Annotated in this window: 66 protein-coding genes (2 of these 66 cut by a window edge); 20 read left to right on the forward strand and 46 right to left on the reverse strand. The window is 39.8% G+C overall.

Features of this window, described 5'->3' with window-relative positions:
- From JG734_RS05585 to JG734_RS05640, 12 genes are all read right to left on the reverse strand, one after another.
- Nucleotides 1–536, reverse strand: the 5' portion of a protein-coding gene (locus JG734_RS05585; protein ID WP_201332320.1) for a potassium channel protein. Its footprint begins 1,048 nt before the window's first position; only the first 536 of its 1,584 coding nucleotides appear in the window; its start codon is at nt 534–536; its stop codon lies off the left edge, out of view.
- Nucleotides 536–1,966: an Asp-tRNA(Asn)/Glu-tRNA(Gln) amidotransferase subunit GatB gene (gene gatB, locus JG734_RS05590; protein WP_201332321.1), complete on the reverse strand. Its 1,431-nt coding sequence runs from the start codon at nt 1,964–1,966 to the stop codon at nt 536–538. The genes JG734_RS05585 and gatB overlap by 1 nt, the downstream gene beginning before the upstream one ends.
- 65 nt (nt 1,967–2,031) lie before the next feature.
- The gene (locus tag JG734_RS05595) at nt 2,032–2,673 is read right to left on the reverse strand and encodes a thiamine phosphate synthase (protein ID WP_201333921.1); all 642 of its coding nucleotides are present in this window, start codon (nt 2,671–2,673) and stop codon (nt 2,032–2,034) included.
- Nucleotides 2,594–2,857 (reverse strand): hypothetical protein, encoded by a 264-nt coding sequence (locus JG734_RS05600; protein ID WP_201332322.1) that lies wholly within the window; start codon nt 2,855–2,857, stop codon nt 2,594–2,596. Before JG734_RS05600 ends, JG734_RS05595 begins: the two co-directional genes overlap by 80 nt.
- A gap of 3 nt (nt 2,858–2,860) precedes the next feature.
- Entirely contained in the window at nt 2,861–3,541 is a 681-nt protein-coding gene (locus tag JG734_RS05605) for a F0F1 ATP synthase subunit A (protein WP_201332323.1), read from the reverse strand.
- Between the two features lie 44 nt (nt 3,542–3,585).
- Nucleotides 3,586–4,326, reverse strand: a complete 741-nt coding sequence (locus tag JG734_RS05610) for a TIGR02757 family protein (protein WP_236586802.1) — start codon at nt 4,324–4,326, stop codon at nt 3,586–3,588.
- A complete protein-coding gene (gene lptB / locus JG734_RS05615; RefSeq protein ID WP_201332324.1) occupies nt 4,304–5,026 on the reverse strand; it encodes an LPS export ABC transporter ATP-binding protein in 723 nt (240 codons plus the stop codon). The genes JG734_RS05610 and lptB overlap by 23 nt, the downstream gene beginning before the upstream one ends.
- Nucleotides 5,011–5,403: a tRNA (adenosine(37)-N6)-threonylcarbamoyltransferase complex ATPase subunit type 1 TsaE gene (gene tsaE / locus JG734_RS05620; RefSeq protein WP_201332325.1), complete on the reverse strand. Its 393-nt coding sequence runs from the start codon at nt 5,401–5,403 to the stop codon at nt 5,011–5,013. Before tsaE ends, lptB begins: the two co-directional genes overlap by 16 nt.
- Nucleotides 5,400–6,362, reverse strand: coding sequence for an anthranilate phosphoribosyltransferase (gene trpD / locus JG734_RS05625; protein ID WP_201332326.1), 963 nt, complete (start codon nt 6,360–6,362; stop codon nt 5,400–5,402). Before trpD ends, tsaE begins: the two co-directional genes overlap by 4 nt.
- Nucleotides 6,362–6,607 carry an RNA-binding S4 domain-containing protein gene (locus JG734_RS05630; protein ID WP_201332327.1) on the reverse strand — a complete coding sequence of 82 codons (246 nt, stop codon included), beginning with the start codon at nt 6,605–6,607 and terminating at the stop codon, nt 6,362–6,364. The genes trpD and JG734_RS05630 overlap by 1 nt, the downstream gene beginning before the upstream one ends.
- Complete coding sequence (locus tag JG734_RS05635) at nt 6,586–7,071, reverse strand: methylated-DNA--[protein]-cysteine S-methyltransferase (RefSeq protein ID WP_201332328.1); 486 nt, start codon at nt 7,069–7,071, stop codon at nt 6,586–6,588. Before JG734_RS05635 ends, JG734_RS05630 begins: the two co-directional genes overlap by 22 nt.
- Nucleotides 7,037–8,836, reverse strand: coding sequence for a menaquinone biosynthesis decarboxylase (locus JG734_RS05640; RefSeq protein ID WP_201332329.1), 1,800 nt, complete (start codon nt 8,834–8,836; stop codon nt 7,037–7,039). The genes JG734_RS05635 and JG734_RS05640 overlap by 35 nt, the downstream gene beginning before the upstream one ends.
- A gap of 139 nt (nt 8,837–8,975) precedes the next feature.
- On the opposite strand from JG734_RS05640, the gene sufB reads away from it, so the two are divergent.
- From sufB to JG734_RS05660, 4 genes are read left to right on the forward strand one after another with little or no spacing between them, the layout of a single operon-like run.
- Nucleotides 8,976–10,409 (forward strand): Fe-S cluster assembly protein SufB, encoded by a 1,434-nt coding sequence (sufB, locus tag JG734_RS05645; protein WP_201332330.1) that lies wholly within the window; start codon nt 8,976–8,978, stop codon nt 10,407–10,409.
- Between the two features lie 5 nt (nt 10,410–10,414).
- Nucleotides 10,415–11,158, forward strand: coding sequence for a Fe-S cluster assembly ATPase SufC (sufC, locus tag JG734_RS05650; protein ID WP_370583633.1), 744 nt, complete (start codon nt 10,415–10,417; stop codon nt 11,156–11,158).
- Nucleotides 11,158–12,297, forward strand: coding sequence for a SufD family Fe-S cluster assembly protein (locus JG734_RS05655; protein ID WP_201332332.1), 1,140 nt, complete (start codon nt 11,158–11,160; stop codon nt 12,295–12,297). Before sufC ends, JG734_RS05655 begins: the two co-directional genes overlap by 1 nt.
- Entirely contained in the window at nt 12,294–12,716 is a 423-nt protein-coding gene (locus JG734_RS05660; protein ID WP_236586804.1) for an iron-sulfur cluster assembly protein, read from the forward strand. The genes JG734_RS05655 and JG734_RS05660 overlap by 4 nt, the downstream gene beginning before the upstream one ends.
- 22 nt (nt 12,717–12,738) lie before the next feature.
- Here JG734_RS05660 and JG734_RS05665 read toward each other — a convergent pair whose 3' ends face one another.
- The 12 genes from JG734_RS05665 to JG734_RS05720 are packed head-to-tail and all read right to left on the reverse strand — an operon-like array spanning nt 12,739 to nt 24,931.
- Nucleotides 12,739–12,972, reverse strand: a complete 234-nt coding sequence (locus JG734_RS05665) for a hypothetical protein (RefSeq protein WP_201332333.1) — start codon at nt 12,970–12,972, stop codon at nt 12,739–12,741.
- 2 nt (nt 12,973–12,974) lie between these two features.
- Nucleotides 12,975–13,904: a hydroxymethylbilane synthase gene (gene hemC / locus JG734_RS05670; RefSeq protein ID WP_370583634.1), complete on the reverse strand. Its 930-nt coding sequence runs from the start codon at nt 13,902–13,904 to the stop codon at nt 12,975–12,977.
- A complete protein-coding gene (locus JG734_RS05675) occupies nt 13,901–14,755 on the reverse strand; it encodes a thioredoxin domain-containing protein (protein ID WP_201332335.1) in 855 nt (284 codons plus the stop codon). Before JG734_RS05675 ends, hemC begins: the two co-directional genes overlap by 4 nt.
- Nucleotides 14,724–15,113: an FxsA family protein gene (locus JG734_RS05680; RefSeq protein WP_201332336.1), complete on the reverse strand. Its 390-nt coding sequence runs from the start codon at nt 15,111–15,113 to the stop codon at nt 14,724–14,726. Before JG734_RS05680 ends, JG734_RS05675 begins: the two co-directional genes overlap by 32 nt.
- 41 nt (nt 15,114–15,154) lie before the next feature.
- The gene (locus tag JG734_RS05685; protein ID WP_201332337.1) at nt 15,155–16,861 is read right to left on the reverse strand and encodes a proline--tRNA ligase; all 1,707 of its coding nucleotides are present in this window, start codon (nt 16,859–16,861) and stop codon (nt 15,155–15,157) included.
- Nucleotide 16,862: 1 nt separating this feature from the next.
- Nucleotides 16,863–18,161: a glutamyl-tRNA reductase gene (gene hemA / locus JG734_RS05690; protein WP_201332338.1), complete on the reverse strand. Its 1,299-nt coding sequence runs from the start codon at nt 18,159–18,161 to the stop codon at nt 16,863–16,865.
- Entirely contained in the window at nt 18,161–19,051 is an 891-nt protein-coding gene (locus JG734_RS05695) for a polyprenyl synthetase family protein (protein WP_201332339.1), read from the reverse strand. The genes hemA and JG734_RS05695 overlap by 1 nt, the downstream gene beginning before the upstream one ends.
- 9 nt (nt 19,052–19,060) lie before the next feature.
- Nucleotides 19,061–19,339: a DUF2018 family protein gene (locus tag JG734_RS05700; RefSeq protein WP_201332340.1), complete on the reverse strand. Its 279-nt coding sequence runs from the start codon at nt 19,337–19,339 to the stop codon at nt 19,061–19,063.
- The gene (locus JG734_RS05705) at nt 19,329–22,454 is read right to left on the reverse strand and encodes an efflux RND transporter permease subunit (protein ID WP_201332341.1); all 3,126 of its coding nucleotides are present in this window, start codon (nt 22,452–22,454) and stop codon (nt 19,329–19,331) included. Before JG734_RS05705 ends, JG734_RS05700 begins: the two co-directional genes overlap by 11 nt.
- Entirely contained in the window at nt 22,454–22,732 is a 279-nt protein-coding gene (locus JG734_RS05710; RefSeq protein WP_201332342.1) for a hypothetical protein, read from the reverse strand. Before JG734_RS05710 ends, JG734_RS05705 begins: the two co-directional genes overlap by 1 nt.
- Nucleotides 22,716–23,642, reverse strand: a complete 927-nt coding sequence (gene rsmH, locus JG734_RS05715) for a 16S rRNA (cytosine(1402)-N(4))-methyltransferase RsmH (protein ID WP_201332343.1) — start codon at nt 23,640–23,642, stop codon at nt 22,716–22,718. Before rsmH ends, JG734_RS05710 begins: the two co-directional genes overlap by 17 nt.
- The gene (locus JG734_RS05720; protein ID WP_201332344.1) at nt 23,642–24,931 is read right to left on the reverse strand and encodes an adenosylmethionine--8-amino-7-oxononanoate transaminase; all 1,290 of its coding nucleotides are present in this window, start codon (nt 24,929–24,931) and stop codon (nt 23,642–23,644) included. The genes rsmH and JG734_RS05720 overlap by 1 nt, the downstream gene beginning before the upstream one ends.
- A 71-nt stretch (nt 24,932–25,002) precedes the next feature.
- Between JG734_RS05720 and JG734_RS05725 the strand changes: the two genes are divergently transcribed.
- From JG734_RS05725 to ftsZ, 3 genes are read left to right on the forward strand one after another with little or no spacing between them, the layout of a single operon-like run.
- Entirely contained in the window at nt 25,003–26,457 is a 1,455-nt protein-coding gene (locus JG734_RS05725) for a peptidylprolyl isomerase (protein WP_201332345.1), read from the forward strand.
- The gene (gene ftsA / locus JG734_RS05730) at nt 26,458–27,825 is read left to right on the forward strand and encodes a cell division protein FtsA (protein WP_201332346.1); all 1,368 of its coding nucleotides are present in this window, start codon (nt 26,458–26,460) and stop codon (nt 27,823–27,825) included. It abuts the gene before it with no gap.
- Between the two features lie 24 nt (nt 27,826–27,849).
- Nucleotides 27,850–28,965: a cell division protein FtsZ gene (gene ftsZ / locus JG734_RS05735; RefSeq protein WP_201332347.1), complete on the forward strand. Its 1,116-nt coding sequence runs from the start codon at nt 27,850–27,852 to the stop codon at nt 28,963–28,965.
- On the opposite strand, the gene JG734_RS05740 is transcribed toward ftsZ, so the two are convergent.
- Genes JG734_RS05740 through JG734_RS05755 form a run of 4 tightly spaced genes read right to left on the reverse strand, consistent with a single transcriptional unit; the run spans nt 28,966 to nt 32,260 of the window.
- Nucleotides 28,966–29,721 carry an ABC transporter ATP-binding protein gene (locus JG734_RS05740; protein ID WP_370583635.1) on the reverse strand — a complete coding sequence of 252 codons (756 nt, stop codon included), beginning with the start codon at nt 29,719–29,721 and terminating at the stop codon, nt 28,966–28,968.
- 11 nt (nt 29,722–29,732) lie between these two features.
- The gene (locus JG734_RS05745; RefSeq protein ID WP_201332349.1) at nt 29,733–30,209 is read right to left on the reverse strand and encodes a DUF4149 domain-containing protein; all 477 of its coding nucleotides are present in this window, start codon (nt 30,207–30,209) and stop codon (nt 29,733–29,735) included.
- Nucleotides 30,202–31,050, reverse strand: a complete 849-nt coding sequence (prmC, locus tag JG734_RS05750; protein ID WP_201332350.1) for a peptide chain release factor N(5)-glutamine methyltransferase — start codon at nt 31,048–31,050, stop codon at nt 30,202–30,204. Before prmC ends, JG734_RS05745 begins: the two co-directional genes overlap by 8 nt.
- Nucleotides 31,004–32,260 (reverse strand): M48 family metallopeptidase, encoded by a 1,257-nt coding sequence (locus tag JG734_RS05755; protein ID WP_201332351.1) that lies wholly within the window; start codon nt 32,258–32,260, stop codon nt 31,004–31,006. Before JG734_RS05755 ends, prmC begins: the two co-directional genes overlap by 47 nt.
- Before the next feature lie 94 nt (nt 32,261–32,354).
- On the opposite strand from JG734_RS05755, the gene abc-f reads away from it, so the two are divergent.
- Together abc-f and JG734_RS05765 are read left to right on the forward strand one after the other, a co-directional pair.
- Nucleotides 32,355–34,304: a ribosomal protection-like ABC-F family protein gene (gene abc-f / locus JG734_RS05760; protein WP_201332352.1), complete on the forward strand. Its 1,950-nt coding sequence runs from the start codon at nt 32,355–32,357 to the stop codon at nt 34,302–34,304.
- A complete protein-coding gene (locus JG734_RS05765; RefSeq protein ID WP_201332353.1) occupies nt 34,285–35,055 on the forward strand; it encodes a magnesium transporter CorA family protein in 771 nt (256 codons plus the stop codon). Before abc-f ends, JG734_RS05765 begins: the two co-directional genes overlap by 20 nt.
- Here the strand turns inward: JG734_RS05765 and thrC are convergent.
- The 6 genes from thrC to JG734_RS05795 all read right to left on the reverse strand — a co-directional run bounded on the left by thrC (nt 35,052) and on the right by JG734_RS05795 (nt 40,662).
- The gene (gene thrC, locus JG734_RS05770; RefSeq protein ID WP_201332354.1) at nt 35,052–36,518 is read right to left on the reverse strand and encodes a threonine synthase; all 1,467 of its coding nucleotides are present in this window, start codon (nt 36,516–36,518) and stop codon (nt 35,052–35,054) included. The genes JG734_RS05765 and thrC overlap by 4 nt on opposite strands.
- A gap of 32 nt (nt 36,519–36,550) precedes the next feature.
- Nucleotides 36,551–36,853, reverse strand: a complete 303-nt coding sequence (cutA, locus tag JG734_RS05775; protein WP_201332355.1) for a divalent-cation tolerance protein CutA — start codon at nt 36,851–36,853, stop codon at nt 36,551–36,553.
- 1 nt (nt 36,854) lies between these two features.
- Nucleotides 36,855–37,709, reverse strand: a complete 855-nt coding sequence (gene argB, locus JG734_RS05780) for an acetylglutamate kinase (RefSeq protein WP_201332356.1) — start codon at nt 37,707–37,709, stop codon at nt 36,855–36,857.
- Entirely contained in the window at nt 37,672–38,553 is an 882-nt protein-coding gene (locus tag JG734_RS05785) for a tetraacyldisaccharide 4'-kinase (protein ID WP_236586805.1), read from the reverse strand. Before JG734_RS05785 ends, argB begins: the two co-directional genes overlap by 38 nt.
- A gap of 47 nt (nt 38,554–38,600) precedes the next feature.
- Entirely contained in the window at nt 38,601–39,728 is a 1,128-nt protein-coding gene (locus tag JG734_RS05790; RefSeq protein ID WP_201332357.1) for a DegT/DnrJ/EryC1/StrS aminotransferase family protein, read from the reverse strand.
- Nucleotides 39,729–39,843: 115 nt separating this feature from the next.
- Nucleotides 39,844–40,662, reverse strand: a complete 819-nt coding sequence (locus JG734_RS05795) for a ferritin-like domain-containing protein (protein ID WP_201332358.1) — start codon at nt 40,660–40,662, stop codon at nt 39,844–39,846.
- 21 nt (nt 40,663–40,683) lie between these two features.
- On the opposite strand from JG734_RS05795, the gene JG734_RS05800 reads away from it, so the two are divergent.
- Nucleotides 40,684–41,277 carry an MBL fold metallo-hydrolase gene (locus JG734_RS05800; RefSeq protein WP_201332359.1) on the forward strand — a complete coding sequence of 198 codons (594 nt, stop codon included), beginning with the start codon at nt 40,684–40,686 and terminating at the stop codon, nt 41,275–41,277.
- Here JG734_RS05800 and JG734_RS05805 read toward each other — a convergent pair.
- The 3 genes from JG734_RS05805 to cmoB are packed head-to-tail and all read right to left on the reverse strand — an operon-like array spanning nt 41,270 to nt 42,904.
- A complete protein-coding gene (locus tag JG734_RS05805; protein WP_236586806.1) occupies nt 41,270–41,686 on the reverse strand; it encodes a hotdog domain-containing protein in 417 nt (138 codons plus the stop codon). The two genes, JG734_RS05800 and JG734_RS05805, sit on opposite strands and share 8 nt — an antisense overlap.
- Nucleotides 41,649–41,999: an arsenate reductase family protein gene (locus tag JG734_RS05810; RefSeq protein WP_236586807.1), complete on the reverse strand. Its 351-nt coding sequence runs from the start codon at nt 41,997–41,999 to the stop codon at nt 41,649–41,651. Before JG734_RS05810 ends, JG734_RS05805 begins: the two co-directional genes overlap by 38 nt.
- Entirely contained in the window at nt 41,996–42,904 is a 909-nt protein-coding gene (gene cmoB / locus JG734_RS05815) for a tRNA 5-methoxyuridine(34)/uridine 5-oxyacetic acid(34) synthase CmoB (protein ID WP_201332360.1), read from the reverse strand. Before cmoB ends, JG734_RS05810 begins: the two co-directional genes overlap by 4 nt.
- Before the next feature lie 79 nt (nt 42,905–42,983).
- On the opposite strand from cmoB, the gene JG734_RS05820 reads away from it, so the two are divergent.
- Together JG734_RS05820 and JG734_RS05825 are read left to right on the forward strand one after the other, a co-directional pair.
- On the forward strand, nt 42,984–43,526 hold the full coding sequence (locus JG734_RS05820; RefSeq protein ID WP_201332361.1) for a hypothetical protein: 543 nt from the start codon (nt 42,984–42,986) through the stop codon (nt 43,524–43,526).
- A 2-nt stretch (nt 43,527–43,528) separates the two neighbouring features.
- Entirely contained in the window at nt 43,529–44,407 is an 879-nt protein-coding gene (locus tag JG734_RS05825; protein WP_201332362.1) for a cation diffusion facilitator family transporter, read from the forward strand.
- Here JG734_RS05825 and rny read toward each other — a convergent pair.
- Together rny and JG734_RS05835 are read right to left on the reverse strand one after the other, a co-directional pair.
- The gene (rny, locus tag JG734_RS05830) at nt 44,404–45,972 is read right to left on the reverse strand and encodes a ribonuclease Y (RefSeq protein ID WP_201332363.1); all 1,569 of its coding nucleotides are present in this window, start codon (nt 45,970–45,972) and stop codon (nt 44,404–44,406) included. The genes JG734_RS05825 and rny overlap by 4 nt on opposite strands.
- Complete coding sequence (locus tag JG734_RS05835) at nt 45,884–46,498, reverse strand: 5-formyltetrahydrofolate cyclo-ligase (RefSeq protein WP_201332364.1); 615 nt, start codon at nt 46,496–46,498, stop codon at nt 45,884–45,886. The genes rny and JG734_RS05835 overlap by 89 nt, the downstream gene beginning before the upstream one ends.
- 65 nt (nt 46,499–46,563) lie before the next feature.
- On the opposite strand from JG734_RS05835, the gene JG734_RS05840 reads away from it, so the two are divergent.
- From JG734_RS05840 to JG734_RS05860, 5 genes are read left to right on the forward strand one after another with little or no spacing between them, the layout of a single operon-like run.
- The gene (locus JG734_RS05840) at nt 46,564–47,136 is read left to right on the forward strand and encodes a TlpA disulfide reductase family protein (RefSeq protein ID WP_201332365.1); all 573 of its coding nucleotides are present in this window, start codon (nt 46,564–46,566) and stop codon (nt 47,134–47,136) included.
- The gene (ftsY, locus tag JG734_RS05845; protein WP_201332366.1) at nt 47,136–47,996 is read left to right on the forward strand and encodes a signal recognition particle-docking protein FtsY; all 861 of its coding nucleotides are present in this window, start codon (nt 47,136–47,138) and stop codon (nt 47,994–47,996) included. Before JG734_RS05840 ends, ftsY begins: the two co-directional genes overlap by 1 nt.
- Complete coding sequence (locus tag JG734_RS05850) at nt 47,980–48,225, forward strand: hypothetical protein (protein ID WP_201332367.1); 246 nt, start codon at nt 47,980–47,982, stop codon at nt 48,223–48,225. The genes ftsY and JG734_RS05850 overlap by 17 nt, the downstream gene beginning before the upstream one ends.
- A 1-nt stretch (nt 48,226) precedes the next feature.
- On the forward strand, nt 48,227–49,567 hold the full coding sequence (gene radA, locus JG734_RS05855) for a DNA repair protein RadA (protein WP_201332368.1): 1,341 nt from the start codon (nt 48,227–48,229) through the stop codon (nt 49,565–49,567).
- A 9-nt stretch (nt 49,568–49,576) separates the two neighbouring features.
- A complete protein-coding gene (locus tag JG734_RS05860) occupies nt 49,577–49,843 on the forward strand; it encodes a hypothetical protein (RefSeq protein WP_201332369.1) in 267 nt (88 codons plus the stop codon).
- Here JG734_RS05860 and JG734_RS05865 read toward each other — a convergent pair whose 3' ends face one another.
- Complete coding sequence (locus tag JG734_RS05865) at nt 49,844–50,635, reverse strand: ABC transporter permease (RefSeq protein ID WP_201332370.1); 792 nt, start codon at nt 50,633–50,635, stop codon at nt 49,844–49,846. It abuts the gene before it with no gap.
- Between the two features lie 49 nt (nt 50,636–50,684).
- Here JG734_RS05865 and acpS point away from each other — a divergent pair, with 49 nt between their 5' ends.
- The 3 genes from acpS (at nt 50,685) to JG734_RS09485 (ending at nt 51,464) form a co-directional block, all read left to right on the forward strand.
- Nucleotides 50,685–51,032, forward strand: a complete 348-nt coding sequence (acpS, locus tag JG734_RS05870; RefSeq protein ID WP_201332371.1) for a holo-ACP synthase — start codon at nt 50,685–50,687, stop codon at nt 51,030–51,032.
- A 37-nt stretch (nt 51,033–51,069) separates the two neighbouring features.
- Nucleotides 51,070–51,258 carry a hypothetical protein gene (locus tag JG734_RS05875; RefSeq protein WP_201332372.1) on the forward strand — a complete coding sequence of 63 codons (189 nt, stop codon included), beginning with the start codon at nt 51,070–51,072 and terminating at the stop codon, nt 51,256–51,258.
- Between the two features lie 80 nt (nt 51,259–51,338).
- A complete protein-coding gene (locus tag JG734_RS09485; RefSeq protein ID WP_255531372.1) occupies nt 51,339–51,464 on the forward strand; it encodes a hypothetical protein in 126 nt (41 codons plus the stop codon).
- Here the strand turns inward: JG734_RS09485 and thiS are convergent, their stop codons facing one another.
- The 6 genes in view from thiS to JG734_RS05905 are tightly spaced (at most 31 nt apart) and all read right to left on the reverse strand, a layout consistent with a single transcriptional unit that may run on beyond the window.
- A complete protein-coding gene (thiS, locus tag JG734_RS05880; RefSeq protein ID WP_201332373.1) occupies nt 51,465–51,665 on the reverse strand; it encodes a sulfur carrier protein ThiS in 201 nt (66 codons plus the stop codon).
- Complete coding sequence (locus tag JG734_RS05885) at nt 51,643–52,206, reverse strand: ankyrin repeat domain-containing protein (protein ID WP_201332374.1); 564 nt, start codon at nt 52,204–52,206, stop codon at nt 51,643–51,645. Before JG734_RS05885 ends, thiS begins: the two co-directional genes overlap by 23 nt.
- A 31-nt stretch (nt 52,207–52,237) precedes the next feature.
- The gene (locus JG734_RS05890; protein WP_236586808.1) at nt 52,238–53,230 is read right to left on the reverse strand and encodes an SAM-dependent methyltransferase; all 993 of its coding nucleotides are present in this window, start codon (nt 53,228–53,230) and stop codon (nt 52,238–52,240) included.
- On the reverse strand, nt 53,227–54,402 hold the full coding sequence (locus JG734_RS05895; protein ID WP_201332375.1) for a TolC family protein: 1,176 nt from the start codon (nt 54,400–54,402) through the stop codon (nt 53,227–53,229). The genes JG734_RS05890 and JG734_RS05895 overlap by 4 nt, the downstream gene beginning before the upstream one ends.
- Nucleotides 54,399–55,586, reverse strand: a complete 1,188-nt coding sequence (locus JG734_RS05900) for an aspartate aminotransferase family protein (protein WP_201332376.1) — start codon at nt 55,584–55,586, stop codon at nt 54,399–54,401. The genes JG734_RS05895 and JG734_RS05900 overlap by 4 nt, the downstream gene beginning before the upstream one ends.
- Nucleotides 55,576–56,629, reverse strand: the 3' portion of a protein-coding gene (locus tag JG734_RS05905; RefSeq protein WP_201332377.1) for a molybdopterin-dependent oxidoreductase. 671 nt of this gene lie beyond the right edge of the window; only the last 1,054 of its 1,725 coding nucleotides appear in the window; the start codon falls outside the window, past its right edge — the gene reads right to left on this strand; it ends in the stop codon at nt 55,576–55,578. The genes JG734_RS05900 and JG734_RS05905 overlap by 11 nt, the downstream gene beginning before the upstream one ends.

Consider the following 56,629-nt stretch of genomic DNA (forward strand, 5'->3'; position numbering starts at 1 on the left):
TTAGACGCAAGCACCTCAAAAAAATGTGTGATATTACTTGAGTAACGCAAGAGTTTAAAAACGCGAAAAAGAACAAATATACGAAGGATTCTAATCTCTCTATAGCTAGGCAATATTGCCAAAAGATCGATTATTGCAAGTGGCGAGAAGATATACTCGAATTTTCTTTTTATGATCTCTTTGATGACCCTTTTGGTATCAAAAGGTCTTTCTAAAAAGACCGATTCTTCATATTCATTGATTATTATCTTATGCACATCATCATATACCCATAATCGCAAAAAATACTCAATGATAAAGACACCTGTAACAAAAAAGACATCATAGTAGTATAGAAGTGTATTAACGGGATGTTTTACCTCATCTATTATGATTATGACACTTGAAATTACCAAAAAAATCATAAAAAAATCGAAATATTTTTTATAAGGATACTCATCATTTTCCAAGAGGTTTTTAAAAAACCTCTTGATTTTTTGGTAGCGAATGGAGTTGTCTATTAAAAATGCAAGCTTAACAAGAAGGTCAGAAAACATTATGAAAGTTTTTTCCTCAATAGTTCATTGACAAGTTTAGGGTCTGCTTTTCCTTTACTCGCTTTCATAACCTGACCTACAAAAAATCCAAAGAGCTTCTCTTTGCCAGATTTGTACTCTGCAACTTTATCTTCATTGTTGCTCAAAATCTCATCTATTATTATCTCTATTGCTCCAATATCAGTGATCTGCTTAAGACCTAGTTTATCAATTGCCTCATCCACATCTACACTGTTTTCCATGAGAAAATCGAGCACATCTTTTGCAGCTTTTCCACTAATCGTTTTATCTTCGATACGTTGAACAAGTTTTGCAAGTTTTTGGCTATCTACAGGAGATTCTGTGATCTCTAGCCCTTTTTCATTGAGTCGTGCTGCAAGTTCAACCGTAAGCCACGTGACGGCATTTTTTGGCTCTATCCCAGTTGCAAGCATCTGCTCGAAATACTCAGCGCGTTCTTTTGATTCAGCCAAAAGCGCAGCATCGTATGGCTTGATTCCATATTCACTGATGAAGCGCTCTTTTTTCTCATCTGGAAGTTCTGGGATACTTTCTGTCTCTTTGTAAAACTCATCTGGAATAACAAGTGGCGGAAGATCTGGGTCTGGGAAGTAGCGATAGTCTGCACTCTCCTCTTTGCCGCGCATGCTGCGGGTTACACCTTTGTTGGTATCAAATAGGCGCGTCTCTTGCACCACCTCTTGATCATACACTCCATCTTCCCACGCCTCAATATGGCGCTCTATTTCATACTCTATCGCTCTTTGGATAAAACGAAAAGAGTTGAGATTTTTGATCTCAACTCTTGTATAGAGCTTCTCATCACCTTTTGGTCTGATTGATACATTGGCATCACAGCGAAATGAACCCTCTTGCATATTAGCATCACTAATATCGAGATAGCGCACAATTGCATGGAGTTTTTTAAGATATTGCACCGCCTCTTCACTACTGCGTATATCTGGCTCGCTCACAATTTCAAGGAGTGGCGTTCCGGCACGGTTGAGGTCTACTTTACTAATATTTCCTTCATGGATATTCTTCCCAGCATCCTCTTCAAGGTGCGCTCTTGTAATTCCGATCTTGCGTTTGCTTCCATCCTCTTTGTCAACATAGAGATACCCATTTTCGACTATTGGGATATCAAATTGACTGATCTGATACCCCTTAGGAAGATCTGGATAGAAGTAATTTTTTCGGTTGAATACTGAAGTTTTGTTGATAGTGGCATTGACTGCACGACCAAACATCATCGCCTTTTTGACAGCATCTTCATTTATCACAGGCAAAGCACCAGGTAACCCCAAACATGTTGGACATGTATTTTTGTTTTGTGTATCTGCAAAACTTGTTGGGCATGAGCAAAACATCTTTGTTTTCGTATTGAGCTGTACGTGTACTTCGAGTCCTATAACGACTTCAAACTCCATCAGAGTCCTTTAATTTTTTCTCTTATTTTATTGCAATATTGATAAAAAGGGGATTAATTAAAAGCTTACAGAGGTGAAACAAAGTAGCGAATGGAGGCAAAGCCGGCTGCTCTTGCAGCTTTGATTTTGTGAATGTGCCTTTTTGTCACTATTCCACCCAACGCAATTACTGGGATTTTGCTTTTGCATACAATTTTTCGCAAGCTCTTCACGCCCTTTGGTACACCTTTATTTGGCGTGGGAAATATAGGACTATAGGTGATCATATCTGCACCGGCTCTTTGGGCTCTTTTCATCTCCTCTTCATTGTGCGTACTAACAATTACAAAAAGCTTTGCCCTCTTTGCCTCTTTTATGTAATCTATTTTACTTGCAGGAAGATGCACGCCAAAATAGTGAAGACGCTTTGCAAGAGTTATATTGGAATTGAGAATTGTCTTTTGTATTTTGAGTTTTTTAGCTTGAGAGAGAAAAGCTTTTGCTTCTCTTTTGAGATTTTTGCTTTTCTTGTTGCGTAGACAGACTAAATCAGGGCGTTTTAATCGATGAGAAAGAGATAGAATTTTCTTGATTTGCCAGGGGGAAGTACCAAAGTAGCGAGGATCGCTAATGAGATAAGTAAGTAAACTAGCTCTTGAGGTTATGGTGTATCTCCTCCAGGAGTGCTGTTTGTCTACGCAGCTCTTTATATTCTTGTATCTGTAGATTTGCCATCTCTAGCAGCACTATGACAAAGAGCCAAAATGCAATATCTAAAACTGCTATACCTAGAGCATAGAGAATATGAACATGCAAAAGACTCGTAAAGAGTATAAAGGCACTGATTGCCATCAGTGCCCATAAAAGTCCAAGAAGAAAATTTATAACATTTTCTAAAAGATAGAGGCGCATCTCCTATAAAGACTCCTCATGGAGAAGAACTGCGCCAGCAAGATAGACATATGTCAAAATCATAAAAATGAAAGTCTGCAATAATGCGCTAAATGTCATAAGGGCAAAACCTGGAAGAGGAACAATCCATGGCGCTAACATCAACAGTACCCATACAAAGAGATCATCACCTTTAATGTTACCAAAAAGTCGGAATGAGAGTGAAATGATGCGAGAGATATGAGATACTATCTCGATAGGAAACATCAATGGTGCAAGCAACTTCACAGGACCAGCAAAATGTGCGATGTAGTGTACTAGACCATTTTTCCTGATACCTTCAAAGTTGTAGTAGATAAATACAATGATTGCAAGTGCAAGTGTGAAGTTGATATTCCCAGATGGTGGCTCAAAACCCGGGATTATCTCCATGATGTTTGAAAAAAAGATAAAAAGACCAAGTGTTGCTACAAGTGGAAGATACTTTTTCGCATAACTCTCACCTATAACATCTTTTCCCATGCCTATAACGCCTTGCAAATAGGCTTCCATAACATTTTGGCATCCTGCAGGGACAACTCTGAGATTGCGCACTGCAAGCTTACCTACAATGAGAGCCAAGAGTGCTGCAAGTAGCATATGCACAACGAATAAAAAGGTATGATTTTCGGATATGAGCCCGAAAAATGTGAAGATCCCTTCCATCAATTCTCCTCTTTTAATTTTTGCTAATTCTATCTAAACTTTGATTATATTAATTTTAATTGACCAAGTCTATAGAGTGCTATATCATATTTGACCGGATCATCTGCATCATATCTACGCAGGTTGTGTGTCACTTCAAGGGCTGCTTGCATATCATAACTTTTTCTCTTTAAAAGACCTAGTTTTTGTGTAGTACGAAAAGTGTGCGTATCGAGTGGCAAAATAAGATCGCTCTTTTTTACTCCCCTCCAAAGTCCCAGATCGATCCCATCATCTCGCACCATCCAGCGCAAAAACATGAGCCAACGCTTATAAGTGCCAAGTTTATGTGGATCTTTCCCTAGAGGTTTTCCTAGTAAAAAGTTATATCCATAAGAGCGATAGCTACTCAGAGCATAGAGCTCCTCTTGTATAGTACGCACTCCTTGTAAAATGTCGCCACTCTCTTTATAGCCACGCATGAAAGCCTCTTGCAAAGAATCTATGCGTGAGAGAGTGAAAAAGAGTTGATAGACATCCTCACTCTTTTGAAAGCGGTAGTAGAGATTTTTCACTCTTTTTGGCTTTTGCAGTAATCCAAAATCGATAGATTCCAAAAATTTAAGTATTTGCTTTGCATTGCCATAGCCAAAGAGTGCACACACAAGGGCAATCTTTTCATCTTTATATCTGCGAGCTACGATGATAGGGTCTGGCATATTGGCTCCAAGCATGGAAGTCGCATTGAAGGTATGATAGGCCTCTTCAAGGAGCCTATGAAGATCAGAACTGAAAGTGCTCTCCAAGGTAGTGCTTCCTCACAAGCTCATTGTTTGCTACCTCTTCACTCGTTCCACTTGCTAGTATCTCTCCATCTTTGAGTACGTATGCTCTATCACACACGCTGAGCGTTTCGCGAACATTGTGATCAGTTATGAGAATGCCAATATTTGCAGACTTGAGCTCTTTGATAATGTTTTGAATATCTGTTACTGCTATTGGATCAACACCAGCAAAAGGCTCATCAAGGAGCAAAAACTTAGGATGGATAATGAGCGAGCGTGCTATCTCACATCGTCTTCTCTCCCCACCACTCAAGGCTCTACCGAGTCTATGACGTATCGGCTCGATATTAAAAAGCTCGAGGAGATTATCTACCTCTTGCATCCGCTTTTCTGGATTTTTGATATTTGCTTCAGCTGCTATGAGGAGATTCTCTTCTACACTCAAATCCTTAAATACACTCGATTCTTGTGGTAGATAGCCGATACCAAGCTTTGCCTTTTTGTGCAGAGGCTCAAAAGTAATATCTTGATCATCAAGAAGCACTTTCCCTTTGGTTGGTTCAATCAGTCCACATATCATATAAAATGTTGTAGTCTTCCCTGCACCATTGGGTCCTAGAAGCCCTACTACTTCACCACTTTGCAGTTCGAGATTGACGCCTTTGACAATGGGTTTGTCCTTAATAGATTTGTACAGATCTTGTGCTATAAGTTTGTGCATGTATACTCTCTTTTTCCATTGAGTGGTTTGATTTTTACACTCAAATAATCAAATCCTATAGCATTGAGAAAGTTTTTGAGTTCGTCACTTGGCCACTCTATGAAATGGTATCCCTCTTTTACTAGCTCTTCAAAGAGCCCCAGCTCCATAAATTTCTCAAATCCGGCATTATAGAGATCATAGTGATAAATACTACCTGGATATACCTGCTGGATCGAAAAAGTAGGTGATGTGACCTCATCACTCTTTGCAAAGGCTCTTACAAGTGTCGTTTTGCCACTCCCAAGATCTCCTTCAAGCAAAATTATATGCTTCCCACTTTTTTTGATACAATCAACTACACTCTCTAAATTCGCTAGATCAGCAACTACCTTCATGCGAGCTCTTGACTTACTTTGATAATTTGATCAAGTTTATCGCCCGCTTTACCGCTATCTATTGCACTCGCAGCCATGGCAATACCCTCTTTGATTGAAGCAGCTTTCCCATCAGCATAGAGTGCTGCCCCAGCATTGAGGAGCACCATATCACGCTTTGCTCCATGGAGTTTGCCCTCAATAATGTCGCATGTTATCTTTGCATTGTGGGTGGCATCTGCACCTTTAATCTCTTCAAAAGATGCTCTTGTAAGTCCAAAATCCTCCGGAACTATCTCAAAGTAGCGAATATCTTTGTTGATAATTTCTGCTATATAGGTTTTACCGCTGATACTTATCTCATCCATACCCTCTTCGCTTGCCACCACCAAAGCTCGCTTCGCACCAAGCTCCACAAGTGCTTGTGCCATTTTTGGAACATACTCTTTATCAAATACCCCCAAAAGATACTTCTTTGCCCCTGCAGGGTTGGTCAAAGGTCCTAAAATATTAAAAATGGTTCTGTGGGGAATGGATCTTCGAATTGGCATGATATGTTTCATTACTGGATGGTGATTTTTTGCAAATATAAAGCAAAAACCTGTGCGCTTAAGCATTTCCACCTGCTTATTGACATCAAGATCAAGATTGATTCCAAGCGCTTCAAGCATATCTGCACTGCCACTTTTACTGGTGATGCTTCTATTGCCATGTTTGGCAACATAACTGCCAAGTGACGGCAACAGCAAAGCCACAGTGCTTGAAACATTGAAACTGCCACTCTTATCGCCACCTGTCCCAACTACATCGATAAGCTTTTCTTGCAAAGTTTTAGGAATCGGAAGTTTGATCGAGTGCTCTCGCATAATTTTTGCAGCCTCTGCAATATCTTCGGCACTCTCACCTTTTTTATAGAGTTCAATTAAAAATGCTCTTGCTTCTTGCTCACTGAGTTCATTGTTAAACAGTTTTTCAAACATTAAAGCTCCTCTACATATTCATGCATTCTTGCTTTTGGAACATTTTTTGTGGTAGGAATCGCTAAAACTTTGTAGCTTTTATCTCCTTTAAGATACTTAATGGTAATGATATCTCCTATTTTGACATCTTTGCTCGCTTTTGCCACCAGGCCATTGAGCAAAACAACCTCATTTTTGATCATATCCTGTGCAACGCTTCTTCTTTTTACTATATTGACTGCATTCATAAACTTATCGATTCGCACCCTTCAAACTCCAATAATGCTTTTTTGATTTCAATGCCACCATTATAGCCACCCATACCTTGTTTTGAAATAACTCTATGACAAGGCACGATAATGGCAAAAGGATTATGCTTCATAATCTGACCTACAGCCTGGGAAGCTTTTGCATTTCCACTTCGTCTTGCCACTTCTTGATATGTCAAACAAGAACCAAATGGAATATCTTGTACGACTTCTCTCACTCTTTGTGAAAAATCGCGTTTTGCTTCTGCCAGTGGCACAGGAAAGGGAACTATTTTTTTCGAAAAATAGTTCCTAAGCCACTCTTTCGATTCCAGAATAAATTCATTCATCTTTTCTTCACTTTGCTCCTGCACAAAATGAATCTGCATAAGATTTTGATCATTCGCTACAATTTCAATGATACCTATTGGTGAAACATAATAACCTTTATACAATTCCATATTTTTTAATGAATGCTTCATCTATATCCAAAATCCCTCTTTCTCTTAAACTCTTAATAACCTCTTTGTCACACACAACATCAGGAGGCCATTCTCTGTCAAACGTATCGATCTTAGGATCTTTATTTGTCCCATCAACCATGATAAACGGTTCCAAAACCACATCTCTTTGTGCGTCGATATTATTCACAACTCGCCACACAAGCATATAAGGGTTATCAAGATCATCACAATCATTTACAACAATCAATACTTTACAATGCTTTTGCAAAGCACCAAATTTTTCAAAAAGAGTTTGAAGACTTTTTTCTTTTTTATACGCCGCAACGACAAGAGGATTTTTGGTATTTGTCATATACTGTTTTACATCCAAGAAGTTGCCATCAATGCTTTGCAATTTCTCAAGAAGTTCTTCATCGCTTAAAAGCTCTTCCACTCCCTCTTTTACCTCTTCACCAGTTGCATCAATCCCAAGTTTTCCACCCTCAAACTGTCTTGGGCTGGAGTGATCAAGATGATCCACTACCCCTTCACTGATTAAAATATTTTTTGGTGAAAGACGATTGCAGATATGGTGGGTAACTGCTTCATAGTCTGTCAAATCTGGAGCATCTTTATCCATAAAAATTGCGTGTTTTACAAAACTCATCTGCCCCACTCCCCAAAAAGCGTGCATAAACTGCTTCGCATGGGCTGGATAACGTACATCCATTTTTGCTAAGATGAGATTGTGAAATACCCCATTTTCTGGCATATGATAATCTATTAAGTCGCTAGCAGTGGTTTTGAGAAGCGGTAGAAAAATCCGCTCTGTTCCCCATCCCATATATTTATCTTCCAAAGGCGGTTTTCCAACGACGGTTGCAGTAAAGACTGGATTTTTCTTGGCTGTAATTTTTGTTACTTCCATAACCGGAAATGGTTCAGGCAATGTATAGTAACCTGTATGGTCTCCAAAGGGGCCTTCAATCTCAAAATTATTTGGATCTACATATCCTTCAATTACGAAATCTACATCTTTTGGAATCCATATATCATTTGTTAAAGATTTTATAAGCTCAGGATTTTGATTGCGAATGAAACCATAAAGTAATAGTTCAAAAACCTTTGGAGGCATCGGTGCTTGTCCACACCATATATAGAGAGGATCTCCACCAATTGCTATAGTCACTGGCATCTTCTTACCAGCCTTTTTATACTCATGGAAAAAATGTGCACCATCTTTATGAATTTGCCAATGCATTCCAAGGCGCATGTCATCATAGACTTGCAGTCGATACATCCCTACATTTTGCACATTTGAGTGCAAATCTTTGGTATAAACTTGGCCAGTAGTTATAAATTTTCCACCATCTTCAGGCCATGTTTTTAAAATCGGTAGTTCATGGAGTGAATCGATTTCAATTTCTTGGCAATCCCCCTTTTGATCAAGCCTTTTTGGAAAAACATTTTTCATTCTAAAAAGAGTTGAGAGAAGATCCAGTTTTTCTTTCCATGTTGAGGGAGGTTTAAGGTGTAAAAGCTCTTCTATCTCTTTGGCAATTTTATCAGGGTGCTTTCCAAGAATTTTTGTAGTAAGCTCAAAATTAGCAAAAATATTCATCAATACCGGAAAATCATATTTTTTGTCCAGTTTTCGATCTACAGGATTTGTAAAAAGAATCGGTCTTGAATCTTCTTTTTTCACTTCTATATAGGCGATATGAGGAATTTCGAGATTGACATCGAGTTCATCTTCAATAATTTTGAGATTGCTATGCTGCTTGAGAAAATCGATTACATCCATAAAAGCGGCCTTTTTTGCAAAAAATTTTAACATAATTTAAATAGGATATATTTTGTCTTATTTTAAATAGGCTAAATAAGACTTTTTTTATCTTATTTGTGATACATTAGCAATAAGTAAAAGCCAAAAGGACGCAACCATGGGAATGGAAAAAGTAGATAAAATTATCAACTCCGATTATGATATCGGATTTGAGGTGGATGTAGAAGAGGAGAAAGCTCCTCCGGGGCTCAATGAAGATACAATACGCTTCATCTCGGCAAAGAAGAATGAGCCTGAGTGGATGCTCGAACTTCGCCTCAAGGCATTCCATGCATGGCAAAAAATGGAAGAGCCTCGCTGGGCAAAAGTAACATATCCACCGATTGACTATCAGGCTATTAGCTACTGGGCTGCACCCAAAAAAGCCCTTGAGAGTCTGGATGAAGTAGATCCAGAGATTCTTAAAGCATATGAAAAACTTGGTATTCCACTCGAAGAGCAAAAAGCCCTTGCAGGTGTTGCAGTTGATGCAGTTTTTGATTCAGTCTCGGTCAAAACTACATTCGTAGAGGAGCTCAATAAGCTTGGTATTATCTTTTGCTCAATATCAGAAGCGATTCGCGACTATCCAGATTTGGTCAAAAAATATATGTTTAGCGTTGTTCCTATGACAGACAACTTCTTTGCAGCACTCAACTCTGCTGTATTTAGTGATGGAACTTTTGTCTATATCCCTAAAGGCGTCAAGTGTCCTATGGAGCTTAGCACATATTTTCGTATCAACGCACAAAATACAGGGCAGTTTGAGAGAACACTCATCATTGCTGATGAGGGAAGTTATGTAAGTTACAATGAGGGGTGCTCTGCACCAAGTCGTGATGAAAACCAGCTCCACGCTGCAGTAGTTGAACTAATAGCCCATAAAGATGCCCATATCAATTACTCCACTATCCAAAACTGGTATCCAGGGGACGCTGAAGGAAAAGGTGGCATCTACAATTTCGTTACTAAAAGAGGTCTATGTGAAGGCGAAAACTCCAAAATTACATGGACACAGGTAGAAACCGGCTCAGTCATAACGTGGAAATATCCCAGTTGTATCCTCAAAGGAGACAACTCAGTAGGAGAGTTTTATTCGGTTGCTATTACACGCCTTGCGCAGCAAGCAGATACCGGAACAAAAATGATCCACCTTGGTAAAAATACAAAGAGTGTCATTATCTCAAAAGGTATCAGCGCACAAAAGGGACAAAATAGCTATAGAGGGCTTGTAAAAGTTGCTGAAAAGGCAAAAGGAGCCAAAAACTATAGTGAGTGTGACTCACTCCTCATCGGAGATAACTGTGGAGCACACACATTCCCATACCTTGAGAGCAAGTGCGAATCAGCTCAAATAGAGCATGAAGCAACAACAAGTAAAATTAGCGAAGAGCAACTTTTTTATCTTCGCCAAAGAGGGATTAGTGAAGAAGATGCTGTCAGTATGATAGTTCATGGATTTTGTAAAGATGTACTCAGCAAACTTCCTATGGAGTTTGCAGTAGAAGCAAAAGCATTATTAGATTTAACATTGGAAGGAAGTGTAGGATGAGTAAAATGATGGAAATAAAAAATCTCCATGCAAAAATTGGTGAAAAAGAGATTCTCAAAGGTATTAATCTCGATCTTTTTAAAGGAAAAGTTCATGCAATTATGGGACCGAACGGTGCAGGTAAATCAACGCTCTCAAAGACTATAGTAGGTCACCCAGATGTTGAAGTTACAAAGGGTGAAATTATCTATAAAGGTAAAAATATAGTAGATATGGAGCCTGAAGAGAGAGCATTGGAAGGGATCTTCATGAGTTTTCAGCATCCTGTAGAGATTCCAGGTGTAAACAATGCATACTTTTTGCGTACAGCTCTCAATGCAAAGAGAAAGCACCTTGGGCTCAAACCTCTCAATGCGGCTGAGTTTTTAAAACTTTTAAAAGCAAAAATCAAAGAGCTCGGTATGCGAGAAGAGATGATCCACAGAAGTCTCAATGAGGGTTTTAGTGGCGGTGAGAAGAAGCTCAACGAGATATTGCAGATGGAGATTTTAGAGCCGGAGTTTGTTATCCTTGATGAGATCGACTCTGGTCTTGATATAGATGCACTTAAAAAAGTGAGTGAAGCGATCAATAAGATGCGCTCACCTGATCGTACATTTATGATCATTACGCATTATCGTAAAATTCTAGACTATATAGAGCCAGATTTTGTTCATGTTCTTAAAAATGGAAAAGTCCTTAAAACTGGTGGTATCGAAATCGTCGACGCTCTTGAAAAAGAGGGATACAAAATATTTGGGGAAGAGTGATGAAAGTATTAGATATCAATCTCGAACAGTTTAGCGAGAAAAAAGCACTCATTCAAAAACTTAAATCCATGGGGCTTCCTACACCAAAGACTGAGCACTACCGCTACTTCGGTATTCGCCCTCTATTAGAAAAAGATTACACACGCTACACACCAAAACCTTTACGTGCTGAAGAAGGTGATGTAGTGGAAATCGTCGATGGAGTTTTGACAAAAGCTCCTAAAGATATCTATGTACATATACAAAAAAATATCAAAGTAGATGACAGTCACTACGATCAGGTCTACTACATCTCACACCTTTTGAGTGAACATGTAATTAACATTGAGATCGAGAGTGACACAGATCTCAAAATCGTACAAAAATTTACTAAAGATGGCTGTTTTGTACCATATCGCGTCAAACTCACAATCGCACCAAATACACAAGTCAATATCGAAGAGGAGATCGTAGCAATTGCACAAGATGCCCTCTACTTCTACGGTTATGATATTGAGATAGCACAGGATGCAAGAGTCAAGTTAGTGCAAAAGCGTAATACTAACATTGAGAACTTTAGCACTATTGGCTCACACAGTATTATCTGCCAAAGAAATGCTGCGTTCGATCTTTTTACATTTGATTTTGGTAATGCGAAGACGCTCCATAACTACCATGTAGTTCTTGAAGAGCATGCATCAACTGATCAAAACCATGTGATATTTGCTCGCCAACAGGCAAAACTTGGCAATACTTTCCACATAGAAAATCGTGGGAAAGAGAGCAAGACGACACAGCTATCACGCAACATTCTCAAAGACCATGCAAGAGGAATTTTTGATGGTCTTTTGATAGTTAAAAATCCGGCAAAGTATAGCTCTATCTATCAAGATTCAAAAACTATTTTGCTCAATGATGGCGCTTATATGGTGAGCAAACCGCAAATGGAGATCTATACAGAATATATTCTCGAAGCAACTCATGGATCTACCACAGGGCATCTCGATGAAGAGGCTCTGTTTTACCTGCGACAACGTGGTATAGAAAAATCTCTTGCCAAAGAGATGCTCGTGCTTAGTTTCCTCAATGAAGTATTTGAGAAATTGGGCAGCGAGGAGATAAAAGAGGAGTTTGTCAAACTCTATGAGGAGGCTCAATGAGCGATAAAAAAGAGCTCTACAACATTCCGCTTGAAGAACGAGATATCGAAGTAGACAATGATGGAATCAAAGATATCGAAGATCATAACAAAAAATATGGTACTCCTGAAGAGATTAAACAAGAGATCATCAAATATCTCAAAACGATCTACGACCCTGAGATACCTGTGAATATCTATGATCTTGGGCTCATTTATGATCTCAAGCTCATACGCCGTGAGGATGGGTATAAAGCCATTATCACAATGACCCTTACAAGCGTAGTCTGTCCTGTTGGAGAAAGCATTGTCGATATGGTCAAAAATATTGCCAACAAAATCGATGGTCTAGCAGAGGTTGAAGTGGATCTTGTTTTTGATCCACCATGGGATAAGAGCAAAATGAGCGATGAAGCAAAACTTGTTCTTGGCATGATGTAGCTTCATGCTACTCTTGCCAGAGTTATCTATTGCACTCCACTTCTATAGTATAGCCCTTATCTGTTTTTGTCTGGTGCTTGATTTTATATCCTCTAAAACCGCAGTGATATGAAGCCTTTTCGGTACACATATCAAAATTTTTCCCACAAGTAATCGTTTTGTATGTAGGCTTTGTAGGGAAAATATTTGGATTGAGGCGCCCCAAACAACCACTCAAGAGAAAAACCGCACCAATGAAGAGTATCCACTTTACCATATTCAATCCTTAAATGCTATGCGCTCAGCTTCTGCTAGAAGCTCTCTTGCTCCATTTTCAATCATACTTTGGGCAAGTTCTTGGCCTAACTCCTGGTAGTTCTCCACACTGCCAAAGACTTTGTCTTTGAGGAGCTCTTTGCCGTTTGGAAGACCCACTACTGCACGAGCAACGATATCACCATTTTCCAAAACCTTCGCATTGACTCCTATTGGAACCTGACACCCACCCTCAAGTACCTCAATAAAATCTCTCTCCACAATGGTCTCTATCTGGCTCCTCTCATCATTGAGCTTCTTTACAATATCCAAAACTTCTGGCACACACTCTATTCCCAAAGCCGCCTGACCCATTGCCGGTATCATGAGATTATCATCAATCTTTTGAACATATTGGACACTCTTCAAAAGTCCTAAACGCTTAAGACCTGCATAGGCTAGAATAATAGCATCAAACTCACCATTTTTAAGTTTATTAATTCTTGTATCTACATTACCGCGTAAATCCTTGATCTGCAAATCTGGGCGGTAATGCAGTAGCTGCATCCGTCTTCTAAGACTTGTCGTACCAACGACTGCATTTGGAGGAAGATCTTCAATGCTTTCATATTTTTCACTCAAAAAAGCATCATTGACAACTTCTCTTTTTGTAATCGCTCCAAGCACAAGACCTTCAGGTAGCTCTGTTGGCACATCTTTGAGACTGTGTACTGCAATGTGTGCATCGCCTCGTAGCATGGCTTCTTCGAGCTCTTTTGTAAAAAGTCCCTTACCTCCAATGAGTGCTAGAGGCGTATCGAGGATCTTGTCCCCTTTTGTTTTAAAAATTTGTAGCTCAACCTCATGCCCCATCTGCTCTAAAAGACTTTTGATATGGTTCGACTGCCAAAGGGCAAGCTTACTTCCTCGTGTAGCAATAATTAGTCGCATTATTTACTCTTTTTTGGGATAAACTTTTTGTATTTTTCACGTCTTGGATCATACTTATTATCTATAAACACTGTAGGAGTGCCCTTAATCATAAGTTCCCTTGCGATATCGGCATCATGCTGTAGCTCTGTAATCACCTCTGGAGAGTTAATCTGCTGTGGAGTTAGTTTAATTCCAAGCTTTTTATCCAACTCTTGGAGTGTCTTTTTCTCATCTTTTTGCGCGTAATCAAACTCAGTTTTATAGATCTTTTCAATCGCCTCTTTGTTTCCGTGTTCTTTGAGATAAATAATAGCTTTTGCTAGCGCTACGCTTGCAGGATGAAGTGTTTGGATCGGAAGATGGTAGTAATACAATACAAAAGTGTCAGGATATTTTTTGGTCAGCTCTATTAATTCAGGTACAACTTCACGACAAAACGGACAGAGAGGATCACTAAAAACTACAATTTTATGTTTTGCATTTTTGTGCCCATAGAGAAGATGTTTATCATCGTAGAACCTATCTTTAAAATCGAGCACTACCCTTTGTTTGAGACTCGTATTTGTTTTGATATCTACAAGATCTGGAGCCACATATCTCTCATTGACAAAGATTATATCCCTATCAGTAATATTTTGCTCTTTGTTGCCCCTTTTGATACCTATATCAAACTGCACAACATACGCAGTCCAGCCTTGTGGCTTTTCCATCTCCTTTTTATCCAAAACCTTCGCATTATAAACTTTGATTTGTGGATTTGATGAGAGGCCTCTTTTGACAAATTTTTCAACATCTTTATCAGTAGTTTTTGCAGCACTCAAAGCAAGAGCAGAAACTAAACTAACGCTCAATAATCTCAACATCAATGACATCACTATCCTCCATATCTCTTTTGGATTTCAATTTAAATATTTTCCTTGCAATAAAACGCGAAAAGACACCAAATTGCAACAAGATTCCCAAAATATCAGTAAAAAAGCCAGGAATTATAAGCAAAATGGCTCCAAGGAGTATGTAGAGATTCATACTCTCAAACTCTTCAACACTTATCTCACCATTTGCAAGAGCCTGCATAGTAGCCATCATCTGGATATGCATATTTTTGATTATCCAAATTCCATAGATAGCTGTTGCTATGATCTCTACAAAAGTCCAAAAAGGACCTATAAGCGAAGCTATCTTGACTGAAACAAATGTCTCAATAAAAAGGTAGAGAATAAAATAGATCAAAGGCTTCCTTTTGGACTTTTTGTAAGTATAATAAATTTCTCTTAATAACCTAAAATCTCTAAGATTTTTTCAAATACCTGCTCTTTTTCACTATCTGTTTTTTCGAGTGTTTTGCGATCGATTATTTGTACTTTTCCCTCTTTGAGCCCTTTTCCCACTATTATGCCATATGGGTATCCAATGAGTTCAAAATCTTTGATCTTAGGCCCGAAACGATCAGCTCTATCATCTAGCACTACTTCTACTCCCTTTTGTGCTAACTTCTCATAGAGCTCTTCGCCAAATGCCAACTGCTCTTCATCTTTGATATTTGATATGATAATACATACTTCATATGGAGCGATTTCTCTAGGCCAGATACATCCTCGCTCATCATGATTTTGTTCAATTGCTGCTGCTACAAGCCTACTGACACCGATACCATATGTCCCCATGACAAACGGCTTTGCTTTGCCATCTTTATCGAGGAATGTTGCTTGCATTGCTGCACTGTAGCGCGTGCCAAGCTGAAAGATATGACCAACTTCTATACCCTTTTTGAGCTGTATCGCTGCACCACATTCTGGGCACAAATCATCCTCTTTTACCTGGACAATATCGGCAAATAGTGCATCATCAAAATGGGAAAGATCAGCATTTATAAGATGGTAATCTTTGCGGTTACCTCCACATATGAGCCCTTTTGCACCTTTGAGATCTTCATCTAAAACTATGCGACACTGCTGCTCATATGGAGCAATGAAGCCTGGCACTATTCCAGCGGCCTCGAGTTCTTCTTCGCTTACATCTGCTAACTCGTTTGCTCCTACTGCATTTTGCGCTTTGACCTCTTGGAGTTCATCGCTGCCACGCAAGAAGAAGAGTACAATCTCTTCATGCTCATCATAGATAGCTTTCTTTGCAACAGCTTTGACGAAATAGTAGGGATGTACTTTGAAAAACTCGCTGAGCTCATCAATAGTAGTAAGTCCTGGAGTATAAAATGGTTCAAAATTGCTAAACTCCGGTGCCTCTACTGGAGGTGCGGGCTTTTTGCGTTTGGCAGTTTCTACATTTGCTGCATATTCACAGGATGTGCATATTGCAATTGTATCTTCCCCACTCTTAGCTATTACCATAAACTCTTTACTAGCACTCCCTCCAATTGCTCCCACATCAGCATCTACTGCACGAAACTCCAATCCCATGCGAGAAAAGATCTTTCTGTAAGTCTGCTCCATAAGAGCATATTCTCTTTTCATATCCTCCTCATCTGCATGGAAAGAGTATCCATCTTTCATCACAAACTCGCGCCCTCGCAAGAGTCCAAAGCGTGGTCTTGCCTCATCGCGAAACTTGAGGTTTATCTGATAGAGATTGAGTGGAAGCTGCTTATAGCTTGTAACGCGATTGCGCACAAGATCAACCATCATCTCTTCATGGGTAGGTCCAAGGATGAAGCAGTTATCTTTGCGATCACGAAAACGTAAAAGCTCTTTACCATATTTTTGAAATCTCCCACTCTCTTGCCATAGCTCGCATGGAGTTACAAAACCAAGCTGTACCTCCTGACATCCAGCTTTATCAAGCTCCTCCTTGATAATTGTGCGAATCTTGTCAAGGACTCTCTTGCCATATGGCAAAAAGTTATATATCCCGCTGGCAACTTGAGTGATAAACCCACCTCTTACAAGATAGATATGGCTTGGCAAAACTGCATCTTTCGGTGCCTCTTTTACTGTTGGCAAAAAGGCTTTTTGTAGTCGCACATTAGCTCCTTAAATTCATAAAATATTCGCATTTATAGCGGTTGAGACCCACATCATCTTCGATATCAAAGAAATATTTGATTGATTCGACAATAGTATCTGCACTTGGTTCATCTGCAATTGATTTGAGCTTTTTGGTTGGATCGTGCAAAAATTTATTAAAAGCATTATGCAAAAGCTTCTCTACGCTCTTTGCACTCTTTTGATCTATATAGCCCTTTTTAATGGCTTTTTCCAATTCGCTCAAAGCTGCCTCTTTGGCACGAGCTCGAATCTCTTTGATAATTGGATCAATTTCTAGAGTCTGGAGCCATTTGAAAAACTCCTTCACATAATGGCCAACTATTTTATATGCCACTTTTGCCTGTTCTTCACGAAATGCTAAATTTTTATCTACAATCTCTTTGAGATCATCCACTGCATAGATCCTAATAGAGCTACTCTCAATTGGCTCAATATCGCGAGGTATTGCCATATCAAACCAGATGCGTTCAAACTCTTTTGGCTCTACCATGTTTGCTGTTATTATTGGCTCTTGTGAAGATGTGGCACTAAAGAGAAGACGATAGCTGTTGATGAGACGTGCAAGATTTGAGATATGCTCTACTTGAATGTTTGGATCTATCTCTTGGGCAATCTCTTTTGTTTTATCAAGATTACGACCAACCAAAATCACGTTGCAGCTTTGCGCTCTTAAATGTTTTGCTGCCAAACGACCCATCTCGCCTGCACCTACAACGACTGCACTATATCCTCCTAGATTGCCAAGCTTCTCTCTTGCCATGGCAACGGCTGCACTTGCAACCGAGACCGGACTTTTGGTCACTTGCGTAGATGTACGCACCTCTTTGGCACATTTGAAAGCATAGTGCATCACACGGCCAAGTTTTTGTGCACTCCACCCCTTTTCAAAAGACTCTTTGTAAGCATCTTTGAGCTGACCCGTGATCTGCGTCTCACCAATGACGAGACTATCAAGACCACTTGCTACGCTAAAGATGTGGTGTACCGCGCCATTATCCTCATATACATCAGCTCTTCCTTCTAACTCTTCTTCATCCACTCCCGAGACTTGATGGAGCACTGTAAAAATTTCGTTAGAAGCTCTAAATGGATCACTAGTGCTCAAGATTATCTCTACACGATTGCAGGTAGATAGAAGAATGAGCTCATGTATAAATTCTGTGTCAAGGAGCTTTTTGGCAACCTCTTCTCTCTTTTCTTCTTGTGCAAGAGCCAATTGTTCACGAAGAGCCACATCGCAGTTTTTGTATGAAAAACTTACTACTACATAGTGCATCAGTAAGTCCTCTCAATGAGCTCTTCCATGATTTGGCGCAGCTTCTCATCACTCTTATGTAACTGTTCTAAAGCCTCGTGCCCAAGTGCTCGTGCTTGCTCTTTTGCTCTTTGTATAGCACCCGTCTCTTCAAATTTATCAAAAAGCCACGCTTTTTGCTCTGGGTTAAGCTCTTTTTTGAATAAATATAGTAGCTTTTGGCGATCATCTTCGCCCAATGATTGGTAGAGATAGATATACGGCAAAGTTGTTTTACCCTCTGCGAAATCTGCAAGAGCCGGTTTGCCAAGAGTCTGCTCATTTTGCGTGATATCTAAAATATCATCGACTATTTGAAATGCAAGACCGAGGTTTTTTCCATAGAGTCCATATGCCTCACTATCGAGTCCAGCTAAAATGGCAGCACTCTTTGCACTTGCTTCAATCAATGAAGCAGTCTTTTTGTAGATCATGTCGAAGTAGCTCTCTTCATTACTATTGAAACTATTGGAAAGTTCCACATCTTTTAGTTCACCAAGACTTAGAAGTGCAACAGCATGTGAAATAGTTTGTGCGATTTGGGAAGAAAATTTTGTCAGTTCATAAAAGGCTTTGGAGTATAAAATATCTCCTAGCATGATGGCACTTTTGTTACCAAAAATTGCATTGATTGAGTCTACACCTCTGCGCTTAGTAGCTTCATCAATCACATCATCGTGCAAAAGACTTGCTGCATGGATCATCTCCACTATTGCAGCAAGCCTGACAGCTTCTGGAGTTTTTGCAATTTGTAGAATGAGCTTGGTGCGCAGCATCTTACCGCTTGGCACCTTTGTAAAAAGCTCGTAGGATCTTTCATCTCCTAATTCTTGAACAAATTGCTCTATCTGTTTTGTTACTGCAGCTACCAATCTCTCCCTTTATTCGCTTTGACTCAATATCTTACCCATGTATTCGATATAGAGTGAATTTTTCTTCTGTTCAAGGGCTGCTTTTTTAGATTCATCATAGATAATCTGTTTCACTTCCCTCTCCACATCAAGGCCGCATTTCTCCTCGATGATGAGCTCCATAGCAGCCATCCACTCTATAATGTTTTCAAGTTCACCTTCCACTACATTGCGATTGGCATGAAATACGATATCTATAAATCTGCTCTTTGGTGTTCCACCCAATACATCATCATCTTCAAAATACATTTCCCCTCCTTTTAAAGAGATTTAGTATAGCAAATTTTGGCTTGGAGAAGGTAATTGTATAAAACATCAAAGGAACTATTAAGAGATTTATTACCGTTGCCCACGCAATACCATAACCAAGAGTTACTGCCATTGGTTGGAGAATGAGACTCTGCCCGCTTGCAAAGAAGATGAGTGTTGATAGACCTAGTACGGTCGTTACAGATGTGAGAATAATAGGTCTTAAGCGAAGACTCGCTCTACGAATAACACATTCACTATCCTTGCACTCTCGTATGAAATCAAGCATAATGAGCCCATCATTAACCACAACACCGGCAAGACCAACAAGCCCCAAAAGTCCTGGCATTGTGAGGTTGAGTCCCATAATCTGATTGCCGATGAGAACCCCTAGGAGTGAAAGAGGTATGACACTGAGGACTATGAGGGTGTGGATAACGGAGTTAAACATCAATAGTAGCGCAGCAAAAATCAAGAAAATTGCTATGATAAAGGCTCGTGTGATCTCTCGCATGAGCTTTTCATTCTCTTTTTGCTCCCCTTTGATTTTAATACCAACTCCTAGCTTTTTAATTTTCTCTAATACTGGAGCAATCTTGTCATAGAACTCAGCTGAAGTGATTTTGTGTTTGTCCAAAGATGCATAGACAGTACGGATCTTCTCACCATTCTCTTTGATAATATCATAGAAGTGATCGATTTTGACAAATTTTACAATTGAGGTGAGAAGCACTTTTTGATTGGTATTTGGTACATCGATGCGCAAATCTTGCAGTTTATCGATACTGTCTTTACCCAGGCGTTTGAGTTTGATATAGATGAGTTTATTATTGCGAAACATTTTTGCCACTTCTGCATCAAGATAGAGAGAGCGTAGATAAGATGCCAAATATCCTTCAGTGATTCCTAGTTTTTGTCCATAGTCATTGAGCACAAGTTTGAGCTCCTTTTCACCCTCTTTGGCATCATCAGTGATGTTGTAGACTCCATCAATCTTTTGCATCGCATCTTCTAAAATTTTAATAGCCTGCAAAACTTGGCTATCTTTTTCATAAACCAATGATATCTCCACATCACTTTTGACAATTCCAGCTTGCGGTACAATTACATTTATCTCCTCAAAGGGTTCATGCTGAAACTTTTGCACAATCTTTTTCAAATCCTTAGCAATTGCAGAAGCACTGCGATCTCTTTTCATATCGCTATCATCATACTCGACTGAAAAGAGTGGCGTAATATAGCGATCTACAAAGTTTTGGGGCTTAAGTTCATGGAGGTTGATAAAGATATGAAAGAGATTGTCTCCTAGTTGTGCATTATTTTTGGCATCAAGTTTCATCCCCACAATTGTTGTAACAGATTTGACCTCATCTTTATTGATATGATGGATAATCTCTTTTTCTACTGCAGCAACGATCTTTTCTGTATCTTTGATATCGTTATTGACGCTCACTCGCCCTGTAATATAGATTTGTGTTGTATCAAAACTTGGAAAGAGCTGGAATTTCGCTTTTTTCATAAGCATTCCGGTTGCAAAAAGAATGGAGATGATTATAAGCATCAACCACAAAATATTGTGTCGCAAGAGAACACGGAGCAGTTTTGTATATTGTTTACCAAGCCTCTCCCAGAGCCTGCTTCTCTTTTCCTTTGAAACTTTTAAAATATCTTTAGCGTGCAGAGGAAGAAAATAGAAAGCCTCAAAAAGAGAACTAAGCAACAAGATAGAGATAATAATTGGCAAAATGCGGATAAATTTGCCCATCTCACCACTAAGAATTATAAGCGGCAAAAAGGCAAAAATAGTCGTTGCAGTTGCGGTTAGGACCGCAGGAAACATCTCTAGTGCACCATTAATTGCTGCAGTTTTAGGATCATCACCATTTTCAAGGTGCCTATAGATATTCTCAGCTACGACAATCGCTTCATCCACTAGCATCCCAAGTGCAATCAATGCTCCAAAGAGTGAGAGCATATTGAGGCTGTATCCCAACATCTCCAAAGCTATAAGCCCGATCATGAAGCTCACTGGTATTCCCATAGCCACTACAAGAGCTATGCGCCAGTTGACACTGAGTAAAAGAGCAAGAGTGACAAGTATGAGACCAAAGAAGAGATTGGAAGTTACTGTGTTGAGTCTGTTTCTAATCCAAACAGATGTATCAGTATAGACTTTAAGCTCAAAGCTAGGATATTTTTTATTAAACTCCTCTAAGACCCTCTTGATTTTCCTTACCAACTCTATAGCATTGCCGTTTTGTGTCTTTGTGATGTTGATCGAGAGGTTTGGTTTGCCATTAAAATGTGAAAGCATCGCAGGATCACTAAGTCCAAATTTGATCTGTGCAATCTGTCCGAGCAAAACCCTCTTGCCACCAACCTCTATGATCGTATTTCGCAGCTCTTCAACTTTTTTCTTGCCATTTTCTGTAGTGAGAAAGAAGTGGTTACCTCTTTGCTTGATCGCTCCAATAGGAAAAATTGTAGAGAGATTTTGAATCTGAGAAGCTAGTAGAGAAAAAGAAATACCCAGCGCATCTATCGCATCTTTATCGATAGCAATCTTGAGCTCATCCTCTCTCCATCCTCTAATATCTATATCGCTCAAATCTTTGATAGAACTGAGCCTATCTTTGAGATCGTTGGCTACATCGAGGAGTTTGTGTTGGTCATTTTGCGACGTAGCAATTGCAATGAGCACAAGAGGAAAACTCTTTTTCATTACTGTTGCAACAGGCTCATCCATATCTGGAGGGAGATCTTTTTTGATTTTGGCGATTTTGTCTTTGACATCATTGAGAACTATGAGATTATTTTCCCCCTCTTTGATATCAGAGACTATTGTAAACCGGCCATTTTTAACAATTGCATCGATATCTCCAAGTCCTTGTACGTTTTTGAGCTCATCTTCGATATTTTGCACCACCATCTTATCAAGGGTCTGCGCACTCGCTCCTGCATAAGAGCCAGTAATGAGAATCTTGTCTAAAACAACAGGAGGAAAGATCTCTTTTGGAACATTTTTGTATGCAAAATAGGAAAGAATTACTATGAGAAGAAGAAGTGTATGATTGAGCGCACTTTTGTTAATCGCAAATTCTATAAATCGTCTCATTAAAAAATAGCATCCATTACTTGATTTTTATATCTTTCATACTCGAGTTTTTGGCGCAAAAGCCTATTCTCCTCTTTTAAAATCTCATAATCATCAAGAAGTTTATTGATGTTGCGGCTTTTATAATATATCTGATTGCTCAGCCAAATTTTTGGAAAAAAGAGCGCAAGAGCCAAAATGAGGGCAAAGAGAACATAAATGAGCTCGCTAATCCCTACTCCTTTTTGCCTCTTTAGATCGATCGACTCTAAAAGCTGCTCTTTATCGCTGCGTTCCATTATCATCCCTAAACTGAAAAATTCTTAGCTTCGCGCTTCTACTACGAGGATTTTGCGCAATCTCTTCTTGCGTTGCGACTATCGGCTTTTTTGTTAAAATCATTCCCAATTGATGATCACCTTCACACTCACACCGCATGCTTTGTGGCGGACAGATACACTTTTTCGCCCACTCTTTGAATCTTTGTTTGACTATTCTATCTTCAAGCGAGTGAAAAGTAATAATGCCTATTTTAGCACCTTTTGGTTTATAAAGTTCAAGTGCATCGAGTAGTTTTTCAAGCTCTATTAGTTCTTGATTGACCTCTATACGTATGGCTTGGAAGAGTGTTGTGGCTGGATGAATTTTGCCTTTTTTGGGTAAGACTCTGCTTGCAATTGCAGCCAACTCTTTCGCACTTTTTATCGGTCTATTTTTAATAATCTCTTGCGCTATTTTGGCAGCATTTCTAATCTCACCATATTTATAGAAGATCTCTTTGAGCTGCTCTTGAGAGTAGTTGTTAACTACATCATACGCAGTGAACGGATTTGTTCTATCCATGCGCATATCAAGTACATCACTGTCGAAGCGAAAACCCCTCTCAGCCTTATCAAGCTGCAGTGATGATACGCCAATATCAGCCAAAAGCCCTTTGATAGGGAATTTTTCCAAAAGCTTTGGAACTACTTCAGAATAGCGTCCTCTATAGATTTTGATACGATCACCAAACTCTTCGAGTCTTTTACGAGAAAACTCTCTCGCCTCTTCATCCTGATCGATTCCAAGGATTTTGATATTTTTGTTTGCTTCTAGCAGTGCCTCAGAGTGTCCACCATAGCCCAATGTAGCATCTATAAAGTAACCATCGATCTCTTTAAAATTTTCAACAACTTCATCTAGGAGCACAGGAATATGAGGTATCTGCATTATAGCCCTTTGATCACATCATAGACTGTATCTATCATCGTATCTACCTCCTCATATGAAATAATATAAGGTGGCATGAAATAGACTACCGAACCCAAAGGTCTAATAAAGACACCCCTTTTGAGAGACTCTTGATTTATTTGTAGTCCGATGCGTTTTGCTGGATCATACCCTTTTATCTCAACTGCTGCGATCATCCCTGTTTGTCTCACATCTGCAATATTTGGAAGCTCTTTAAATTTTTCTAGCTTTTGCGCAATATATGTAACCTTTTTAGCATTTTTGGCTACAACATCTTCTTTTTCAAAGATATCAAGTGTCGCATTTGCTGCTGCACACGCTAGAGCATTGCCGGTATAACTGTGAGAGTGTAAGAATGCTTTAAATTCATTATAGTCGCAGTAAAACATCTCATAGACTTCATCTGTGGTAAGTACTACTGCAAGAGGCAGATACCCCCCAGTCAAACCTTTCGAGAGGCACATGAAGTCTGGCTTGATCCCGGCTTGCTCACAAGCAAACATCGTCCCAGTGCGCCCAAATCCGACAGCAATCTCATCTGCGATAAAAAAGATCCCATACTTCTCACATAGCTCTTTTGCGAGTTTGAGAAAATTGGGATGATACATATGCATATAACCGGCACACTGTACAAGCGGCTCTACGATGAATGCGCTGATATTTTTATGCTCTTTTTCTAAGAGCTTTTCAAACTCTTTGGCTGCATCTTTGGCAGCTTCTAAAGATCTATCTTTTGGAACAGGAGTTTGCAATGTTTTTATCATAATCTCTTTGTAAGTATCTTTGTAAAGCTCTACATCACCCACTGCCAAAGCTCCCAAAGTCTCACCATGATAACTATTTGTAAGGGATACGAAGTATGGTCTTGTTTCGCCTCTATTTTTGAAGTAGTGGAAACTCATCTTCAAAGCCACCTCTATCGCACTACTTCCGTTATCAGCATAGAAGCACTTATCAAATCCAGTAAGTGCACAGAGTCGCTCTGAGAGTTTTACTATCTGCTCATGGGTAAAGCCTGCAAAGATAACATGCTCGAGCTTTTGCAGCTGCTCATTGATTTTGGAGTTGATATATTCATTGCTATGACCAAAGAGGTTGACCCACCAGCTACTTATGCTATCGATGTATCTGTTGCCATCAAAATCGTAGAGATAGACCCCCTTCGCTCTTTTTATAGGTATGAGAGGAATTTGCTCATGATCTTTCATCTGCGTGCAAGGATGCCATATGTATGCAAGGTCTCTGGCCATCAACTCCGCATTGGTCATACCGATCCTTTTAGTAAGAATTAATTACTCTTTGAGTAAAATGTTTTCCAAAATTATACAAAGGTTCTCTTATGATAAGCTGGATGCAAAAACATAGAAAATATTTAGTTATTACAATTTGGATAAGTACCATTGCATTCGTTGGTGCTGGATTTGTAGGCTGGGGAGCATATAAGTTTGGCTCTCATGGAGATAGTGTGGCAAAAGTAGGTGATACAGACATCTCCATCAAAGCCTTTGCCCAGAAACAAAATGAGATCTATAACTACTACAACAAGATGTATGGTGGACAGCTTGATCAAGAAAAAGCTAAGCAGCTTGGAATTAACAAGATCGCTTTGCAATCACTCATCCAACAGACGCTCTTGCTCAACTACGCAAAGGATCTTGGACTTCGTGTAAGTGATGATGAAGTGGCAGCATATATCCAGCAAATGGATGTTTTCCAAAATTCGGGTCAATTTGATAAAGAGCTCTACCTTAAAATTCTCAAACAAAACCGTCTTCGCCCAAAAGATTTTGAAGAGAGCATCAAGACAACACTTCTACTCAAAAAACTGCAAAACGCCCTCAAACCCACTCTCTACCCAATTGAATACAACACAACCGCTTCAGCACTCTATATCGGTGATAAGATCGAGTATAAACTTCTTGATGCCAACGATATCAACATCTCTGTCACACCGCAAATGGTGCAAAAATATTATGAGGAGCATAAGCGTGATTACCTCTCACCAAAAATCTATAGATTCAACAAGCAGGTAGTATTTCCGAAAAAAGAGGGGATTTCTGAAAAAGAGCTACAAGAATACTATAATTCTCACAAACTCCGTTATGTTGGAAAAAATGGCAAGATTTTGCCATTTGAAAAAATTAAAGAGAGAGTCTTGGCCGATGTGGCCTTGAAAAAGAGTAAAAAAGAGGCTTTTCAAACATACCTAGCGATCAAAAAAGGCAAACTCCAACCACAAAGTGAAGTCAATCTCACCCAAGAGAATCTTCCAGCAAAAATTGAAAGAGCAAAACTAGAAAAAAATAAAACATTTAAGCCATTCATTGAAGGTGATCACTACGCTATTTATAAATTATTACAAATCGTTCCCCCAAAACCGCTCCCTTTAGAAAAAGTCCAGTCAAGAGTTAAAAAGGATCTACTATATTCACTCAAAACCAAAAAACTCTTCGCTCTTGCCAAAAAAGAGGTAAAAAATTTCCAGGGCATAAAGACTTCTGATTATATCTGTCGTGATGATGCTGAAAAACTCCAGCTTGATAAAATCGTAGCGATGGAATTTCTCAAAAATCTCTTTCTCTCAACGAAGCCTCAAGGATACATCCAAGTCTCACCAACACAAGTAGTACTCTATCGCATTTTAGATCAAAAACTACAAATGCCGCATAAATGGGATAAAAATAAAGCCTATATTTCCGATAATGGTTTACAACTCAAGAGTTATCTCATAAATGCAAACATTTTAAGAAAGTTAGAGAAGCTTTATCCAATTACTGTTTATAAAGGATTATAATTGTCCAAAGCAATTTTGGCCATTGATATTGGATCTACAAAAGTTTGCGCAGTTATCGCCCAAAAAAATGGTGAAAAGCTTGCAGTTGCAGGCACGGGTGTTGCAAAAGCGCAAGGCCTGAAAAAGGGTGTAATAACTAATATCGATATGGCATCACGTGCTATCAAAGAGGCCTACGAAAATGCCAAGCGTGTTGCAGGCACGACCCCTGGCAAAGCTATTGTCTCAATCTCTGGGGCATATGTCAAAAGTACCAACAGCAACGGTATTGTTAATATCCCTAACAAAGAGATCTCGCTTGATGAGATCAACCGCGTTATGCAAACAGCAATCTACAATGCCAATATTCCTCACGAATATGAGATAATCCATGCACTCCCCTATAAATTTAAAGTAGATGATCAAGACTTTATCGAAGATCCACTTGGCATGAACGCTTCTAGACTAGAAGCAGATGTACATATCATCGCAGCTCCAAAATCGAGCCTCTTTAATATTCGCAAAGCTGTCAGACAAGCAGGTATTGATATAGCTAATGTCGTCCTCACGGGCTACGCTTCAGCAATCGCTACCCTTACGCCAGAAGATAAAGAACTTGGTGCTTGTGTTATTGATCTAGGTGGTAGCACATGCAATCTTGTCATCCATGAAGGCAACTCTATTGTCTATAACGATTTCTTGGCAGTTGGTTCTATGCATATTACAAATGACCTCTCCATGGCATTGCATACACCACTCTCCACTGCCGAGGAGATAAAGATCTTTTATGGTGATCTCAAAGAGCCTCGAAGTGATTATATTGAGATTCCAATAATTGGAGATGACGAGGAGACTCACCAGGTCTCACTTGAGATTGTTTATAATGTCATTCATGCGCGTGTAGAAGAAACACTCATGATTTTGGCTCAATCTATTGAAAAGAGTGGTCTCAAAGATCAAATAGGTGCAGGAGTAATTCTCACTGGGGGTATGACAAAACTTGGTGGCATTAGAGAGCTAGCAAGTGTTATATTTGATAACTCTCCAGTACGCATAGCCAAACCAAAACCCCTTGCAGGAATCGAAAATGATCTAAGTGATCCAAGTTTTTCTACAGTGGTAGGACTCTTGCTCTATGGGGCTGGTGAGCATACAATGTATGAAATTGATTCAAATAAGAACCTTCGCTATAAAAGTGAGGAGTTTTTTTCCGATACTATGCCAAAGCATGAAGAGAGCGTCGCAGAAGAAGCTACTTCAAATAATGCTTTTGAGCTAGAAGAAAACTCTTTGGATGAACTCTCAAACACTTTGCAGTTTGAAGAAAAGAAGAGCTCATTCAAAGAATCATTAACCAAATTTACACGCTGGCTCACACAGCTATTTTAGTGAACACTCTAGGAAGGATGGAAGATGGAGGCTTTTAATATCGAAGAGAGAAAGAGAGTAACTGGCGCAAATATCAAAGCCGTAGGTGTAGGCGGTGGTGGTGGCAATATGATAGGCCATATGATTGAACAAGGGATAGATGGTATTGAACTATTGGTAGCCAATACCGACTCTCAAGCTCTTGCTACATCCCAGGCACATGTAAAAATTCAACTAGGCGAGAAGACTACACGTGGACTAGGTGCTGGAATGAAGCCTGAGATTGGACGAGAAGCTGCACTTGAAAGCTATGAATCTATCAAAGAAAATCTTGACGGAGCAGATATCGTCTTTATCTCTGCAGGAATGGGTGGAGGCACAGGAACGGGTGCTGCACCAATCATTGCTCAAGCTGCAAAAGAGGTAGGTGCTCTGACAATCTCAGTTGTGACAAAACCTTTCAAATTTGAAGGAAGACGCAGAGCAAGACTTGCTGAAGAGGGAATCAATGAACTCAAAAAAGAGAGCGACTCAATCGTAGTAATTCCAAATGACAAACTCCTTGCAATTGTTGACAAAAAACTAGGAATCAAAGATAGCTTCAAAATCGTTGATGATGTCTTGGCTAGGGCTGTAAGTGGGATCAGTGGTGTAATCCTCTCTTATGGTCAAAATGATATCAATCTCGACTTTGCAGACGTACAAACTGTCATGAGTCACAGAGGCCTTGCACTTATGGGTGTCGGCGAAGCTGAAGGTGAAAATAGCGCCTATGAAGCGATCAAAAGTGCGATCGAATCACCTCTGCTTGACAATGTGTCAATCAATGGTGCTATGGGCGTACTTGTCCACTTCACTATCCATCCAGACTATCCGCTTGTAGATATCGGTGAAGCTATGGATATCGTCTATGAGAGCGCTGATGAAGATGCACATGTTATCTTTGGTACTACAACAAATGAAAACATGGCACCAGACCAAGTTAAAATCACACTCATCGCTACAGGATTTGAGCAAAAGATCCAAGAGGAGGAACCGTTAAAAGTTGTAGAACCTCTCCAAAACAGCATGAGAATCAGTAAAAGAAAAGTGAGTGGTGGGATAGATGAGAGCGAAGATGTTCTCGATATTCCTACATGGATGCGTAACCAAAGAGACTAATTACTCTACCACTTTTATAGGCCCCTGGGCCTTTCCTTCCAAAAATTGCTGCACATACGGATTTGAAGAGTTTTTAAAACTCACTTCATCTCCATACTCGATTATCTTTCCATCATAAAGCATCGCAAAGTAGTCTCCCGCTTTAAAGCTCTCTTTGATATCATGACTGATAAGCACTGAAGTGACATGGAGTTCTTCTTGCATACGGCGAATTAGCTGCGTGATAAGATCGCTTGTAATGGGATCCAGCCCACTTGTAGGCTCATCATAAAGAATTATCTGGGGATCGAGAACGATACTGCGAGCAAGTCCAACTCTTTTGCGCATACCACCGCTTAGTTCATCTGGATAGAGATCGAGCACCTCTTGCGGTTTGAGGCCAACCATCAAAAGACGCTCTTCAACCTTTTTACGAATCTCTTGCTCACTCATATCTGTATGCTCACGCAGTGGGAAAGAAACATTTTCATATACATTCATACTGTCAAAGAGCGCTCCACTTTGAAAGAGATAGCCGATTTTTTTGCGCATGCGAAAAACTGTCTCCTCATCAGCCCTTGCCATATCCACATCTTCTACCCACACTTCCCCTTTATCAGGTATGAGAAGCCTTACAATATGTTTGATGATTGTCGATTTTCCACCACCAGAGAGTCCCAATATAACTGTAGTTTTACCTCTTACAACATTGAGATTGACACCTTTGAGCACCTGCTTGTGACCAAAACTTTTATAAAGATCTTTGATTTTTATAATATGATCCACCACTATCCCTTACAGCAAAGATAGAGTCTCCTTGCAAGCAGAAGTAAAAGCGAGAGGGCTAGAAGCTGGAAATCTAGCTCACTTGCTTTATGTGCATTTTGAAAAACTGGATCGTTGACTATACTCTCACCAAGTGCTTGCATCGAAACTATCTGCTTAGTATAGTACAAAGTAAATAAAAATATCATCAATACAGCCGTTCCAGCTGCTGGAACTACAATTTTATCTCTATCAAAAATTTTATATGCATACGCTTCACGAAGAATTATGATGATAGCCAGAGTATTGAGAAAGTAGTTTCCTTTAAGAAATATTGCAGTCATGATAAGACCCATCTGGTAGTGATTGAGCAAATTTGTGCCTATATAATCATTTGCATGAAATACGACAGGAGCCACAAAAACTCCAACTGTTAGCACATATCCCAAACCGACTCCAAGAAGTATGAGATACACAATATCTATCCATTTTTTAACCATTTTTTTTCCTTATAATAAATCCTCTATCAAGATTTGCATAATCTTTATAAAAAGTTAGCGCTACATCTGCCTCTTTCGCTGTGACATACTCCTCAATATACTCTCTTTGATCATATCCCATCTCACATGCCAAGATTTTTGCATCTTTAAAGAAAAATGTATCTATAATTCTTTGCAGTATCTCATCACCTCTCTCTCCACCAAAAAGAGCACTCTGCGGCTCAAAATCACGTACACTCTCTTGCAAAGGATAATCATTGGCGATATAGGGTGGATTGCTCACAATAACATCGATTGGACTGTTTATACCATCTAGAAAAGATGTATGCACAAACTCTATAGCTACATCATGGAGTGCTGCATTTTTTTGAGCAATTGCTAGAGCTTCTTTGCTAATATCTGTTGCGATAATTTCGATATGTGGAAAGAGCTTTTTGAGCATGATGACAATCACACCACTACCTGTCCCAATCTCAGCGATTTTCTCATCTCCTTGCAAAAGAGGCTGGAGATTTTCTATAAGTAACTCCGTTTCTGGTCTGGGTATGAGAGCTCCATAATCGATGAAGAACTCTTCACCATAAAAGCTCACTCTCTTTGTAATATACTCAACCGGCTCCCCGTGGCTTCTACGCTCTATAAACTCCCAATACTTCTTACTCTGTACAATCTCTTCAGGATGAGCATGGAGGTAGATGCGATCTTTGCCAAGGCTATGTGCAAGAAGCAGTTCAGACTCAAAAAGAGGCCTCCGTGCTACCTCTTTTAATCTTTTTGCACCTAACTTCAAAGCCTCATCTATCTTCATCGATTGCTGCACACTCACCTTTGAGGGCTTCATCTGCTTCGCTCTCCTCTTCAAATCCAAGCGCTTTGAGTCGCTCTAGAATTGGCGGGTGAGAGTAGTAAAAGAAGATATAGAGTGGATGCGAGAGTGGAAAATGGGCATTCTCTTCTACTAGTTTCAACAAAGCGTTGCGCAAATTTGCTCTACCGCCAAGCTCACTCCCATAACGATCTGCTGCATACTCATTGCGACGACTCACGAAATTGATAAGGGGCATAAAGAAAAAGAAGAAAACCGGGCTAAGAAGCAAAAACATAGCTATAATGCTATAGGGAGCATCTGCTGGAATACCCACCTTTTCATAGAGCGATGCAGGCAGATTGGCAAAGATGTAAAAGAGTGCAAAAAACATCACGCCCATCATGAAGATATTTTTGAGAATATCTTTATGCTTAAAGTGTCCTAACTCATGACCCAAGACCGCTAGAAGTTCGCTGCGTGAGAGCTTTTGTAAAAGTGTATCAAAAAGCACTACTCTCTTGCTTTTTCCTAAGCCCCCAAAATATGCATTGAGCCTTGTATCTCTTTTGCTTGAATCAACCACATAGACACCATTGGCTTTAAATCCACTTCGTTCTAAGAGTTCATTGATATCTTTCTCAAGCTCTTTATCTTGCAAGGGAGTAAACTTATTGAAAATTGGAGCAATGAGTATAGGATAGATTGCATTGATAAGAATTATAAGCCCAAATACTACTGCAAATCCCCATATCCACCAGTTTTGGACATTGACAATGATCCAGCTTACTATATAGACAATGAGAGATCCAAAAATCAAAAAGAGCGCTGCAATTTTGAGCTGATCAGCTATGAAAAGCTTCCATGTCGATTTGTTAAATCCAAACTCTTCATCGATAACAAACTTCTGATAAATATCAAATGGAAGAGTGACAAGATAATTAATAGCAAAGAAAAGATCGATATAGACCACACTTTTAAGCACCACATCATCAATCTGGATCATCTGATCAAGCATGCGCAGACCAAATCCCATCCAAAAGATAAAGAGAATATATTCGATAAAAGCCTCTGCGATGACTACTCGCTCTTTTTTTATAGCATAGCGTCCAGCTTTGAAAAATTTACTCGGCATCATAAGCACAGGCTTGCCATCTTTTGCCTTGGCAACGAAGCCTGCTTGCATAGTTGCTATGTAGATTTTGATGAGGATATACAATCCATAAAAAATGCTTACACCAAGCATTATTGTCCTTTTTGAAAATTTAGACTATTATACACAAACCATATTAGTTAGGCTTTACTAATTTTTTTATCAATTTAATTTAAAAAGGTCATCAATGACTCTCATAGATCTCATTGGAATAAAGAAAAACTACGAGGCACAAAAGATATTGTGCAGTGTGGATATAACTATTGATGAGGGTGAGAGGATTGCAATCGTTGGGAAAAATGGCAGCGGCAAATCAACCCTCATGAAGATCATTGCTGGAATCGAACAGCCCGACGAAGGAGAGCGTCTTGTGCGCCAAGGTATTACTATCAAGATGCTGCCACAAGTCCCTCAATTTGAAGCGCATCTGAGTGTCAAAGAAGCGATTTTAGAACAGCTCAAAGAGATAAATGAAGCCAAAAAGCGTTATGAAGAGCTCACCGAAAAAATAGCACAAGATCCACAAAACCAAGAGTTCCTTGCGCAACTCAACGAACTCAATAACTATCTTGACTATCACGATGCGTGGAATATCGAAGAGAAAATTGAGCGTATTTTGCAAGAGTTTCGCCTCAAAGAGTATGAAGAGAGGCTGGTTAGTTCGCTGAGTGGTGGCGAGCAAAGAAGAGTGGCTCTGGCTGGACTTTTGCTCCAAAAACCGGATGTCTTGCTTCTTGATGAGCCTACGAACCATCTCGATGTCTATATGGTGGAGTTTTTGGAAGAGCTCATTCTCAAAGAGCACTATACCCTAATTTTTGTGAGTCATGATCGCTACTTCATCGACCATATCGCTACAAGAGTAGTAGAAGTAGAAGATTGCAAACTTAGAAGCTTCAAAGGTGGATATAGTGACTATCTGCACCAAAAAGAGGAGCTCTTGCAAAATCTACAAAAACAGCACGAAAACCTCCTGCGCCTACTCAAGCAAGAAGAGGAGTGGCTAAGACGCGGAGTGAAAGCGAGAATGAAAAGAAATGAAGGACGTAAAAAGAGAGTTTTGGAGCTCCGAGAACAGGCGAAAAAAAATCCTGCCATGATCAAAAAGATCCAGCTCCAGCTCCAAAGAGAAAAGAAGCACTTCAATCGTGAAGATGGAGTAAGCAAGAAAAAAGTCCTCTTTGAGATTGAGAATATCTCCAAAACCTTGGGTGGCAAAACACTCATAAAAGATTTTACCACACGCATACTCCAGCGCGATACCATCGCAATAGTTGGGAAAAATGGTGCTGGGAAGTCTACACTTCTTAAGATTTTGCTAGGCCAAATGGAGCCAGATAGCGGAGTGATAAAAAGAGGCGATATCAAAATAGGCTATTTTGATCAAAACCGCTCCATGCTCGATGATGATAAAAATCTCATCGAAACCTTCTGCCCCAATGGAGGTGACAGAGTCCAAGTGGGTGGCAAGAGTATGCATGTCTATGGTTATCTCAAAAATTTTCTTTTTCCTAAAGAGTTTTTGGATAAAAAGATTGGCTCATTGAGTGGTGGCGAGAAAAACCGCGTAGCTTTGGCACTTCTCTTTACCAAAGATGTGGATTGTCTCATACTCGATGAGCCTACCAATGATCTCGATATTCCAACTATCAATATCCTCGAAGAGTATCTGCAAAATTTCCAAGGGTCAGTCATATTTGTGAGTCATGACCGCTACTTTGTAGACAAAATTGCTAAAAAGCTCTTCATATTCAAAGGAGACGGCCAGATAGAGGAGACATACCAAAGCTACAGTGAATATCTTGCAATCGAAAAGGAGCTAGAAGATATTCAAAACCTCATAACCGCTTCTCAAAAAGAGCCTCCCAAAGAGCGTATCAAAAAGAGAAAACCAAAACTCTCATACAAAGAGCAAAAAAGATTAGAAGAGCTTCCTACTCTCATAGAAGAGCTTGAAGAAAAACTTGCCCAGCTCAATGAGTGTCTGAGCGACCCTTCATGCTACGAAGAGCAAGGTCTTCTCAAACTCTCTGAAGAGTTTGAGGCTTTGCAGCAAGAGCATGAGAAACTTATGGAAGAGTATATTAATCTCGAAGAAAAAAAGGAAAAAATAGAGAATGAAATTTCAGATCAATAAATATCTCATCGATGATATTATCAATTCGGAGCATCCGAGCGACTTTGAAGTTACAAAAGAGTATGCGATATTTATCTTGCGCCTTCCCTACATCAAAGATGATAAAGTAAAGATTATTAGCTATGCATTCTTGATAAAAGAAGGGAATGTGTATGAGTATTGTCGCAGTGCCAAAGATTTTGTGCAACTAGGTGACTTTGCAACATTGCACAACTTTTTAGATGTGAGAGTTGATAAGATATTGGCAAAGATCTCACGACTTCACACAAAAATAGAGAAAATGGAAGATATGCTCTATGAAGATACGTATGAAGGAGATTTTGCAAAAGATTGGATAGAGATCAAGAAAGAGCTCTCACTCATTGAACGCCTCATGGCTCATGCGATGATAGCTTTTAGCCGCTTTATCAAACACTACAAAGATCGTATTGATGAGCTTGCCTATAAAGATCTCGAAGAGCATATTGAGCGCTCTTTGCGCTTTTGTCGCAGTGGTATGGAAAAACTTGATAATCTCTACAGTTTCTATCGCACAAGAATAGATGAGCGGATGAATATGATAATGTTCATTCTCACAATAATCTCAGCGATCTTTTTGCCTATGACACTGGTCACCGGATTTTTTGGTATGAATACGGGAGGGCTTCCCTATACCCAAGATCCGCTGGGTACATGGAAAGTGACTCTCTTTCTTGTAATTTTTGAGATACCTTTTGTTTACTTTATCTGGCGCCTCATGAAAAAGAGCTAGAGGAAGCGGAGAATCTCCTCTTCGATCTGCTCTTTTGGGACGACCAAATCGTGCACAATAGGCTTATGAAAAAGCGCAGCTATAGGCTCTGGGATTTTGACACCAAGCTTTTTAGAGATTCGCTCGAGAGCTTCTTGATCGCGCACCCCCCTCTCACCCTCAATCGCTACGAGAACAGTTGGAGCAAACTTTGTCCACTCTGCAGTAGAGTAAGCTACATTTTTATCACTGCTATATTTTTTATACAGCTTAATAGTCGTTGCAGTGTGAGGATCCATGAGATAGTTTTTTTGTAGAGCGTACTCTTTGATGATCTCTTTGACTTCACTATCGAGTGTAAAATCAGCGTCAAAATCTTCGCGAAGACTCTGCAGCTCATCCACGCTTAGTTCATAAAAGCCTTGTTCTTGGAGACTCTCCATCAGCTCTTTTGTTCGCTCTGGCCCAAATTTGTCATAGAGCACTCGCTCAATATTTGAGGATTTGAGGATATCCATAGCCGGTGAGCTTGTCTTGATGAGCTCTTTGTTGCGCAGATCGTAGCGCCCCTCATTGATGAGTTGAGTAAGGACATTATTGGCATTGGAGGCTATGAGAATCTTTGCTAGAGGTGTGCCCATCTTCTTGGCATAGTATCCACCCAACGCATTACCAAAATTTCCACTTGGCACAATGATATTAGTGGCATCGCCCATACCAATTTCTCCGCGCCTCACAAGCTCAAGATAGCTATGGATGTGATAGATAATCTGAAAAATAATACGACCAAAATTGACTGAGTTTGCAGCTGAGAGTTTGATATCTTTTTGGGCAAGAGTCTCTTTGAAACGCTGGGATGCAAGGAGGTTTTTGAGTGCTGTCTGCGCATCATCAAAGTTACCTATAATTCCGATGACTTTGAGATTTTTCCCATCTTCAGTCACCATCTGCAAGCGCTGTACATCACTCGTTCCACCAGCTGGATACATGCAAGCAACTTTTACATTGTCCCTATTTTTGAATGTCTCGAGAGTTGCAGGACCTGTATCACCACTCGTTGCTGCCAGGATGAGATAGTTCTCTCCTCTTCTTTGCGCAAGTTTTGCCAAAATGTACCCAAAAGGCTGCAAAGCCATATCTTTAAAAGCTCGCGTAGGTCCATGGTAGAGCTCACTGACAAAGAGGTTCTCTTCCACTTTGACTACAGGCACAGGATTACTTGGATCATCAAACTTATCATACAGATCCAACGCCTCTTTTAAAAGTGCATTCTCTATATCGATTTGAAAGAGTTTCAATATAGCAAATGCTAGCTCTTTATAGCTGCTATTGAGATGATTTTGTAAAAAAACTTCATCTATTGTTGGCAAACTCTTTGGGACATAGAGTCCACCAAAGCTTGCACTAGGATTTAAAATCGCTTCCGAAAATGAAACAGTTTTGGGATGATTACCGTCATTGCCTCGCGTCTCAACAAATTCCATCGATACCCTTTGAATTTTTTATGCAATTATACTCAATTTATACTCTCTTCAAGCCACTTCAAGTAATCACTACTTCCATGCGAAACCTCTAGCACTACAAGTTCTGGAACTTCATAGGAGTGAAGTTCTTTGATACGATTTTCGACTTTATCAAGTGAAGTTGTTTTGATAACCATTTGCACTTCACTATCTTCGACAATCTCACCTTGCCAAGAGTAGATGGATGTAAGATGGGGGATGATACTCACACATGCTGCCCTCTTCTCTTCTACCAAAATCTTGGCTATTGTCTTGGCTTCATCCATATTTGGCGCAGTGCATAAAACTACTACCATCCTATCCTCCTAGCACCTGTGTGCCTATACCCTCGCTTGTAAAGATCTCAAGAAGTAGCGAATGCTCAACTCTTCCATCAATGATATGGGCTTTTTCAACTCCTCCTTCAATCGCTTCAAGGCAAGCATCTACTTTTGGAATCATTCCACCGCTGATTGTTCCATCAGCTTTGAGGAGTTTGATCTTCTCTTCGGTGAGTGTTGATATGAGCTTTCCTTCTTTATCCAATACTCCAGGAGTATCGGTGAGGAAAATGATCTTTTTGGCTTTCAAAGCTGCTGCTACTTTGCTCGCACAAAGATCTGCATTGATATTGTATCCTGGATGACTCATCTTATTGCTAGCAGCAATGGGTGCAATAACTGGAATAAACTGCTCTTGCAATAGATTGTGCACCACTGCTGGATCTATATGATCAATAATACCGGTATAGCCAAACTTCTCAAAGTCTTTAGGACGTGCTGTGATAAAATGCGCATCCTTTCCACTGATTCCTATAGCCTTCGCGCCGTGGTTATTAAGCAGACTTACAATCTCCTTGTTGATATCACCACTGAGCACCATCTCCACAATCTCCATCACCTCTTCAGTAGTAACTCGCTGCCCATCAATAAAGTGAGTATCGATATGGAGACGATTGAGAATCTCGGTGATACGTTTGCCGCCCCCATGGACGATTACAGGTTTGATCCCCACTGTGTAGAGGAGAAGTATATCTTGCGCAAACTGCTCTTTGAGCTTTTGGTCAGTCTGCGCACTTCCGCCATATTTGATCACAAATACTTGATCGCGAAACTTCTTGATAAAAGGGAGAGCATCAAGGAGTGTTTGAACTATTTGTATCTTTTTTTGCATCGACGCTATCCTTTATATACTTTTCTACTTTTTTTCGTAACTCTTGTGAAACCTCTATCTCTAGATCCAAAAGGGAGAGCGGATAGTTAAATTTTTCTAATTTTACCAAGTCTTTGCTTGTAACCAAGAATGATGTAGGCTGCTCTTTTTGCCAAATCTGCTCCAGCTCTTGAGCGCTAAAGTAGTGGTGATCCTCAAAGTGGTATTTCTTAATATTTTTGGGCAAATAGAGATCAAGCCTTTGGGGGTTTGCAATTGCTGTGAGGAGTACCATCTTTTGTGTGGGATTTTTGATTGTAACTTTTCGCCAAAAATCTCTCCCTTCTTGAACTAAAGCGTCTGCAAATTTTATAAAAAACCTTGGTAGTCTATAGGGACCTGCAGGAAGGCAAAGAGGGTTTGGCGGATTTGTATCAATAACAATATCAAACTTTTTTATGCAGTGGTGAAATGCATCATCTAAAAAGATAGTCTTCGCTCCATCTGCTATTGCTGTTTTTATTGCTTTTACTCTATCCTCACAAACATAGACACTTGCATGTGGCAAAGACTTTGCCAAAAGCATCGCTTCATCACCGCTTGTTGCTATATCAGTGAGAATCTGCCCATATTTACTCACTTGCACGAGGCCTTTTGAATGACGCTTATAGCCTCGAAGAATGACTGCCACATCTTCATACTCTTTTGCTAAAGCTATGAGGAGTGGAGTCTTTCCGCTTCCACCAACTGTGAGATTTCCAATACTTATGACAGGGATCTGCGGATTATACTTTTTGCATAGTTTCTTAGAAATTGATGTAGCACAATAAAGAAGAGAAAGAGGAGATGCAAGTATGCTCACCATCCAATGGTACCATGAGGGAGCATAAAAGCTCTCCTCAAAGAAAGCTACTATACTCTTGATTGAGCCACCTCTTTGATCTGTTCAATGACATATCCTACATCATCATCACTCATGTCTGCATGAATTGGAATCGACATGATCTGCTGAAAATTGCGCAATGCTTTTGGATAGTCATTGACTCTGAGCGAATACTTTTGCTTGTAGTAGCTAAGTAGGTGCAATGGAATGTAGTGCAGGCCTACCTCGATGCCTCTTTTGTAGAGCTCTCTTGCAAAGGAGTCTCTGTTTTTGTCAATTTTGATGATAAAGAGCGAATAGGTATGGTCTCTTAACTCTTTTGGCAGTGTAATATGCGGTGTATTGGCAAGCTCTTTGTGATATATTGCAGCAATTTCTTTACGTCTTGCAATACGCTCATCATTTTTTTGCAACTGCGCTATGTTAAATCCTGCATCAATGCCGCTTTGTTCATACTCTAGACCGATATCTACTACATCGTATACATACCCTAAAGTTCCCTGATCATCCCACTCTTTTTTTATCATAGCATTTTGGCGCAGAAGTCTCGATCTGTAATCAAGTTCTTCATTGAAAGTTGTGAGCATTCCACCATTAGCAATGTTGTGATATCTATGTGGATTAAAACTAAATGCTGTCATATCTGCTTTGAGTGAACCAATCTTTTCGCCATTATATGTCGCTCCCATCGCGTGGGCAGCGTTTTCGATGATCAAAATACCAAAGTGATTTGCAATGTCGTAGAGTCTATCAAGATCTGTTGGCTGTCCTGCCACATGATTGATAATTGCACCTTTGAGTTTTTTACTCTTGTTTTTACTCAAAATCGCTTCCATTGTATCAAGATCGATATTGAAATCATCTTCATTAATATCGACAAAAATAGGTTCAGCATCAAAGTGGCGCACCACCTCTGGAACATTTGGATAATCATTGACACTACATATGATCTTATCGCCACGCTTGAGGTCTATTGCAGTCATTGCTAGGTGGAGTGCAGCAGTCTCATTGCTAGTAGCAATTGCATAGTCTGTGCCGATATATTCTGCAAATGCATCTTCGAGTTCGGCCTCTTTATCGGCACCCTGTATGGCTTCGTCTATCTGTTTTTGCTCTTCCTCACCAATTTGTGCAGAAAATAGTGGTATGTGCTTCATTGCTATCTCCGGTTAGTTATTTTCGTAAATCTATTTTATTAAATTTTTGCTTAAATGATTCTTTTATATATAACTCTGGCTCTTAATAATAATATTTTTTTACAGTAGATAATAATTATTTACAAGAAATTTTATCCTTTGCAAGGAGCTCTATCTCTTCACAGACAAAGCCTGCAGCCTTCCTCGCAGCAATATTGAGATCCTTTTTTGAGTGAAGCGTTCCTGGATAGACTCGCTCCACCTGCTTCATATATTCAGCTATCAAGTCATCAATTCCATCAACTTTACAAGCCCAACGAAACCAGTAATCCCCTCGTTTGACATGATCGATCTCTTCTTGCAAAATGATATTGAGTGCTTCACGGATCTTTTGTGCAAAAGGATCTTTGAAAGGAGCCAGTTTTTGGATGATTTTTGGATTTGCATCCAATCCATTTGCCTCCAGATATCTCGGAACCACACTCATGCGGCCAATGAGCGTTGGCGTAGCTTTTGCTGCATCATAGAGCCCGCTATGGACTGGAAAATCTCCATATCTGTATCCAAGCTCATGCAAAAGCCTCTCAATCATGAGAAAATGCCGGCACTCATCATAGGCTACTTTGATCCAGTCACTATAGAACTTTTGAGGAAGATTGCGAAATCTTTGTGCTGCATCAAGAGCCAAATCGATAGCACTATACTCAATATGAGCAATTGCATGCAGCAGTATTGCTCTACCCTCTTTCGTATCAAATCGCTTGCGCCTTGGAACCTTCTGCGGATCTACTACTGTGCAAAAGGCTGTAAATGAAGGCTCCTTCCATGCATACACAGGAGCATTCATTGCAAAATCATATCTTGCGAAATTTTTATAAATTTTGCTACACTGCTCTATCTTTTGATGCGGATCAACACACTGAAGTGCCGTGATAACTGATTGAAAAAATTCCATTACTATCCTTAAGGAGCTATTTTGCAAATACAATACCAACCAATGGGACAGTATCAAACTAATTGCTATATTGTATCAATTGATGGCAAGGATTTCATAGTAGACCCCGGAGTCGGGGCTACCCAATGGGTACTTTCTCACGTCAAAAATCCTGTGGCAATTCTCAATACACATGGTCATTTTGATCATGTCTGGAGCAATGCCGAGCTCAAAGAGCAGCTCGATATTCCCATCGTCATCAACAAAGAGGATAGCTTCATGCTTCAAAGTGACCAATTTGGCATACAGGTGCCAAAATGCACTCCTGATATTAAAGTGAGTGGTGATGAGGAGATTGAAATAGATGGAGTCAAGCTAAAGTTTTTGCATTTTCCAGGTCACACTCCAGGATGTAGCGTGATCGATTTTGGGGATTTTTGGTGTAGTGGAGACTTTATTTTTCGTGGAAGCATCGGGAGGGTAGATTTTCCGTACTCCGATCCAGAAGCAATGCGCAAAAGTCTTGAAAGATTTAAATCACTTCCCTATGATAAACCGGTCTATCCAGGGCATGGAGAGCCCACAACTATTGCAGATGAGCAAAGGTTTGTCGATTACTGGCTACGCGCTATCTGACTGCAAATACATGTTTTAGGGTTACATAGGTTTTAAAAACCCCTTGCATCACCTCAACTTCACCTACAAAAGCGCGTACTTCCACTTGCGCTTTTGGATATTCACTCTCGAGCACTTTTGCTTCATAGACTACCTCATCTCCCACTTTTACAGGAGCTTTGAACTTCACCTCAGCTGCAATGAGCACTACATTTGGCTCATTCACAGCTACCATAGCTACAAAATCTGCAGCTCCGAAAGTAAAGCCTCCATGCACGAGGCCCTCCTCATCAGCTGCCATTTTGGGGCTTGTTTTTTGCACAACTTTCGCATAGCCGGGCTTGAGCTCCACTATTTCCCCACAAAGCTCTCTATCGATTTTGAGATGGGTTTTAAGCATCGCAAAACTCTTTTTTGTAGAGCTCTTCATCAAATCCTACAATCACTTCACCATTATCTAGCTCTATTACAGGTCTTTTGATAAGAAGATTCTCTTTGCAAAGCCACTCTCGTTTCCCATTCTCATCGAGGTTGAGCTCTTTGAGTTTTAACTGGCGATACTTTGTTCCTTTTGTATTGAAGAGTTTATCAATGGAGACTTTTTTGAGCCAACTATCAATCTTGTCACATCCTACAGGCTCTTTTTTAAAATCGACAAACTCATACTCCACTCCGCACTCATTTAATAGCTTCAACGCCTTTTTGACACTTCCACAAGTTTTGATACCATACACTTTTATCATCTCTTCTCCTTTCTATTTTTTACACGTATATAGACTCGTTTTGGAGCTGGATAGCCCTCAACAGTTTTACTCAGATCTTGGGGATCGAGAAAGTTTTCCAAACTCTCTCCCAAAATCCAATCAGTTTTTCTTTGCTCTTCAAATGTGGTTGGCTTTGTAGCCAAAACTTCAAAATCATATAGTCCTGCCTTTTCGCACCAGTTTTGCAACGCTTTAATTGTTGGGACAAAGTGGACATTTGGAATTTTAGAATAAGTAGTTGCAGGACACAAAGCCACTGGCTCATCTCCTTCGATATAGAAACTATCCAAAAAGAGCTCTCCACCCTCTTTGAGCGCTTTTTTTATACCTTTGAGCATTGCGATAGGATCGCTACGATGATAGATAACACCAAGGCAAAAGATTGTATCAAACTTTTTGCCATAATATGGAAGATGCTCTACTCCCAAAAGTTCATATACTATATCACTTTTTACAAAATGATTGATAAAATCAAATTGCGTCTTAAAAAGAGGCGATGGATCAAAACCTGTTAAAGAACGGGGCTTGTGTGTGAGCATGCGCAGCATATAATAACCGTTATTGCATCCCACGTCTGCGACATCTTTATCTGCTAGATTAAAATAAGGTTCTAAGAGATTGTATTTGATGAAGCTCTTCCATTCACTATCGATAAATGTGCCTATAACCTCAAAAGGCCCCTTACGCCATGGTCGCATCGCCCAGGCAATGTTTTGCACTTTTTTTTGTATATTTTCATCCACATCAGCTTCGATTTTGATAATATCGCCTAAACAAATTTTGGCTTCAACTTCAGGCAACTCATGCAACATTACTCTTAAAGGAGCGATATTTTTCCACTCTAGCCACCTTTTTCGCTCCTCTTTTATCTTTTCTATATCCATCCTCTATCCAGCTTCAATTTTTTTAGCAATTATAATCAATTTTGTTACAATCTTGATTATATTTTTGCAAAGGCCTACTATGCTCTTGCTCTTTGCCACGAAACAGGAGGCTCTGCCATTTATAGATGCTCTTCAGCTCCGACCATTTGAAAAAGAGCCCTTTTTACTCTACCACAATAGCCATTTTCGCCTCATCATTAGTGGCATTGGACGTATTGCAGCTGCGAGTGCTGCTACATATGCTTTAGCAAAAGAGAGAGAACCACTTGTCAATATTGGCTATGCTGCCGGACAAGAGGCGGGAATCTATGAAATAAAAAAGATTATAGATAGTTGTACGCATAAAGTATTTCATATATCGCCAAAGACAAACCTCCACCAAGCTGCCTGCACTACAGTAGATATTCCAGCATCCAAGCCTCTCAAAACCTTAGCTGATATGGAAGCGAGTGCACTTGTGGAGGTAGCCAAAAGATTTGCTGTGCCATTAACTATTATCAAAGTAGTAAGCGATAACTTTGCTCCACAAAAGTGTGAACACTCTCATACATTGATGGAAAAGTATGTAGATAAGATCTTAAGCCAACTTCATATACAATTATCAAAAAATTTCCAAGGATAGATATGACCCTGCAAAAGAAAGCGACGGTAGTAGCAAGTATTGTAGCGACTATTCTTGTCATTATCAAACTTATTGTGGGGATATTGAGTGGATCAGCTGCTGTTCTTGCAAGTGCTATAGACTCAATACTTGATATTGCAGTCTCGATGTTTAACTATTTTGCAATTTCAAAAGCTGAAAAAGCACCAACAGAGAAATTTAACTACGGTCTAGGAAAAATTGAAGCACTTGCTGCAGTAATAGAGGGGACTATTATTACCATTTCTGGTCTTTTTATCCTCTACAAAGGTATCCACAACATCATTACAAAGGAAAAAATTGCATATCTTGATGCATCGATAGTAGTAATGATCATATCGATAGTTCTAACAGGATTTTTGGTAACTTTTCTCAATTATGTAGCGAAAAAGACAAACAATATGGTTGTTAAATCTGATGCACTTCACTATAAAACCGACCTCTTTAGCAATGCTGCTGTACTTCTTTCTTTGGCTGTTATTTATTTTACAAATTGGCACTGGATAGATGGTGTCTTTGGTATAGCTATTGCGATCTACATCATCAAAGAGGCGTATGAGCTAATCAAAGAGGGAACTTTGATGCTTTTGGATGTTTCGCTTGAAGATGAAACTGTAGAAAAAATTAAAAAAGTTATAACTTCACAACCAGAGGTAACCAATTACCACTATCTTAAAACTCGCAGAAGCGGAGACACAAATTTTGTAGATGTGCATGTAGTCTTTACTCCAGAGATTTCGCTTCTCGATGCGCATGCAGTATCAGATAGGATCGAAGATGCTATCAAGAAGTTAGATCCTAACTCAAAATGGCATATCACTATCCATCTTGATCCGTATGATGACTTACCACACGAGGATTAACGCGCAAACTCAATTGCGCGCTGCTCCCTAATAACATTGACTTTGATCTCACCTGGATACTGTACCTGGCCCTCAATATCTTTTGCTATCTCTTTAGCTAAAAGTACTGCTTCATTATCAGTCACAAGCTCAGCGTTGACAATGACACGCACTTCACGTCCAGCATTGATAGCATATGCTTTTTTCACGCCCGGTTTGCTCAGAGCTATCTCTTCGATTGCCTGGACACGCTTGAGGAATGCCTCAAGGACTTCGCGTCTTGCACCAGGTCTCGCAGCGCTGAGAGTATCTGCAGTACACACTGCAGCAGCTTCGATACTTCGTGGCTCCTCATGGCCATGATGTGCATAGATAGCATTGATAACAACATCAGGCTCTTTGTAGCGTCTACACACATCTGCTCCAAGATCCACGTGGCTTCCACTGTACTCATGAGTAAGCGCTTTACCGATATCGTGCAAAAGACCTGCCCGTTTAGCTAGAACCTCATCGCCACCCATCTCAGCAGCCATGATGCCAGCCAAATGTGCAACCTCAAGAGAGTGGCCGAGGGCATTTTGCCCATAACTTGCACGGAATTTGAGACGTCCTATGAGCTTGATGAGCTCAGGGTGCATCTGCCCAATTCCAAGTTCAAGCACAATCTCTTCACCCTCTTCTAAGAGCTGTTGGTCAAACTCCTCCTTGACCTTCTCATAAATCTCTTCTATGCGTGCTGGCTGAATGCGGCCATCCTCTACGAGTCTTTCGATCACTTTTGTGGCAATTGCTCTGCGATAGAGGTTAAAAGAACTCAAAATAATGGCATTTGGAGTATCGTCGATGATGATATCCACGCCCAAAAGCATCTCGAGAGTCTTGATATTGCGACCCTCTTTTCCGATGATGCGCCCTTTTATATCATCACTTGGAATATTGACAGTATTTATGAGGCGCTCAGCTGCAAACTCCCCCGCAAAACGTGTAGTCGCCTGGGCAATGATATAATTAGCTCGTCTTTTTGCTTCTCTCTTGGCCTCCTCTTCATATTTGCGCACAATATTGGCGATCTCTGTGCGAGACTCCTCCTCAACCTTTTGCAAGATAAGCTCTCTTGCTTCTTGGGCTGTGAGGCCAGCTTGTAGTTGCAATGCTTCCATAACTTCGTTGTATTTCTCTTGATATTCAGCCTTGAGGCGCTCATACTCCTCGCGAAGTGCATTGATCTTTTCTCTCTCTTCTTTTAATTCCTGCTTTTCAAGAGTAATGTGCTTGAGTTCGTCTTTGAACATCTGTTTCAAAGACATCTCTTTTTCCATCAATTCACTAAAACGGTCATCATACTCTTTTTTAAGCTCTTCAAGCTTATTTTCGAAGTCTTTTTTGAGAGCTAGTTCACTCTCTTTGACTTTTACTTGAGCATTTTTGAGCACTATTTGTGCTTCATGCTCTATCGCTTTTGCTTTTGCTTTTGCCTGCTCTTCATAGATGCGGAATTTATCTTTTTCTATCTTTTTTGCTGCGAAATACCCTGCAGCGCCACTTATAATGGCGGCAGAGCTTCCTACCAATAATTCTACCCACATCACTATCCCCTCGTATTATTATTTTTTGCGGGGTAATCAACAAATCGCCTAAAACATCGTATCTATCGGTAACCTGTTTGTTTGTTATGCACGCTTTTTGCTGTACAAAAACAGTTAGAGGCCTCTTTGGCACAGTGGCAAAATATCTATCATACATACCTTTACCAAAGCCAACTCTTCTAAAATTCCCGTCTACCCCGATAACGGGAACAATAGCCAAATCTATATTACGTTGAAATCTTGAATTTTTTGGTTCTTTTATACCAAATCTTTTTTGCTGCAACGGTAATCGATATTTTACCACCTTGAAACTTTGCCCTTGCATAAAGGGGACAAATAAGTTTACTTTACGCCGCAGAGTTTTAAAAAGCGCACTTATATCTACTTCATGCTCCATTGGAATATAGAGTAAAATATTACGTGCCTTTGAGAGTGCAATCAACTTCTTTAATATCTGATTTATTTTTGAGCGATCATACGATCTTGCTCCACTTTGCAAGAGCAGTTTTTTGCATTTTTGTCTCAATTGACCCTTCGTCCAACGCACTTTTAAGCCTTCTTTGCATATAATTAAAAGAAAAGGGATAAGACTTGAAAATTTTCATACCCTTTCTTCTTGCCATTTTTATTATAACAGGATGCCAGAAAAAAGAGCACGAAGAGCATACAAAAACGCAACAAGCAAAGCAAGAGAGTGTGCAAAAGCCAAAACCTAAACCTCTACGCTCTACATTTACTCTTCGCGATACAAACAGTACAATTGCACTGAAGATCAAAAACAACGCGATTAAGATACCAAATAGCAAAAAAGTCGTAGCACTTCTTTTCTTTACTACATGGTGTCCATCGTGTAAAGCTGAGATCCCTGAGCTTGAAGCTGCAGCCAAAAAGTTTAAAAATATGCAAATAATCGGAATACTGCTTGATCATACGAACGATATAGATAAGTTTAAAAAGGATGAGAAGATAGACTTTTTTGTCTCTACCAATATCAAAGAAAACCAAGAACTTGCTAAACGGCTCTATCCAATGGTACAAGCTCCTGCAACTATGCCAATTCCCTTGACAATAATCTTTGTTGATGGTAAATATTTCGTACACTATCTAGGAGCAGCTCCTTATGAGATGATAGTTGCAGATATGCAAAGAGTTGAAGGAGAGTGATGTTTGGATTTATAAAAAAAGCGCTTAAAAAAACTGTCCAAAATATAGAAGAGAATGTAGAAAAAAAAGAGTATGCAACACCTGAGGAGATAGAGGATGTCCTTCTTGAAGCTGATGTGGAATATGACCTTGTTGAGAAAATCGTCAACTCTCTCCCATCTAAAGTCAATCGTGTAGCATTAAAAAATGAGCTCCTCTTTCTCTTTAAACCAGCCACAACAAAAGAGATCGATGTCAAGCCTTTTGTAGAGCTCATCATCGGCGTCAATGGAGCAGGCAAGACTACAACTATAGCAAAACTCGCCTATCGCTACTTACAGGAAGGTCGTAGCGTGATTTTAGGTGCAGGAGATACCTTTCGCGCTGCAGCGATCGAGCAGCTCTCACGCTGGGCCCAAAAACTTGGAGTCCCAATAGTAGCTAGCAAACAGGGGCACGATCCAAGTGCAGTAGCATATGATACTATCGCCAAAGCAAGAGCAAAAAATATCGATAATGTCCTCATCGATACTGCAGGACGCCTCCATACCCAGTCAAATCTTGCACAAGAGCTCAAAAAGATCGTGCGTGTATGTGACAAAGCGATGCTAGGAGCACCACATCGCAAACTCCTCGTCATCGATGGAACCCAGGGAAACTCTGCCATCAATCAAGCTGAGGCTTTCAATGAGATGGTGGGAGTAGATGGCATTATTGTGACAAAACTTGATGGGACGGCAAAAGGTGGGGCACTCTTGAGTATCTCAAATAAGCTCCAACTGCCGATCTTGTATGTAGGAGTTGGGGAGAAGATGGAAGATCTTGTTCCCTTTGATCCAAATGAGTATGTGGATACGATTTTAGATGCAATTTTTGCATAGTCATTTAGAGCTACTCTTTTGGCTTGGTGTTTTTGTCATTATATTTTTTTATGTGGGGTTTTTATATATGCGTTTTCGCTATGAAAACTTCGATTTTTCGAAGCACAAATTTATCGCAATTATTTATATTGTTTTGATGGTTTTAACTATTGTTGTATGGCGCTATCTGCTTGGCATAGTTTTCAATGAGAAATTCTTAGAGATGATCATCACAAATATAGAAGTATAATATGGCAAAGAAAAAGACTCTTTTTGAGTGCCAGGCATGTGGCTACCAAAGTAGCAAATGGATGGGAAAATGCACCAACTGTGGTGCATGGGATAGCTTCATAGAACTCACAAAAGAGCAGATCGAAGCTACGAAAGAGTTAGCTAAAGCCTCTCCATCCCAGGTAAAAGCCATCACAGATATTGGTGAGGATAGGGTTGAGCGCGTCTCCACACATATTGATGAGCTTGATCTTGTGCTTGGTGGTGGTCTCGTCACAGGCTCACTAGTACTTGTTGGAGGAAGCCCAGGAGTTGGGAAGTCTACACTACTTCTTAAAGTCTGTGCAAACTTAGCAAAAGATGGAAAAAAAGTGCTCTATGTGAGTGCAGAGGAGTCATCAGGTCAGATCAAACTACGCGCCAATCGCATAGAGGCAAACCATCCAAATCTCTACCTCATGAATGAACTAATATTAGAAAACATCATCGCACATGTGCAAAGCGAGCAGTATGATCTTTTGGTCATAGACTCCATTCAGACAATCTACTCCAATGAAATTCCTTCAGCCCCTGGTTCAGTCAGTCAAGTAAGAGCCGTAACTTTTGAGCTTATGCGTTTAGCAAAAGCTCAAAAACTGCCAATCTTTATCATAGGCCATATCACCAAAGAGGGTGCCATTGCAGGACCTAGGGTACTTGAGCACATGGTAGATACTGTACTCTACTTTGAGGGTGATAGCTCCAAAGAACTACGCCTTTTACGAGGATTTAAAAACCGCTTTGGTAGTATTAGTGAAGTAGGGATCTTTGAGATGACTAAAAAGGGGCTGGTGAGCGCCAAAAACATTGCTAAGCGTTTCTTTGATCGTAAGCATACAACTGCAGGCTCTGCTGCTACTGTTGTGATGGAGGGTTCAAGACCTATAATTTTGGAGGTGCAAGCATTAGTTGCTGAGAGTGGCTACCCTACTCCAAAGCGGAGTGCTACAGGATTTGATGCTTCAAGGCTCACGATGCTTTTGGCACTGTTAGAAAAAAAGTTAGAGCTCCCATTCAATCAGTATGATGTCTTTGTCAATATCGCAGGAGGTATCAAAATAGGTGAAACTGCAGCCGACTTAGCAGTCATTGCAGCAATTCTCAGTAGTTTTCGCAATAGGCCGCTGAGCGCAGAAACGCTCTTTTTGGGTGAAGTGGGACTCACTGGTGATATTCGTGATGTGATGATGCTTGATCAGCGTCTCAAAGAGGCTGCCTCGCAAGGGTTTACAAAAGCAATTGTGCCTTCAAAACCTTTGCAAAAAATTCCTCTCAAAACATTTGTAGTTGATAGCGTCGAAAAAATTATAGACTGGATGTAAGGAGCAGTTATGAAAAATTGTAGAGCACACATGGCTATGGAGGAGCGCTACGCAAGACTTGAGATAGATTATACAAGTATTGAAGAGAAGAAAAAGATCTGCAATCTTGTCAATGATCTCATAGCCAAATACCATATCTCCCCGCAAATTACCGTTGAGCCAGCAACTGTTGAGACTGGAGAGTATGTGATCGAGTTTCATGATGATTATGACAAGAAGGCTGGACCCTTCTTTGAAGAGCTACTAGCCTCTCTTGGTATAAAAAAGTGTGACTAGCTACCAATCAAGAAACAAAAAGAGGCTAGAGAGGAAGTAGTTGGCTGCAAATATTGTCATAGCGGCATAGACGACTGCTTTGGTAGTTGCAATTCCTACTCCTCTTGCACCACCTCGTGTAAAATAACCAATATACGTCCCAATGATACTGATAAGATAGCCAAAAACTACTGCTTTGATCACACCAGTACCAATATCACTAAATTCAAGATAGGTTGTGATTGTGTTTTTGTATTCAGTGGGATTGACTCCAAGTGCTACAGTAGATATGAGGTATGCAGCGATATTTGCCAAAAAAACGAATATGATGACAAGTACCGGCGTAGAGATAGTTGTAGCAATTATACGAGGAATCAAGAGATATTTTCTACTATCAATGGCTAATGTATCTATAGCATCGATTTGCTCTGTTACTCGCATCGTTCCAAGCTCTGCAGTCATAGCACTTATCGCACGCGATACAAGCATCAAAGCGCCAAAAACAGGACCAAGCTCTTTGGATATAGAGACAAAAATCGTATAGCCCATGAAACTCTCTGCACCAAATTTATGGAAACCGTGATAGAGCTGGATCGCTTCTACAAGACCTGTAAAAATAGCTGTGAGTGAAATAACAAAGAGTGATCCAACTCCCACTGAGTCGATCTGCTGTAAAATCTCATGCATACGCAATGGCGGCTTGAAATAGAGAGGCAAGAGCTTTATTTCAAAAATGATAAATGCACCAAATTTTTCTAATGAGCGGAAAAATGAGACAAAAGGAAGCCCCATATAGTACAATATACTCTGCATGCATAGCCCTCTAACTTTTGCGCTATTTTAACAAAAAAAGGCTTTGATTATGTATATTGGAATCGATTTGATCAAAATAGAGCGTATTGAGAAGATGAGAGAGCGTTTTGGTCATAAGGGTTTGCAGCGTTTTATGCTCCCCAGTGAGATAGAGACTTTCAAACGGAGCGAATCTATTGCAGGTGTGTGGGCAGCAAAAGAGGCAATCGCCAAAGCTCTTGGCTGTGGTATAGGCAAAGACCTTGCATTTCATGATATTCTTCTATCTAAAGATGAAAGAGGTGCTCCAAAAGCGATACTTCTTAATAATAAAGACCAAGTTTTTGGGATTAAAAAAATAGCTCTTTCTATCTCTCATGATGGCGAATATGCAGTCTGTGCAGTACTCATTGTCTAAATATGTTACAATCTGTTATACAATAAAAAGGATATAGATGAAAAAATTGATCATTGCCTCATTCATAGCAGCTGTAAGTTTAGTTGCCAGCGAACTTCCAAATGGCCAATACGTATGTGCTACAAGTGCGGTTCTAGATAAAGATTTTAAAGTAATCAAAAAGATTCCACTAACAAAAGAGAATATTAAAAAGTTTGGCTTTGGTTATACAAAAAAGATAACCTGATCGTCGATGTAACCGGAGAGAAATTTACAAAAACTGGTACAAAAAATAGTCTCTATTTTTATGAAAATAGTGCAAAAGGTATGAAGCACATCGCTTTGGTATTCAAAGATGGCAAGTATACTGGAAAAGAGCCATTTACAATGATCGTCGCTTCACCAAAAATAAACTATACCGCTACATGTATAAAACAGGTTAAAAAGAAGTAATCATCCCCCACCTGTAAAGCCAAGGAACTCAACCTTATCGCCCTCTTTGGGCGTAAACTTTTCCCAATCCTCTTTTTTGACAATCTCCATATTCACTGCAACCGCCATAACTTTATCTTCAATTTTTAAATCTTTTAAAATATCAGCTATGCTCTTATTTGGTGCAATATCTTTTTGTTCACCGTTTATTGTTATCAACAATACACTCTCCTTTGGTAAATGGCTCCATATATTTTGCCACTAAAAATTTGTGTTTTGCATAAGCAAGCTGACAAGGATTCATGCCTAATGCATTTTTTAGATTTGGATTGGCACCCATTTTGATAAGGTAATCGATAAGCTTTATATCTCCCATAAATGCAGCCTGATGGAGAGGAGTGATACCGTATCTGTTTTTAGCATTGATATCTGCATCATGTTTGATAAGATAGTAGACTATCTTGTATCTTCTTTGCCCTACTGCATAGTGCAGCGGTGTCATGCCGTTGAGATCCTCATCATCTACATCTGCCCCATGCTCTACAAGATATCTCACAATGGGGAGATTGCGCATCTTCACTGCCATTATAAGGGGTGTGATGCCGGCTTTTGAGCTCTTTTCGATGTCTGCTCCATAAGTTACGAGGTATTTTACCTTTTCCAAATCACCCTTATAGATAGCTTCATGGAGCTTTCCCCATCCATTGACACTATCTGCAAGTACGAAGGTTAAAGCTGCTAAAAAAAGTAGAATTTTCTTCATTTTTGCTCCTTGTACTTATTATAGCAAAAAATTATTGTTTAATAATATTTACCATCTTAAACCGCTCTCCCATCTGATTGGGAGCTATTAATATTTTAACCTTTTCAAGCTCCCTTTTATATACTTCAAATCCCTTGCTTTGCATAATCTTTTCTAAAAGCTCAGTAATTCCAAAATCAACGAGTGCTGCAAGTTGTGTTTTGTATGCAACTTTTTCAAATCCTGCCTCTTCAAAAGAGTCTATGAGGTAAGCAAAATGTACATCATAGGTAATATCGCTCTTTTTGTAATATTTGCTAATATCTAGTCCCTCTTCAAAAAAGGGATGGACTTGGTGCTCATAGTATATACGCAAAGAAAATTCGTTGCGATGCTCCAAATCCCCGTAATCAAAAGCGACAAATTCTACTTTCTCAAAAGCTTGCGCTAATTGCTTTGCAAAAGAGCCAAATCCGCGACTAATTTCACCTTTTTGTATTCCATATTTATGTGCAATGGAGGCAATATCCTCTTCACACTCATCCCAAACTACCTGAAATTCTTTGACATATCCCATTTTGCCTTTATAGTAGAGTTCACAAGGAAATGCATCAAAGATCTCATTGGCTACAACAAAACCCTGTTTCTTTTTTACATTTTTGAGCGATATATAGTGCTCTAGCTTTACTGTATTGCCAAAACTTTGTTTGAAATACTCTTGCTGGATCTTTTGCAGATGAGTAAATGGCTCAACTATTGCAAAAGTCAGACGCTTTATAAGAGATGGATCGAAAGTATAGAGAAACTGTACAATATCAGCCAAGAGATAGCCTCTGTGTGCTCCTACTTCAAAGATTGTAGCATCATGTGAAAGTACTCCATTTTGTATTTGTTTATAGATGTGATTTGCAATCGCTCCTCCAAAAAGCGGTGAGACACTCACAGCTGTAAAAAAGTCTCCGCTCTTTCCAATCTCTAAAGGTTTTGTATAGTATCCACCCTCACCATAGAGCCACTGATAGAAAAACTGACTAAAGGGAATCATGGATGCATCTCTTTATAGATATTTTGTAAAATCTGCTGCTTTTGAAGTTGATAGATCTCTTTATCAAGAAGACGTATCTTGTATGAATTTTGCAAAATCTCTAGATCATAGGTCGTCTTCTCACCAGCTTTTACTAAATCTTTTGTCTTTTTGACTAGATCTTTGTAGAGGGCTATATCTTCATCTGCCAAAGCCATGCGCTCTTGCAGTTTTTGCAATTTGTCTTCGACTTTAGCAAACTCCATCTCTTTGTCTCTTTGCGTTATCGCATACCCTACACGGTTTTTGAGGTAGTCGAGTTTGGCAATTTCGATATTTTTCAAAGAATTGATATCAAAAAGCGGCATACTCACTGCAAATCCGTAGGTATAAAAGTAGTCACTATACCTATATCCCGGAACATAGAGACTTCCTTGCATTGATTGGTAGTTGTATGATCCAAAAACAGAAACAGTAGGCAAGTAGCGAGCAACCTGCATCCATCTGTTATATTTGCTCGCTTGTATGCTTGCTTGTGCAATTGTCAGGTCATAATTATGTGAAAGGTAATACTCCTTTTTTATGAGCTGAAAGTTTGGCAGTTTGAGGTTATCAATGTTAGTATCACTGATTTTTGCAAAGTTCCTCGCAACCTCTCTCTTTTGGTCTTCAAGATTTATCACTTGCAGCTTAGCACTGTTTTTTTTCATAATTGCATTATCTAAGAAGGTGCTATCTAGCTCACCATGCAGATACTGTTCTCTTTTGATTTTGATATCGAGATATGCATTTTTTAGTGCCAACTGTTGCTTTTTTATCTGCAGATCCAAAATTTTATACTGTGTTGCTAGGGCAATAGCTTGGAAAACAAGTTGACGCCGCTTTTTATCAACACTCTTCACATTTGCTATTTTTGTAGCATCTGCATAGAGTATTGCAGCCCAGATTCCACCACTTTTAAAAAGTGGCTGCTCAAGTGTTATGGTGAAGGTTTTAAGAAGTTGATTGGGAAACTGATTGCCTTCTTGATAGCGATAGCTCATCTGAATAGGATTGATCCAGCTATCTCGTAACTTCTTTGCTTCTACAACTGCTCTTTCTCTCTCTATTTGAAGCTCTTTTTGCTGGATACTTGCAAGCCAGCTATCATCTGCTATGAGCAACAAGGGCAAGAAAAAGAGTACTCTTTTCAAGACGTTAGCTCCACCAATGCCTCTTTGAATCTCTCAATCCCTTCATCAATCTCCTCTTTTGTAATAGTCAGAGGTGGCAAGAATCTCACTGTGTTGCGCCCAGCTTTGAGGATAAGCACCCTCTTATCAAATGCCTTATTGATGATCTGACTTTGGAGTTTGCTGCTCTTTGCACGCAGTCCTCGCATAAAGCCTATTCCTACCTCTTTGACAAATATATCTCCAAACCCTTTTGCAATCTCTTTGAGCTTCTCTTCAAAATAGATCATCTTCTGATCGAGTTTTCCACTGGCTTTGTACTCTTCTAGCATATTCACAACTTCTAATGCTGCACGCGTACTTAAGTAGTTACCTCCAAAGGTACTTCCATGATCACCTGGTTTGAAAATATCTTTGAGTCTTGTCATCACTGCACCTATTGGCACACCTCCACCTAAACCCTTTGCAAGGGTGATGATATCTGGTTCTATTTCATAGAGATTGCTTGCTAGCAATTCACCGGTGCGATAAATCCCCGTCTGTACCTCATCAACTATAAGCAAGATATCTTTTTGCTTGAGAAATTTTGCAAGCTCTTGAACAGCAACTTTATCTTGGGGCTCTACTCCCCCCTCTCCCTGGATGAGCTCTATCATCACTGCAACTGTCTTCTCATCGATAAGTGAAGGAATCTGCTCAAGATTTTCTGCATAGACAAATCCGTCAGGAAATGGACCAAAATATGTATGCATAGCCTCTTGGCCTGTTGCTTTGAGTGCAGTAATTGTACGGCCATGAAATGAGTGTTTGAGTGTTATAATTTTGTAGCGTTTAATCTCATCATCTACTTCACCATATTTTCTAGCTATCTTGATAGCCCCCTCGTTTGCCTCGGCTCCACTATTGGCAAAGAAGAGCCTCATATCGTAGCCACTCAGCTCCACGAGTCTCTTTGCTAAAAGTGCTTGTGGCTCAATGAGATAGAGATTTGAGATATGAATAATCTTTTTTGCTTGATCACATATTGCATCAGCCAATCTCTTATTCCCATGTCCAACACTCACAACACCTATACCACTAGTAAAATCGATATAGTCTTTGTTCTCTTCATCAAAAAGCGTTGCATTTTTGCCATATTTGAAATTGACATAATTTCTTGCATATGTATGCAAAACATACTGCAGATCCATCTCTTTAAGATTCATTGACTTTCCTTATTGAAACTTTGACATCTTGAAAGATCGCATTATATCCCCAGTTATCTGCACGATCAGGAGTGACATAGTTGATCGCACTTCCACTATAGGCGAGGATACAGTCATCGCGCAGTTCTGCAAGGAGCCTCACTTCCATTTCCAGTTTTCCATATTCACTCACCACTTCTACCCTATCACCATCATGGAGTTTACTTGAGAGTGGCACATAGAGGTATGGGTCTCTTTTAAACTGTGAATTGATAGCATTTTTGGCTTTTGGTGTAATGAGATGATACTCATTTGTAATGAGATCTGACTCATCCTCAACCTCATCGATGAAGCAAAAAGGCTCTTCGAAACCCTCTTGATAGGGCACCTCCTCAAAACTTGGCAAAAGATAGTATTCGCCTCTTTTTTTGAGCTGCTTAAGAAAGTGATCGATGTATTCTTGCTCTGGTTTTAATTCCCCCAATCCAAAACGGTTCATCATTGCATTTGTAAACTCATATTCACTCAGCGCCTTCTCATTTTCCTCAAGCTTTGGCATCAGCTCAACATACTCATGCCCATAGCTAAAGCGTATATCGTTTTTTTGCAAGAAATTTTTGGCTGGAATAAAAAGATCTGCCATCTTGGCAGTCTCATCTTCATAAAGTCCAAAAACAACAGTGAAGCTCTCTTGCAGTCCAGCTCTCACCTTTGCACTATTTGGCATAGTGACTGCTGGATTGCTGCCTTGAATGAAACACAAATCATATGCTCCAAAATCAACCAAGGGTTTTGCTACCCGTTTGGCTTTGACTGCAAAAGGATCATCCAATCCAGCAGATGTATCACCCAAAAAGCTTACTCCACATCCTTCTTTGCCAAAAAGACCAAGCATCGCAGCCAAACTATCTATTGCTCTGACTACTTCAGTGCCATGAGCATACTTTTGCACACCATTACCTACCAAAATGACCGTTTTCATATCCATCATAAGTTCAGCAAGTGTTGCGATATCCACAAGATCTACGCCAATTTTATCAGTGGTAGGCACCATGCGATAACTG

This window comes from Nitratiruptor sp. YY09-18, assembly GCF_016593235.1.
Classification (GTDB): Bacteria; Campylobacterota; Campylobacteria; order Campylobacterales; family Nitratiruptoraceae; genus Nitratiruptor.

Bases quoted from the DNA above. Each gene is read 5' to 3' on its own strand.
- cutA (WP_201332355.1), bottom strand. From the start codon at position 36,853: ATGGTAGTAGTTTTATGCACTGCGCCAAATATGGATGAAGCCAAGACA.
- JG734_RS05640 (WP_201332329.1), bottom strand. From the start codon at position 8,836: ATGGATGTAATCGATTTTCTCAAGCAGCATAGCAATCTCAAAATTATT.
- JG734_RS05785 (WP_236586805.1), bottom strand. From the start codon at position 38,553: ATGGTGAGCATACTTGCATCTCCTCTTTCTCTTCTTTATTGTGCTACA.
- acpS (WP_201332371.1), top strand. From the start codon at position 50,685: ATGTATATTGGAATCGATTTGATCAAAATAGAGCGTATTGAGAAGATG.
- JG734_RS05725 (WP_201332345.1), top strand. From the start codon at position 25,003: ATGATAAGCTGGATGCAAAAACATAGAAAATATTTAGTTATTACAATT.
- JG734_RS05665 (WP_201332333.1), bottom strand. From the start codon at position 12,972: ATGGTAAAGTGGATACTCTTCATTGGTGCGGTTTTTCTCTTGAGTGGT.
- JG734_RS05805 (WP_236586806.1), bottom strand. From the start codon at position 41,686: ATGAAGAGCTCTACAAAAAAGAGTTTTGCGATGCTTAAAACCCATCTC.
- JG734_RS05635 (WP_201332328.1), bottom strand. From the start codon at position 7,071: ATGAAGCATTCATTAAAAAATATGGAATTGTATAAAGGTTATTATGTT.
- JG734_RS05900 (WP_201332376.1), bottom strand. From the start codon at position 55,586: ATGAATCTTAAAGAGATGGATCTGCAGTATGTTTTGCATACATATGCA.
- JG734_RS05675 (WP_201332335.1), bottom strand. From the start codon at position 14,755: ATGTCATTGATGTTGAGATTATTGAGCGTTAGTTTAGTTTCTGCTCTT.
- JG734_RS09485 (WP_255531372.1), top strand. From the start codon at position 51,339: ATGAAGCACATCGCTTTGGTATTCAAAGATGGCAAGTATACTGGAAAA.
- hemA (WP_201332338.1), bottom strand. From the start codon at position 18,161: ATGCACTATGTAGTAGTAAGTTTTTCATACAAAAACTGCGATGTGGCT.
- JG734_RS05705 (WP_201332341.1), bottom strand. From the start codon at position 22,454: ATGAGACGATTTATAGAATTTGCGATTAACAAAAGTGCGCTCAATCAT.
- JG734_RS05790 (WP_201332357.1), bottom strand. From the start codon at position 39,728: ATGAAGCACATACCACTATTTTCTGCACAAATTGGTGAGGAAGAGCAA.
- trpD (WP_201332326.1), bottom strand. From the start codon at position 6,362: ATGTTTGAAAAACTGTTTAACAATGAACTCAGTGAGCAAGAAGCAAGA.
- JG734_RS05600 (WP_201332322.1), bottom strand. From the start codon at position 2,857: ATGCGCCTCTATCTTTTAGAAAATGTTATAAATTTTCTTCTTGGACTT.
- JG734_RS05850 (WP_201332367.1), top strand. From the start codon at position 47,980: ATGCAATTTTTGCATAGTCATTTAGAGCTACTCTTTTGGCTTGGTGTT.
- argB (WP_201332356.1), bottom strand. From the start codon at position 37,709: ATGCAAAAAAAGATACAAATAGTTCAAACACTCCTTGATGCTCTCCCT.
- JG734_RS05765 (WP_201332353.1), top strand. From the start codon at position 34,285: ATGAAATTTCAGATCAATAAATATCTCATCGATGATATTATCAATTCG.
- JG734_RS05825 (WP_201332362.1), top strand. From the start codon at position 43,529: ATGACCCTGCAAAAGAAAGCGACGGTAGTAGCAAGTATTGTAGCGACT.
- JG734_RS05890 (WP_236586808.1), bottom strand. From the start codon at position 53,230: ATGATTCCCTTTAGTCAGTTTTTCTATCAGTGGCTCTATGGTGAGGGT.
- thrC (WP_201332354.1), bottom strand. From the start codon at position 36,518: ATGGAATTTGTTGAGACGCGAGGCAATGACGGTAATCATCCCAAAACT.
- lptB (WP_201332324.1), bottom strand. From the start codon at position 5,026: ATGCACAAACTTATAGCACAAGATCTGTACAAATCTATTAAGGACAAA.
- tsaE (WP_201332325.1), bottom strand. From the start codon at position 5,403: ATGAAGGTAGTTGCTGATCTAGCGAATTTAGAGAGTGTAGTTGATTGT.
- JG734_RS05885 (WP_201332374.1), bottom strand. From the start codon at position 52,206: ATGAAGAAAATTCTACTTTTTTTAGCAGCTTTAACCTTCGTACTTGCA.
- JG734_RS05795 (WP_201332358.1), bottom strand. From the start codon at position 40,662: ATGGAATTTTTTCAATCAGTTATCACGGCACTTCAGTGTGTTGATCCG.
- JG734_RS05660 (WP_236586804.1), top strand. From the start codon at position 12,294: ATGAGCGATAAAAAAGAGCTCTACAACATTCCGCTTGAAGAACGAGAT.
- JG734_RS05700 (WP_201332340.1), bottom strand. From the start codon at position 19,339: ATGTATTTTGAAGATGATGATGTATTGGGTGGAACACCAAAGAGCAGA.
- JG734_RS05865 (WP_201332370.1), bottom strand. From the start codon at position 50,635: ATGCAGAGTATATTGTACTATATGGGGCTTCCTTTTGTCTCATTTTTC.
- ftsY (WP_201332366.1), top strand. From the start codon at position 47,136: ATGTTTGGATTTATAAAAAAAGCGCTTAAAAAAACTGTCCAAAATATA.
- JG734_RS05605 (WP_201332323.1), bottom strand. From the start codon at position 3,541: ATGGAAGGGATCTTCACATTTTTCGGGCTCATATCCGAAAATCATACC.
- JG734_RS05860 (WP_201332369.1), top strand. From the start codon at position 49,577: ATGAAAAATTGTAGAGCACACATGGCTATGGAGGAGCGCTACGCAAGA.
- rsmH (WP_201332343.1), bottom strand. From the start codon at position 23,642: ATGCAGATACCTCATATTCCTGTGCTCCTAGATGAAGTTGTTGAAAAT.
- radA (WP_201332368.1), top strand. From the start codon at position 48,227: ATGGCAAAGAAAAAGACTCTTTTTGAGTGCCAGGCATGTGGCTACCAA.
- JG734_RS05810 (WP_236586807.1), bottom strand. From the start codon at position 41,999: ATGATAAAAGTGTATGGTATCAAAACTTGTGGAAGTGTCAAAAAGGCG.
- JG734_RS05745 (WP_201332349.1), bottom strand. From the start codon at position 30,209: ATGGTTAAAAAATGGATAGATATTGTGTATCTCATACTTCTTGGAGTC.
- gatB (WP_201332321.1), bottom strand. From the start codon at position 1,966: ATGGAGTTTGAAGTCGTTATAGGACTCGAAGTACACGTACAGCTCAAT.
- sufC (WP_370583633.1), top strand. From the start codon at position 10,415: ATGATGGAAATAAAAAATCTCCATGCAAAAATTGGTGAAAAAGAGATT.
- JG734_RS05755 (WP_201332351.1), bottom strand. From the start codon at position 32,260: ATGCTTGGTGTAAGCATTTTTTATGGATTGTATATCCTCATCAAAATC.
- sufB (WP_201332330.1), top strand. From the start codon at position 8,976: ATGGGAATGGAAAAAGTAGATAAAATTATCAACTCCGATTATGATATC.
- cmoB (WP_201332360.1), bottom strand. From the start codon at position 42,904: ATGGATATAGAAAAGATAAAAGAGGAGCGAAAAAGGTGGCTAGAGTGG.
- rny (WP_201332363.1), bottom strand. From the start codon at position 45,972: ATGTGGGTAGAATTATTGGTAGGAAGCTCTGCCGCCATTATAAGTGGC.
- JG734_RS05710 (WP_201332342.1), bottom strand. From the start codon at position 22,732: ATGGAACGCAGCGATAAAGAGCAGCTTTTAGAGTCGATCGATCTAAAG.
- JG734_RS05820 (WP_201332361.1), top strand. From the start codon at position 42,984: ATGCTCTTGCTCTTTGCCACGAAACAGGAGGCTCTGCCATTTATAGAT.
- abc-f (WP_201332352.1), top strand. From the start codon at position 32,355: ATGACTCTCATAGATCTCATTGGAATAAAGAAAAACTACGAGGCACAA.
- JG734_RS05875 (WP_201332372.1), top strand. From the start codon at position 51,070: ATGAAAAAATTGATCATTGCCTCATTCATAGCAGCTGTAAGTTTAGTT.
- prmC (WP_201332350.1), bottom strand. From the start codon at position 31,050: ATGAAGCCCTCAAAGGTGAGTGTGCAGCAATCGATGAAGATAGATGAG.
- JG734_RS05655 (WP_201332332.1), top strand. From the start codon at position 11,158: ATGAAAGTATTAGATATCAATCTCGAACAGTTTAGCGAGAAAAAAGCA.
- ftsZ (WP_201332347.1), top strand. From the start codon at position 27,850: ATGGAGGCTTTTAATATCGAAGAGAGAAAGAGAGTAACTGGCGCAAAT.
- JG734_RS05720 (WP_201332344.1), bottom strand. From the start codon at position 24,931: ATGACCAATGCGGAGTTGATGGCCAGAGACCTTGCATACATATGGCAT.